General features: G+C 67.4%; 59 protein-coding genes and 1 tRNA gene (1 of these 60 cut by a window edge). 27 read left to right on the forward strand and 33 right to left on the reverse strand.

The genetic code is table 11. From position 1 onward, the window contains the following. Window positions 1–592: 592 nt before the first annotated feature. Genes ACI2JO_RS08975 through ACI2JO_RS08985 form a run of 3 tightly spaced genes read right to left on the reverse strand, consistent with a single transcriptional unit; the run spans window position 593 to window position 2669 of the window. Window positions 593–1246, reverse strand: coding sequence for a hypothetical protein (locus tag ACI2JO_RS08975; protein WP_404720367.1), 654 nt, complete (start codon window positions 1244–1246; stop codon window positions 593–595). After that, on the reverse strand, window positions 1246–2079 hold the full coding sequence (locus ACI2JO_RS08980; protein WP_404720368.1) for a hypothetical protein: 834 nt from the start codon (window positions 2077–2079) through the stop codon (window positions 1246–1248). Before ACI2JO_RS08980 ends, ACI2JO_RS08975 begins: the two co-directional genes overlap by 1 nt. Window positions 2080–2102: 23 nt before the next feature. Beyond that, entirely contained in the window at window positions 2103–2669 is a 567-nt protein-coding gene (locus ACI2JO_RS08985) for a hypothetical protein (RefSeq protein ID WP_404720369.1), read from the reverse strand. 60 nt (window positions 2670–2729) lie between these two features. Between ACI2JO_RS08985 and ACI2JO_RS08990 the strand changes: the two genes are divergently transcribed. Together ACI2JO_RS08990 and ACI2JO_RS08995 are read left to right on the forward strand one after the other, a co-directional pair. Continuing rightward, the gene (locus ACI2JO_RS08990; protein ID WP_404720370.1) at window positions 2730–3452 is read left to right on the forward strand and encodes a helix-turn-helix domain-containing protein; all 723 of its coding nucleotides are present in this window, start codon (window positions 2730–2732) and stop codon (window positions 3450–3452) included. A gap of 296 nt (window positions 3453–3748) precedes the next feature. After that, a complete protein-coding gene (locus ACI2JO_RS08995; protein ID WP_404720371.1) occupies window positions 3749–5797 on the forward strand; it encodes a relaxase/mobilization nuclease domain-containing protein in 2049 nt (682 codons plus the stop codon). A gap of 545 nt (window positions 5798–6342) precedes the next feature. On the opposite strand, the gene ACI2JO_RS09000 is transcribed toward ACI2JO_RS08995, so the two are convergent. Then, entirely contained in the window at window positions 6343–7302 is a 960-nt protein-coding gene (locus tag ACI2JO_RS09000; RefSeq protein WP_404720372.1) for an IS481 family transposase, read from the reverse strand. Window positions 7303–7616: 314 nt separating this feature from the next. On the opposite strand from ACI2JO_RS09000, the gene ACI2JO_RS09005 reads away from it, so the two are divergent. Together ACI2JO_RS09005 and ACI2JO_RS09010 are read left to right on the forward strand one after the other, a co-directional pair. Next, on the forward strand, window positions 7617–8528 hold the full coding sequence (locus ACI2JO_RS09005) for a TerD family protein (RefSeq protein WP_404720855.1): 912 nt from the start codon (window positions 7617–7619) through the stop codon (window positions 8526–8528). A gap of 10 nt (window positions 8529–8538) precedes the next feature. Further along, window positions 8539–9387: a hypothetical protein gene (locus tag ACI2JO_RS09010; RefSeq protein ID WP_404720373.1), complete on the forward strand. Its 849-nt coding sequence runs from the start codon at window positions 8539–8541 to the stop codon at window positions 9385–9387. Window positions 9388–9396: 9 nt separating this feature from the next. Here ACI2JO_RS09010 and ACI2JO_RS09015 read toward each other — a convergent pair whose 3' ends face one another. The 5 genes from ACI2JO_RS09015 to ACI2JO_RS09035 all read right to left on the reverse strand — a co-directional run bounded on the left by ACI2JO_RS09015 (window position 9397) and on the right by ACI2JO_RS09035 (window position 17121). After that, complete coding sequence (locus ACI2JO_RS09015; protein ID WP_404720374.1) at window positions 9397–10167, reverse strand: hypothetical protein; 771 nt, start codon at window positions 10165–10167, stop codon at window positions 9397–9399. A gap of 64 nt (window positions 10168–10231) precedes the next feature. Next, window positions 10232–13738: a hypothetical protein gene (locus tag ACI2JO_RS09020; protein ID WP_404720375.1), complete on the reverse strand. Its 3507-nt coding sequence runs from the start codon at window positions 13736–13738 to the stop codon at window positions 10232–10234. A gap of 3 nt (window positions 13739–13741) precedes the next feature. After that, window positions 13742–15370, reverse strand: coding sequence for a hypothetical protein (locus ACI2JO_RS09025; RefSeq protein ID WP_404720376.1), 1629 nt, complete (start codon window positions 15368–15370; stop codon window positions 13742–13744). A gap of 10 nt (window positions 15371–15380) precedes the next feature. Beyond that, the gene (locus tag ACI2JO_RS09030; protein WP_404720377.1) at window positions 15381–15905 is read right to left on the reverse strand and encodes a hypothetical protein; all 525 of its coding nucleotides are present in this window, start codon (window positions 15903–15905) and stop codon (window positions 15381–15383) included. A gap of 10 nt (window positions 15906–15915) precedes the next feature. Further along, complete coding sequence (locus ACI2JO_RS09035; protein WP_404720378.1) at window positions 15916–17121, reverse strand: hypothetical protein; 1206 nt, start codon at window positions 17119–17121, stop codon at window positions 15916–15918. 393 nt (window positions 17122–17514) lie between these two features. Between ACI2JO_RS09035 and ACI2JO_RS09040 the strand changes: the two genes are divergently transcribed. From ACI2JO_RS09040 to ACI2JO_RS09055, 4 genes are read left to right on the forward strand one after another with little or no spacing between them, the layout of a single operon-like run. After that, window positions 17515–18750, forward strand: a complete 1236-nt coding sequence (locus tag ACI2JO_RS09040) for a TerD family protein (RefSeq protein ID WP_404720379.1) — start codon at window positions 17515–17517, stop codon at window positions 18748–18750. A gap of 50 nt (window positions 18751–18800) precedes the next feature. Next, complete coding sequence (locus tag ACI2JO_RS09045) at window positions 18801–19454, forward strand: glycerophosphodiester phosphodiesterase (protein ID WP_404720380.1); 654 nt, start codon at window positions 18801–18803, stop codon at window positions 19452–19454. Then, entirely contained in the window at window positions 19451–20281 is an 831-nt protein-coding gene (locus ACI2JO_RS09050; RefSeq protein WP_404720381.1) for a toxic anion resistance protein, read from the forward strand. Before ACI2JO_RS09045 ends, ACI2JO_RS09050 begins: the two co-directional genes overlap by 4 nt. A 59-nt stretch (window positions 20282–20340) precedes the next feature. Beyond that, window positions 20341–20814, forward strand: a complete 474-nt coding sequence (locus ACI2JO_RS09055; protein WP_404720382.1) for a hypothetical protein — start codon at window positions 20341–20343, stop codon at window positions 20812–20814. Here the strand turns inward: ACI2JO_RS09055 and ACI2JO_RS09060 are convergent. Genes ACI2JO_RS09060 through ACI2JO_RS09105 form a run of 10 tightly spaced genes read right to left on the reverse strand, consistent with a single transcriptional unit; the run spans window position 20811 to window position 29398 of the window. Further along, window positions 20811–21749, reverse strand: a complete 939-nt coding sequence (locus tag ACI2JO_RS09060) for an HpcH/HpaI aldolase/citrate lyase family protein (protein WP_404720383.1) — start codon at window positions 21747–21749, stop codon at window positions 20811–20813. The two genes, ACI2JO_RS09055 and ACI2JO_RS09060, sit on opposite strands and share 4 nt — an antisense overlap. Continuing rightward, on the reverse strand, window positions 21746–22834 hold the full coding sequence (locus ACI2JO_RS09065) for a cysteine protease StiP family protein (protein ID WP_404720384.1): 1089 nt from the start codon (window positions 22832–22834) through the stop codon (window positions 21746–21748). The genes ACI2JO_RS09060 and ACI2JO_RS09065 overlap by 4 nt, the downstream gene beginning before the upstream one ends. Continuing rightward, the gene (locus tag ACI2JO_RS09070; protein ID WP_404720385.1) at window positions 22824–23573 is read right to left on the reverse strand and encodes a hypothetical protein; all 750 of its coding nucleotides are present in this window, start codon (window positions 23571–23573) and stop codon (window positions 22824–22826) included. The genes ACI2JO_RS09065 and ACI2JO_RS09070 overlap by 11 nt, the downstream gene beginning before the upstream one ends. Beyond that, complete coding sequence (locus ACI2JO_RS09075; RefSeq protein WP_404720386.1) at window positions 23570–24661, reverse strand: phosphoribosyltransferase domain-containing protein; 1092 nt, start codon at window positions 24659–24661, stop codon at window positions 23570–23572. The genes ACI2JO_RS09070 and ACI2JO_RS09075 overlap by 4 nt, the downstream gene beginning before the upstream one ends. Continuing rightward, on the reverse strand, window positions 24655–25281 hold the full coding sequence (locus ACI2JO_RS09080) for a TerD family protein (RefSeq protein ID WP_404720387.1): 627 nt from the start codon (window positions 25279–25281) through the stop codon (window positions 24655–24657). The genes ACI2JO_RS09075 and ACI2JO_RS09080 overlap by 7 nt, the downstream gene beginning before the upstream one ends. A gap of 19 nt (window positions 25282–25300) precedes the next feature. Then, the gene (locus ACI2JO_RS09085; protein ID WP_404720388.1) at window positions 25301–25876 is read right to left on the reverse strand and encodes a TerD family protein; all 576 of its coding nucleotides are present in this window, start codon (window positions 25874–25876) and stop codon (window positions 25301–25303) included. Window positions 25877–25893: 17 nt separating this feature from the next. After that, window positions 25894–26472: a TerD family protein gene (locus ACI2JO_RS09090; RefSeq protein WP_404720389.1), complete on the reverse strand. Its 579-nt coding sequence runs from the start codon at window positions 26470–26472 to the stop codon at window positions 25894–25896. Between the two features lie 15 nt (window positions 26473–26487). After that, window positions 26488–27600 (reverse strand): DUF475 domain-containing protein, encoded by a 1113-nt coding sequence (locus tag ACI2JO_RS09095; protein WP_404720390.1) that lies wholly within the window; start codon window positions 27598–27600, stop codon window positions 26488–26490. Window positions 27601–27628: 28 nt separating this feature from the next. Continuing rightward, window positions 27629–28798, reverse strand: coding sequence for a TerD family protein (locus ACI2JO_RS09100; RefSeq protein WP_404720391.1), 1170 nt, complete (start codon window positions 28796–28798; stop codon window positions 27629–27631). Window positions 28799–28816: 18 nt separating this feature from the next. Further along, window positions 28817–29398, reverse strand: a complete 582-nt coding sequence (locus tag ACI2JO_RS09105) for a TerD family protein (RefSeq protein ID WP_404720392.1) — start codon at window positions 29396–29398, stop codon at window positions 28817–28819. A gap of 219 nt (window positions 29399–29617) precedes the next feature. Between ACI2JO_RS09105 and ACI2JO_RS09110 the strand changes: the two genes are divergently transcribed. After that, complete coding sequence (locus tag ACI2JO_RS09110) at window positions 29618–29893, forward strand: excalibur calcium-binding domain-containing protein (protein ID WP_404720393.1); 276 nt, start codon at window positions 29618–29620, stop codon at window positions 29891–29893. A gap of 154 nt (window positions 29894–30047) precedes the next feature. Here the strand turns inward: ACI2JO_RS09110 and ACI2JO_RS09115 are convergent, their stop codons facing one another. From ACI2JO_RS09115 to ACI2JO_RS09125, 3 genes are all read right to left on the reverse strand, one after another. Next, window positions 30048–30299 (reverse strand): hypothetical protein, encoded by a 252-nt coding sequence (locus tag ACI2JO_RS09115; RefSeq protein WP_404720394.1) that lies wholly within the window; start codon window positions 30297–30299, stop codon window positions 30048–30050. A gap of 21 nt (window positions 30300–30320) precedes the next feature. Further along, window positions 30321–31316: a DNA/RNA non-specific endonuclease gene (locus ACI2JO_RS09120; protein ID WP_404720395.1), complete on the reverse strand. Its 996-nt coding sequence runs from the start codon at window positions 31314–31316 to the stop codon at window positions 30321–30323. A gap of 511 nt (window positions 31317–31827) precedes the next feature. Then, complete coding sequence (locus ACI2JO_RS09125) at window positions 31828–32340, reverse strand: hypothetical protein (RefSeq protein ID WP_404720396.1); 513 nt, start codon at window positions 32338–32340, stop codon at window positions 31828–31830. A 184-nt stretch (window positions 32341–32524) separates the two neighbouring features. Here ACI2JO_RS09125 and ACI2JO_RS09130 point away from each other — a divergent pair, with 184 nt between their 5' ends. The 5 genes from ACI2JO_RS09130 (at window position 32525) to ACI2JO_RS09150 (ending at window position 36718) form a co-directional block, all read left to right on the forward strand. Then, entirely contained in the window at window positions 32525–33055 is a 531-nt protein-coding gene (locus ACI2JO_RS09130) for a helix-turn-helix domain-containing protein (RefSeq protein ID WP_404720397.1), read from the forward strand. 372 nt (window positions 33056–33427) lie between these two features. Further along, on the forward strand, window positions 33428–34195 hold the full coding sequence (locus ACI2JO_RS09135) for a hypothetical protein (protein WP_404720398.1): 768 nt from the start codon (window positions 33428–33430) through the stop codon (window positions 34193–34195). An 87-nt stretch (window positions 34196–34282) separates the two neighbouring features. Then, the gene (locus tag ACI2JO_RS09140) at window positions 34283–34891 is read left to right on the forward strand and encodes a hypothetical protein (RefSeq protein ID WP_404720399.1); all 609 of its coding nucleotides are present in this window, start codon (window positions 34283–34285) and stop codon (window positions 34889–34891) included. After that, window positions 34888–35778 carry a 3'-5' exonuclease gene (locus tag ACI2JO_RS09145; protein ID WP_404720400.1) on the forward strand — a complete coding sequence of 297 codons (891 nt, stop codon included), beginning with the start codon at window positions 34888–34890 and terminating at the stop codon, window positions 35776–35778. Before ACI2JO_RS09140 ends, ACI2JO_RS09145 begins: the two co-directional genes overlap by 4 nt. Window positions 35779–36055: 277 nt before the next feature. Next, complete coding sequence (locus ACI2JO_RS09150) at window positions 36056–36718, forward strand: MobA/MobL family protein (protein ID WP_404720401.1); 663 nt, start codon at window positions 36056–36058, stop codon at window positions 36716–36718. Between the two features lie 46 nt (window positions 36719–36764). On the opposite strand, the gene ACI2JO_RS09155 is transcribed toward ACI2JO_RS09150, so the two are convergent. Further along, window positions 36765–37661, reverse strand: a complete 897-nt coding sequence (locus ACI2JO_RS09155) for a HEPN domain-containing protein (protein ID WP_404720402.1) — start codon at window positions 37659–37661, stop codon at window positions 36765–36767. A gap of 140 nt (window positions 37662–37801) precedes the next feature. Between ACI2JO_RS09155 and ACI2JO_RS09160 the strand changes: the two genes are divergently transcribed. Beyond that, window positions 37802–38113, forward strand: a complete 312-nt coding sequence (locus ACI2JO_RS09160; protein ID WP_404720403.1) for a hypothetical protein — start codon at window positions 37802–37804, stop codon at window positions 38111–38113. A gap of 6 nt (window positions 38114–38119) precedes the next feature. On the opposite strand, the gene ACI2JO_RS09165 is transcribed toward ACI2JO_RS09160, so the two are convergent. From ACI2JO_RS09165 to recJ, 9 genes are all read right to left on the reverse strand, one after another. Then, complete coding sequence (locus ACI2JO_RS09165) at window positions 38120–38725, reverse strand: hypothetical protein (RefSeq protein WP_404720404.1); 606 nt, start codon at window positions 38723–38725, stop codon at window positions 38120–38122. A 20-nt stretch (window positions 38726–38745) separates the two neighbouring features. Beyond that, the gene (locus ACI2JO_RS09170; RefSeq protein WP_404720405.1) at window positions 38746–39309 is read right to left on the reverse strand and encodes a hypothetical protein; all 564 of its coding nucleotides are present in this window, start codon (window positions 39307–39309) and stop codon (window positions 38746–38748) included. Between the two features lie 10 nt (window positions 39310–39319). Next, window positions 39320–39808 (reverse strand): hypothetical protein, encoded by a 489-nt coding sequence (locus ACI2JO_RS09175; protein WP_404720406.1) that lies wholly within the window; start codon window positions 39806–39808, stop codon window positions 39320–39322. 89 nt (window positions 39809–39897) lie between these two features. Next, on the reverse strand, window positions 39898–40587 hold the full coding sequence (locus ACI2JO_RS09180; RefSeq protein ID WP_404720407.1) for a hypothetical protein: 690 nt from the start codon (window positions 40585–40587) through the stop codon (window positions 39898–39900). A 56-nt stretch (window positions 40588–40643) separates the two neighbouring features. Beyond that, window positions 40644–41099, reverse strand: a complete 456-nt coding sequence (locus ACI2JO_RS09185) for a hypothetical protein (protein ID WP_404720408.1) — start codon at window positions 41097–41099, stop codon at window positions 40644–40646. Further along, window positions 41096–41242, reverse strand: a complete 147-nt coding sequence (locus ACI2JO_RS09190; RefSeq protein WP_404720409.1) for a hypothetical protein — start codon at window positions 41240–41242, stop codon at window positions 41096–41098. Before ACI2JO_RS09190 ends, ACI2JO_RS09185 begins: the two co-directional genes overlap by 4 nt. A gap of 1 nt (window position 41243) precedes the next feature. Further along, window positions 41244–43079 carry a DUF6538 domain-containing protein gene (locus ACI2JO_RS09195; RefSeq protein WP_404720410.1) on the reverse strand — a complete coding sequence of 612 codons (1836 nt, stop codon included), beginning with the start codon at window positions 43077–43079 and terminating at the stop codon, window positions 41244–41246. An 85-nt stretch (window positions 43080–43164) separates the two neighbouring features. Further along, window positions 43165–43239, reverse strand: a tRNA-Glu gene (locus tag ACI2JO_RS09200). 59 nt (window positions 43240–43298) lie between these two features. Then, entirely contained in the window at window positions 43299–45044 is a 1746-nt protein-coding gene (gene recJ / locus ACI2JO_RS09205) for a single-stranded-DNA-specific exonuclease RecJ (protein WP_404720411.1), read from the reverse strand. 97 nt (window positions 45045–45141) lie between these two features. Here recJ and ACI2JO_RS09210 point away from each other — a divergent pair, with 97 nt between their 5' ends. The 12 genes from ACI2JO_RS09210 (at window position 45142) to ACI2JO_RS09265 (ending at window position 54560) form a co-directional block, all read left to right on the forward strand. Continuing rightward, window positions 45142–45531, forward strand: coding sequence for a MerC domain-containing protein (locus tag ACI2JO_RS09210; RefSeq protein ID WP_404720412.1), 390 nt, complete (start codon window positions 45142–45144; stop codon window positions 45529–45531). Window positions 45532–45750: 219 nt separating this feature from the next. Beyond that, window positions 45751–46245, forward strand: coding sequence for a Fur family transcriptional regulator (locus ACI2JO_RS09215; protein WP_404720413.1), 495 nt, complete (start codon window positions 45751–45753; stop codon window positions 46243–46245). Between the two features lie 23 nt (window positions 46246–46268). Then, entirely contained in the window at window positions 46269–48188 is a 1920-nt protein-coding gene (gene dxs / locus ACI2JO_RS09220) for a 1-deoxy-D-xylulose-5-phosphate synthase (protein WP_404720414.1), read from the forward strand. Next, window positions 48185–48571, forward strand: a complete 387-nt coding sequence (locus tag ACI2JO_RS09225; protein ID WP_404720415.1) for a hypothetical protein — start codon at window positions 48185–48187, stop codon at window positions 48569–48571. Before dxs ends, ACI2JO_RS09225 begins: the two co-directional genes overlap by 4 nt. 238 nt (window positions 48572–48809) lie before the next feature. Beyond that, window positions 48810–49046 carry a ribbon-helix-helix protein, CopG family gene (locus tag ACI2JO_RS09230; RefSeq protein ID WP_159755253.1) on the forward strand — a complete coding sequence of 79 codons (237 nt, stop codon included), beginning with the start codon at window positions 48810–48812 and terminating at the stop codon, window positions 49044–49046. Then, window positions 49037–49387, forward strand: a complete 351-nt coding sequence (locus tag ACI2JO_RS09235) for a type II toxin-antitoxin system PemK/MazF family toxin (RefSeq protein ID WP_404720416.1) — start codon at window positions 49037–49039, stop codon at window positions 49385–49387. Before ACI2JO_RS09230 ends, ACI2JO_RS09235 begins: the two co-directional genes overlap by 10 nt. A 22-nt stretch (window positions 49388–49409) precedes the next feature. Beyond that, window positions 49410–50318 (forward strand): class I fructose-bisphosphate aldolase, encoded by a 909-nt coding sequence (locus ACI2JO_RS09240; protein WP_404720417.1) that lies wholly within the window; start codon window positions 49410–49412, stop codon window positions 50316–50318. 260 nt (window positions 50319–50578) lie between these two features. Then, window positions 50579–51259: a thiamine phosphate synthase gene (gene thiE, locus ACI2JO_RS09245; RefSeq protein WP_404720418.1), complete on the forward strand. Its 681-nt coding sequence runs from the start codon at window positions 50579–50581 to the stop codon at window positions 51257–51259. A gap of 55 nt (window positions 51260–51314) precedes the next feature. Beyond that, window positions 51315–52328, forward strand: a complete 1014-nt coding sequence (locus tag ACI2JO_RS09250) for a L,D-transpeptidase (protein WP_404720419.1) — start codon at window positions 51315–51317, stop codon at window positions 52326–52328. 1 nt (window position 52329) lies between these two features. After that, the gene (locus ACI2JO_RS09255) at window positions 52330–52917 is read left to right on the forward strand and encodes a M23 family metallopeptidase (protein ID WP_404720420.1); all 588 of its coding nucleotides are present in this window, start codon (window positions 52330–52332) and stop codon (window positions 52915–52917) included. A 66-nt stretch (window positions 52918–52983) separates the two neighbouring features. After that, window positions 52984–53547 (forward strand): elongation factor P, encoded by a 564-nt coding sequence (gene efp / locus ACI2JO_RS09260; protein WP_022686086.1) that lies wholly within the window; start codon window positions 52984–52986, stop codon window positions 53545–53547. Between the two features lie 200 nt (window positions 53548–53747). Continuing rightward, entirely contained in the window at window positions 53748–54560 is an 813-nt protein-coding gene (locus ACI2JO_RS09265) for an inositol monophosphatase family protein (RefSeq protein WP_404720421.1), read from the forward strand. An 81-nt stretch (window positions 54561–54641) separates the two neighbouring features. On the opposite strand, the gene ACI2JO_RS09270 is transcribed toward ACI2JO_RS09265, so the two are convergent. Then, window positions 54642–55096 carry the 3' end of a sensor histidine kinase gene (locus tag ACI2JO_RS09270; protein WP_404720856.1) on the reverse strand. Its footprint extends 862 nt past the window's final position, so only the last 455 of its 1317 coding nucleotides appear in the window; its start codon lies beyond the right edge, outside the window — the gene reads right to left on this strand; it ends in the stop codon at window positions 54642–54644.

Raw genomic sequence — 55096 nt, forward strand, 5'->3', positions numbered from 1 at the left:
CTGCGCGTGTGGATGGCTCCACGCTGCCCCCGCTGCTACCAACATGTGCCATCTCTATCTGGCGCGGATTGTGTCTTTTCTAACTGGCAGGAACAAAGCTTGGGGTGTGCCAACAACAGCTTAGCTGTGCGGTCCACCCTAGGCGCGCCGGGTTGCAGGATCGGCTTCCATGAGCGCTGGACCTTCATTAGCATAGCAATGCGGCCATGCATCGCAAGCTAATCAGATTGGCGGTCAGCCCACCAGGTTGAACCCGCCAAGCCGATGGGTCGAGGGAACAGCAGGTCGAGTGCGCCAGACCGGCCCGCTTAGTCGCCAAAGAGTTGCAATCACGAATCCCTTTGCGCGACCCGCGTGACCCAGCATCACTGCGGCCCCGCAGGTGCGCACTTTCGCTGCCAGACTGCTCGTCGCGTTCGGCGTGGCCCAGAGGGTAGGCGGCCCTATGACCTGCAGGAGTGGAACGACGCCAGTTTCTCCGTCGAGACCTGATGATGCAAAACGTGCCGACCGCAAACGAGATAGCGGTAAGAAGCCGAACGCGGCGACCTCGTTTGGTAAGGAGCGCGGTGTCGACGAAGGCGAATAATGATCACCAGAGGACCGCGACAATGACCGCGAGGGTAAGAGCAATCTGCAGCACGGTCAGCAGATATAGGCCGAGGGGCGGCGGGTTCGTTCGGATGTCCCAGTCCGCCAGCGTCTCCAAAACGAAGTGCTTAGCCTCCAGCTTGGCCCCAACCGTTACCTTCTCGACCAATGCGGCCAACGCGCTGTCGGTGTCGTCGGCTTTGATCAGGTGACCGAACACTTCCCTGGTCTTCTCGAAGTCCCGTGCGGCGGTGTCGAGCGATCGGGCGACCCTCTTGAGCGTATTCGTGAGCTCCCTTGCGTCGGCAACCGCCTGGGTGAGCTGGCCGGCGGTGGTATTGCGCTCTTCCCGGATCTGCGCCTGGAGCTGCTGACCCATGGCCTGAATGGCCGCAGCCTGCGCTCTCGACCAATCCTTCGTTCCCTCGACCGTCTGTTCGACGCCCCCGATCGCCCGCAGGAGGGTGGTGACCAGGTTCGTATTGACCTTGAGGATGGCGGTCAGCAGCCAGACCATGCTGTCCTTGCCGAGGCCGTGCTTCTCGGCGAAACGCAGAATGAGGTTCACGTCGTCGTCGCCGTAGGTGTACTTCTCGAGCAGCTCGCGCGCGGAGGCGGGCAGGGCCGGGTCGAAGGAAATGTCGAGCCCGTCCATCAGAACGCCTTCCACTCGATGTCGCCGAGGCCCAGTAGGTCCTCGATCTTGCGAAACTCGGTGACCCAGGCTTCGAGCCACTTCACCATGTCGAGCCGATCGTAGCTCTCCCAATCCGGGCCCTTGTAGCGGGCCGACTCCGCGAAGGTGAGGCTCAGCGCCTCCGCCATGGCGAACGGGCCGGCCTCCGCGACCGGCATGTCGAGGAGCCGGCCGCCGACCTCGTCGAACCTGGCTCGGACGCGCCCGCCCACCTGCCGCCCGTACCGGTCGGTGAACGGCTCGGGTCGCCACAGGCGGAAGTCCTTGTCTTTGGCACCGACCATGTTGCGCAGTCCGACATAGGGCACGTCGCTGCCGAACCGCTCAATCGCCTGACCAACGCCGCGGATCGACGCGACGCCCGGCGTGAAGGGCAGGAACACGACGGGCTGGCGCCCGCACTGGCGGCAATGGTCGATGAAGTCGCGGGCCTTCAGGTTGCGCGACAGCTCGTCGAACTTGGTCACGGCTCCAGCCGGCGTGTCGATGACGACGAAGCGGGCATCGGATTCGACTGCGCGGAACATCGGCCGCACGCCCTCCTCGTCGAACAGGTTCGCCTTGATCACGCCGATCCCGGGCTGCTGCTCGTGCAGGAGCTTGCCCGACTGGTCACGCTGGCCGAGACGCTGCAGGAGCGTCCCATTGAACCCGTCGGCATCGACCAGCTGTACCTCGAACTTGCCCTCGCCAGTCGCCATCAGGATGGTCGCCAGGGCGGTGAGCGAGGTGCTCAGGCCGACACCCCCTTTGTCCTTCGCGCCGATCGCGGCGATACGTTCGTAGCTCATTCGGTGTCTCCTTCAGGGGGTGATCAGATGTCCTCGTCGAGGTCAACGAGGGGGTTGAACCGCGGGGCGACGTCGCCCTCATCGGTTGGATTGGTCGAGACAGGTGTCAGCTCGACGCTTGAGTGCGACGACCGAGGCGGCGCCTGATCCATGCCTTCGGCGATCGGCATGGCGGCTTCGCTGACGCTGCGCTTTTCCGGAGGCGCGGCAGCAGGGGCGTTGCCCGCCCCGGACAGCGGGAGGTGCGGGGCCGGTGCGGCCGAGCTCGCCTCACCGCCGTTCTCGCGTTCGATGCGGTGGAGATAGACCCGCAGCGTCTCGGCCGTGATCGTGATACCCAGGCTCTGGTCGAGCAGTGCCACGATCTGCGGACCGGTCCAGCCAGACCCGCGCCGCTCGAGGATTAGCGGCGCGATCAGCCGGATCGCGCCCATCAGCGTCAGCTGGGAGGTCGGCGGGTCCGCCGCATCGGCGGCACGCTGCTTCTGGAGCGCGGCGTTCACCGCGACCGCATCAAGCCGCCGCCGAGCACCCTTCTCGGGCGCGGGCTTGGGCGCGTGTGCGCGGCTCGGGTTCGCGCGCCGGCTCATCGCGCTCCGCCGAGGCGCGAAGCAGCGGCAACAGCCGAATAGGAGAGGAACGCGCAGGTCATGACGCCGTTCTGGGACGGCAGTCCGCGCTATTCTAAAAAACCCGACACATTTTGTCCGGATCGGTTATGGCGGGCTATGGCCTCTCCCAACCTCCTCCAGCCGCGAGCCAAGTTCCCGCGCAACTTCGGTGAGTCTCTGCGCGAGGCGAGGAGGGCTCGTCGCTGGTCGCAGGCACGGCTGGCCGAGCGGGTAGGGGTCACCCGAGACACGATCCTGAGGATCGAAAAGGGCCATGCGCAACCTGGACCGCATCTCGTGCGCGCGTTGCTGCGCACTGAGGTGCTCGGTGCCCACCTGCCCAAAGTCCACGGTTGGGAACCGTTCGACGAGCCTGACCGGTCGCGGCGCGGCTTTCGCGCCTATGCCGCGCGAATCACGGCGGGGCTGACGCTTGCCGAAGTCGCGCAGGCAGCCGGGACAAGTGCTGCGTCGCTATCCCACTTCGAGCGAGATCTAGCGGCCCCCAAGGCGATCGTCGGGCCGAAGGCACTGGAACATCCAGGCGTCGTCAAGGACCAATATGCGAAGCTACTGGGGTTCGCCGATGCGGCTGACATGACCGACTATATCGAAGCCGACGACCCACTGCCCTGGCTGGAGTGGATAGGCGAGAGCCGCGAGCTTGAACTCCCGCCCGCTGCCTGCATGCCGGTGGCGAGACAGCGCGAGCCCGACGAGGAAGTCGATGAGCTGACCAAGGACCTGCTGGCATGCTTATGATGATTTGCAATCGGGTCAGACTCGGATACGAGTGGTTCCGTGATGTTATGTAATGTTGCGCTGAGTAGCGATACGATTGGTCTAGTCATGTCAGGTTATGATCAGATCTTATAGGCCGCTGTTCGTTACGAGGGTTGCACTTTTTGACACAGGATGGGGTTCACAGGGTGTGAACCCGCTGGCCGGCCGCTCGGCGCTTCGCTTCTCGCGGCCTCATAGGATGACGTGGTCAAGTTATTCTTATCTGAGCGAGAGTGTATTTGCGGCGAGGCCCGCTGACAGCCTACAATGCTGCCATGGTCATCATCGAGAAGCAGGCGAAGGGTGGAGGTAAGCAGGCCGCGCGCTACTGCCGGTCGCTTGCCGACTATATGCGCACGGCCAAGAGCCAAACGCTGGCGCACGAGTACGGCATAACGCTCGCAACCTACATGCGCCGCGAGACGGACAAGGATAAGCAGGAGGATTCGGGCCAGCGGGTGCTGGCAACGGGCGCGCTGGTCGGGGGCAGTGCACTCGACTTCGACGCCGCACAGCTGGAGCTGGAGCTGCGGCTCGCCAAGAGATCAAAGCGCTCGAAAAAGGCCGCGCGGCATCTGGTCAGCTCCTATCGCGCCGGCGAGGAGCCGAACGCGGATGGATGCGCAGAGGTGGCCCTCGTTCTCGCGGACGAGCTGGGCTGCAAGGAGGGTGTGATCCTTTGGGCGCTCCATGGCGACACGGACAATCGCCACCTGCACCTGCTCATCCTCACCCTGGACGAGCAGGGCCAGGCGACACCTTTTGGTCCGCGCGGGCAGTCGCACGAGGCGATGCAGCGAGCGATCGCCCGGATCGAACATGCACAGCAGCTGACGCCGGAGCAGGGCTCGCGCTACGTCGCCGATGAGAATGGCGTCCGCAGACGGAGCCAGCTGCCGCCCAGGATCGCGAAGCGCGCGCCGATCGGATCGGAGATCCTTCGCTGGGAGAAAGAGACCGGCCTCGAGAGTTTTACCCGCTATGCCCAGGACGTGCTCGCCCCGATCTTGGACAAGGCAGAGTCATGGGCGGAAGCACAAGCGGGATGCGCCGAGAAGAGCGCGGTCGTGCGAAAGGCGGGAAGCGGCGGCGAGCTGCAGAGCGCCGACGCCCTCTACAAGGTCAAGCTCTCCAACGTCGATCGCAAGCTCAGCTGGGCGCCGCTGACCCGGCGCTGGGGTGACTGGTCCGAGCCCGACGTCGAGATTCGCCCGTACACGCCGCGGGTCCTCGATCCGGCAAAGGCTGCGGCATGGGCCGAGGCGGAAGAGCGCCGGTCAGCCGCGCACGACGCCGTCCAGCGTCGCATCGATCGCCTGCGTGCGGAGAAGGCAGCCGCCGTGGAAGCGCTTGGCGACGAGCTAGCCGCAAGGCGCGCAGACATCGTGGGGCTGGAACTTGCGCCAGGGTCTCGCGCCGGCATGGTTACGGCGCTGGACGCAATGTACGCAACGCGCCTGACCGGCCTTAAGGCCGATTACGACGGCCGCATCGCCGCGGTGCGTGAGTTGCGGGATGAGGTCGACGCGTGCGGCACGCCGGGGCACGTCGACCTGGCCGGGATCGGCAGAGCCGACCTATCGCTGTCGCTCGCCTGGTCCAGGGGTCCTGCCGTCCCTGTCGCCCATTCCGATTATCGTGCGGTAGTCGTCGGGCAATCGGTGCAATATTGGGCAACCGCTGGACACCCTCGCCGGCCCGCCTTCGTAGAGCGGGGCGACCGCATCTGGATCAACGACGAGTCCGATGCCGCACTAACAGCGGCGCTTATGGTGGCAAAGGCACGCTACGGCGACGTGGCCGCGCACGGTGACCCCGCGTTCATCCGCCGTGCCCAGGCGCTTGGGCGTCAGATCGGCATGGTGGTGCAGGACGGAGAGGCGGTCGCGCCGCCGCCGCCGAGGCACCGCTCACCGCGTGCGGGGATCAATCGCGCAGCGGCGCGTGCCGCCGGCCAGGCTGCCCTGCGCAGGGCAGCCATGACCAGGGCCGCCCAAAGCGCGATTTGGAAGCTACTCTCTCGCGACCACGACGATGAGCGCCGCACCAGCCTGCCGCTGGAGGTTGCGGGCATGCCTCCGAACGTGCCTTTGGGCGCCGAAAGCATGGATGCCGCAACTGCCGCCCGGTATGGGCTCGTCTTCAGTCCGCAACCGCAGCCCGGCAAAACGACCAAACCGAGGGGAACGTTTGCCGAACTAGCGCATCCCGTCGACGAGCCCACGGGCGATCGCGGGCGGGTAGGTGACGGCCAAGCTCACCACCAGCCTCGATCGGCCCAGTGGAGTAGCGCCGAGATCAACCGAGACGGTCGGGGCCGGTGAGCTCCCACGTGGGATAGGAGCAGACGCAATAATGGGGCCGACGCGGCGCCGGCTACGCGTTCGCTCCGCCTGCCACCGTAGGGGCAGAATTGGTGGAAAGCCGCCTGTCCGCTATTGGTAGGCGATCGCCGGTAAGTGGCCACTCATTCAGGCGGCGGGGAAGAGCTCGAATGCCCGCCGGTGGGGGGATAGCGGCACGTCCGCTTTCCGGCAGCGCCGGCGATCAGTTGCCATTCGTTCAGGCGCCAGAGGCAAGGCAGCCAAGTCACCGTTTCCGGGGGGAGAGGCTGGTCGGGAGTTCGAGGTCGAACTCCACGCCGCGATGGTCCTGCACGATCCAGGGCTCGAGCATAAGGCTGTCGGCACTGGGCGGCGGTGCCGGCCGGTCGAGCGAGCAGGTTTTCATCAAGCGTGTAGATTCGGGGGATGCGGAAGCCGCGCCGCTCGATCTAGGGCACCCCGCCCAGTCTTCCCAGGGCGCCAACAGCAGCAAGAACAGCGCCTTTTGGACCACCGGCGCGATTAGCTGTGGAGCTCAAGCAGCGCTAGGTGTTCAGTCCCGGCATCTGGTGGATCGGGTCGACGATGAACCGGTCTGGCTCTGAAGTCCAGATCTTGGCCATGTATTCGTAGGGTGTGAGGCCGCTGAGCGTCTTGAGCCGGCGGGCAAAGTTGTAGGCGGCCATGAAGTCGGCGAGGTGCGTCCGGAGCTGGTCGTGGCTCTCGTAGTGGAAGCGTTTGACCGTCGCCTCCTTGATGGCGCGGTTCATCCGTTCGACCTGACCGTTCGTCCACGGGTGGTTCGGCTTGGTGAGCCGGTGTTCGATGTCGTTTGCCTCGCAGATCATGTCGAAGCGCATCTGGCGCGACCAGGCGGTGTTCCGGTTGCGCGGCTGCTCGGCGAACTGAATGCCATTATCGGTCAGGATCGTGTGTATCCGGTACGGCACGGCCTTCAGCAGGTGCTCGAGGAACTCCCATGCTGTGCGCCTATCGGCCTTGTCGACCAGCTGGGTGACTGCGAACTTGCTGGTGCGGTCTATGCCAACGAACAGATAGAGCTTGCCTTCGGCAGCCTGCACCTCGGCGATATCGATGTGGAAGAAACCAATCGGATAACGCTTGAAGCGCTGACGCTTGGGCTTGTCGCCCTCGACATCCGGTAGCCGTGAGATGCCGTGCCGCTGAAGGCAACGGTGCAGCGCTGACCGGGTCAGGTGCGGTAGCGACGGCTGCAATGCGTAGAGGCAGTCGTCGAGCGGCAGCAGTGTGTGGCGACGGAACGCCACTACCATTGCCTCCTCCGCTTGGGACAGAGTCGTTGAATGAGGGGCCTTCGGCCCGGTCTTCAGATCCTCGACCGTCGCCCTCTTACGCCACTTCGCCACCGTCTTGGGGTTGATCCCCAGCTCACGGCTCAGCGTCGCGAGCGAAGCTTGCGATCGCTGTATTGCTGCTCGGACAGCGTGCGTGGTCGTGGCGCTCCCGTGACGTACCTGTCCCATACGGCTTCCTTCCATTCCAACGAAAGGATCGCACCATCAAACCGTGGGATCAAACACCTAGCTTAAGCCGAGCAGCAGGCAGTCTGACGACAATTGCCGAACGCTCGCCGCCATCAATGCACCGGCACTCGTGAGGTGCTATCAAGGAACTCGAACCGGTATGCGCTTGCATCTTGGAGATGGCGTTCGACGCCGTCGCAGTGCGAACGAAACGCGGCGGACGGCACACTTCGCCGAAGGGAGTTGTCCCGCCGCGGGTCGATCGCGCGAAGACCCCTTGACGGCGGTTGGTCCGGCCTGCTTCTTTTACGACAGTGGGGATCAATTTACACAAAGCCGACTCGCTCTCGTCGGTGCTGGTCGAGCTTACTGGTAGCGAACGATCGCGCGCTCGACTGCTGGCGACTATGGCCGATCGCGACGGACAGCTGCCGGGCCGTGGCTTTCTCGTCTGGGGCGGGCATCCGAACTCTTCGGATGGCGCGCTGCAATTTGAGACGAAGGCCGGCGGGAGCGAGAGCCTGACAATCGACCTGGGTCGGGTTGACGGGGCGGTGGATAAGATCGCCTTGTGCGTCGCCGCCGATGCGCAGGGTAGCGGCGGCTCCGACCTCGACGTCCGCATTGCCGACCGAAGCGGCGGACGGGTGCTCGCACGCGCGACCGTGGCGCTGTCCGCTGGAGCGCGGACGATCGAGATCGGACGACTGGCCCGCGCCGGAACGAGTTGGCGCTTCGTCGAGACCGGACGTGAATTTCCGGACGGGCTGGAGGCAATGCTGCTGCGCCACGGCATCGACCGGGATCCCAAGCCGGGGAATGCTGCCCGGTCGGGCGATCAGCAATTTACCGCTCTGCTCGCCGACGGTCTGCCCGTCCGCTACTGCCAAACGTCGGAACGGCAGGCGCTGATCGCACAAGGCGTGAAATTAGGCGTTAAGCGGGACGATGCCGAGACAGCGGTCGACCTCGAGCTCGAGCGGCTCGGCGTCGCGAACGAAGCCGTGCTGATTGAGCGACTGGACGGCCTGCTACGACGGTTTACCGATAACGATGCAAAACTCGACGACAAGGAACGCCGCGACGCCTTGCAACTTGTCTGCAAACCGAGAGCTGGGTTCGCCGAAGGCCTTCGGCACGATGTCGCGGATCAGTACGTCACGCGATTCTGTCGCGATCGGCGAGTAAAGGTGAAGCTGGGACTGCTCAGATGGGCGGTCCCCTAAGGGGGATTTGATGGATTCGATCGACCGGGCCTGGCTTGAGAACAGGCTGCACGCCGCTGTGGATGACGACTTCTACCTGGATCGCGACGAGGAGAAGCGCATCAAGGAGGAGGCCGCGGGCCGCGGCATCCCCATTCGCGAGATCGACACTGTCGTGCAGGCCGAGTTGAAGAAGACCGGTTCGGTCAGCGAGCGGCAGCTTGTTGACGACCTAGATCGGCTGCTTCACCAGTTCACCGACGATGACAAGTTGCTCGACCGCAAGGAGGAGCGCGACGCGTTTGATCAGGTCGTCCAGCCCGCCGCCGGCAAGCGCAAGGGGCTCGATGCCCGTGTCGCGGAGGAGTATGTCGCCAGCTTCTGCCGGGTAAACGGAGTACGGCGCCCAACGGACAGCAATCGCTCGCCGCTTCTGCTCGGCATTGCGGCGCTGGCGGTGCTGGCGGTCCTCGTCGCCGCCCTACTGATCCATCGCAGCGGCGGTGGGTCGGCCGTTGCCGGCGCTTCGGGACGTTCTGACCGCACGCTGAGCGAGACCGACCGGATCGACATCGACAGGCATCTGCACGACGCTGACGGGTTCATCGAGCGCGCGCAGTATACGGACCCGCCCGAACATTCCGCCAAGGCAGAACTCGACGAAATCGCGCAAATTGATCCCGACGGTGCGTATCGCAGCAACGACGTCAACGCGATTAAGCGGCGGATCGTCGATCATTATCTCGCGCTGGCGGACGAAAGTGCGCGAGCGCGCGATCAAGACGGCGCGCGGCGCTGGCTCGATCGGGCGCGACTGCTCAAGGCGAACAGCGAAGGGATCGACGACAAGGCTCGTTCGCTCGGCCTCAACCGGCGCTGAGCGCGGCGGTCAGCTCGCGAGGCCGGCCAGCCGCCCCGGCATCTTTATCCGCCAGGTCCGCTCGGTCCGCACCGCGATCGCGGGCTCGATCAGCCGCAGCATGCCGCTGCCGTCCGCGTCGAGTTCGAACGACTGGCGCAGCGCCGGCCGCAGCGCCAAGGAATCCGCGAAGCTCGTCGCGAAATCGAGCACAAGGCGGGCGGAGGGGACCACCACTGCCAACCGGTCGGTGAGCGGGACGAGGATGAGCAGCGGCGCATCGTCGCGCGCAACGGTTTGGAAGCTGCCGTCCTCGTCGAGCTCGCAGCCCTGGCCGCCCGCGGTCTCAATCCAACGGTTGATCTCGGTCTTGCGCGGCTGCGCGATCAGCGTGCGGTAATTCTCGATTAGCTCGTCGGCATCGATCGTAACCTCCTCGTCATCGGGCCGTGGCTCCGGCGGAAGCGGCGGCGGCGTGGATGCGGGCGCCGCCTGGCGGGGCGGAGGCGCGACCGACGGTGGCGAAGCGACCCGTTCGGACGTCTCCTGCCGCGGCGGCGGCGAAGGCTCCTTCGGTGGGGACGCGCGCTCGCTCAGCCGGCCTTCGACGCGATCGAGCATCACGCGGCTCGCCGCCAGCGCGTTCTCGATCCGCAGCAGGCGTTCGTTCTGCGCATCGACGAAGGTCGCGGTCAGCGGCGAAGGCGATGCCGACCTGCCGAGCGCACTGCGCAGCTCGGCCAGCTGCTTCAGGGCGAACCCGGCGAGCACGGCGGCCAGAACCGCCGCGAGCGCCGCCACGACTGCCGCGATCGTCGCCGTCATCATGCGAATCTCCGCTCGCGCGGGCGCGGGGCGCCCCGGTCTAGTGCCACTGCGTCGTCGGCCGCGCGCCGCTGCCGGCGGGGGTCCTGATGAGTCCGACCAGGACCTTCAGCATCGTGGCAAATTCGGGCTGAAGGATTCGCTTGGCGCCTTCGTCCTCGCGGTCGATGTCGCGGATGCCGTTGGTCAGCTTGGCCCGGTGATGATCACCGAGCGCGACCGAGAAGGTCGACGCCGCCGCGAAGTTGCGCAGGAACAGGTCGAGCTCCTCGATGCCGATCTCCGGCCTCCGCAGGATGTTCACGGGCTCGTTCGCCGCGGCCGCGACCGGCCCCGTGCCGGTGCCCTCGTTGTCGAAGCGTGGCCTGCTCGAAGGCCGCGGTGCCGCGGCAGCGGCGGGTCGCCGCTGCCTGGCGAGAATGATCATGCCGCCGGCGACCTCGATCTTGGGATGCGGCGAGACGAGCACCTGGAGCGGCGCCGGATCGTTGTCGCCGGCGGCCACCGGAATGAGCAGAAGGATATTGCTGATGTCCGTTTCCGCGCGCGGATCGTTCCCCTGGAGACGCGCGAACAGCCCCGCTCCCCGACCGCACAAGGCGACCGAGATGTCCTTCAGCGCGCTCTCATCGATCAGGCCGCCGCGGATCAGCTCGCGAATCGTGCGGCCGATGTACCAGGCGACTCCGCCCAGGAAGACGTAGGCGGTCTCCTTGAGCGCGCGGACGGGCGGCGTCCCGCCCACCCGGTCCCAGGTGCGGTCGATGGCGGTCGCCAGCGTCGAGCCGCTGAACAGCAGTTCGCCGACGTAGCGGATGTTGGCCTTTAGGCTGGCGTCCGATTCGGTCGCCATCTGCTCGACGATCCGGGTCCAGCTGCGCAGGCCGAAATTGCTCAGTACCTCCGGATTGGCCATGATGTGGTCGGTGAAGAAGTCTCCGCCCGCAACCCGCAGCGACAGCGAGCCGAGCGACTTGCCGTCGATGTCGCGGATCGCGACGTCGGTCGTGCCGCCGCCGATGTCGACGATGACGTTGATCTTGCCCGCCGTCGCGCTGGCGGACCGCCGCTCCTTCAGGATGTAGCTCGCCGCGGCATCCGCCTCGGACGTGATCGGCACGATCGCGCCCTCCGCGGGCGATTCGACGATGTCCTTGAGCGCCAGCGCGAGCAGGCTGGAGAAGTTCTGCCGGTCCTGGGGCTTGATGCCGTCCGGCCGCGAGAAGTGCCAGCTCAGTCGCGCCGGATCGCCGCCGGTCGCCGCCCACTCGGCCGCGATCATCAGCATCAGCTGCCGCAGGTAGCGTTGCGCCGCGTCCTTGATCGCTTGGTCGTCGGACCATTTGAGGTCGTATTGCACGCTGTTGAGCAGCGTCGACCATTCCTTCAGCGGGATCGCCGCGATCGCTCCGTCGTCGGCATAGTCGGGCTGAAAGTACATGAGGTGGTGGATGAGCAGCTTGGCCTCGAGCACCGCATTGCGGTCCTGCCGCAGGATGTCGCGACCCTCCGCGTCCATCGTGCGCAGGATGGTGACTGTCGGCGTCGGCAACTTCCGTTCGTCGGGCGGGAGGAAGTCGCGGAAGCGCTGCGTCAGGTCCGACGGTCGCCCGCCGGCGCGGCTGCGCGCGGGCTCGATCGGATGCACGATCCGCGCTTGGAGGGCGAGCGGCTCCTCAGAATCGAGGCAGGCGACGGTGTTGGTCGTGCCGAAGTCGATCGCGACCACGCCCGCCGGGTTGTTCGGCCTGAGATCGACTGGCTTAAGCGACAGGAGTGCGAGCCCGGCCGGAACCGCCGGCTGATCGTTGTGCAGCTGAACCGTGAAGGCCATCGCCTCGAACGGCGTCGTCGCGACCTGGACCTCGGTCATGCGGTTGCCCGACGCGACCGCGCGGAAGCGGGTGAGCGCCGCCCCGTCGAAGCTGCGATCGGCATAGGCCGAGACCCGGTCGAGGCCCGGACGACTGCCGTCGCCGAGCGCCGCGCCGCTCGCCCAGAGGCCGAGCTGCTCGGCGCCGCCGCCCTGCTCTCGGAGGATTGCCGTCAGTAGCGCGCCGGAGAGCGCGAAGCGGCCGCGAGGACGACCGTCGGCGATCGTCGCATAGTCGATGCGCGCGCAGTAGCGCGACCAGCGCTCGCTCGCGAAGTCAGGCCAGATCGCCACGTCGCCGAGTGTCCAATCGGTCTGGTCGAGGAGCCGCCCCTGCGCTCCTTCGGGCTGCGGGTCGAACGAGCGGCGCAGCGTGTGGATGCGTCCGTTCAGCTGAACCGTCAGCGTCACTTGGCCGTTGCGATCGAGCGCGACGGCCTGCCGCAGCTGATCCGGCGTGGCGATCAGCAGCGCCAGCGGCGACAACGGCAGCAGGCAATCGTCGAGGCTGTCGGGGTGCGCCGCAATGCGAGCGGGTTGGTCGGGATCATCGAGCTTGACAAGGACAGACGTGAATAGGTCGGACGGCTCGACCAGCAGATAGCCCGTCTCCATCACCCGCTTCCGCAGGTCGGCACGCGTTGTCGCGCCCGCCTTCTGCAGGTCGGCGAGCGTGGTCAGCCCCCAAACCGTGATCGTATTGGCCGGGCGATCGGGCGTGGCCATCGCGGGATCGAACAACACCACGCCGTTTACGGGCAGCACCCCGACGTCGCTCCGAAGGCGCAGGAGGCAATCCGACGTTCCTGCCGGCGGCTCCTTCGCCTTGGGGGCCTTGAGCAGCGCCGCATAAAGCGCGGGCAGCCCGTCGCCGCGCAGGCTGACGGTGTCGAACGTCAGGTCGCCCGCGGTGCCGATCCCCGGCAGGCACGCCTTGGCGTAGCCATCGAGCGCGTCGCGCAGATCGCGCAGGAGCTCATTCTCGAGACCGGCGCGGCAGAGCTTCTCCAGCTCGTCGCGTAGGCCCAGGAGATAGCTGCGCAGCGCCGCCAGAGCTGCCGGCGGCAGAGCGTCCTCGCCGCGCAGCTCCGTGGGATCGCTCGGCCGCCCGTTCCTCATCCACGGGACCGCTGCCGGCGAGAGGTTCGGCGGCTCGCGTCCGCCCGCGATCAGGCTCGCCGGGTTCAGGAGGCCGATTACCGTGCCGTCGCTGTTCTTCCCGGCCTCAACGAGGCGGACGAGCACCGGCCGCTCCCAGCCGTGACTGATCTTGCCGACCTCGGCGGGCAGTATGGCGTCTGGGACGAGCCGCCGCATGACGGTGGCGAAGCGCGACTGCGACTGGCCCAGATCGACCGGCTCGAAGCGCAACGCGTACCGGTCCTCGTAGAAGGCGGCGAGTCCGACGATCGCGAGCAGACCCCGCCACTCCGCGATCGCGCCGCGGTTGCGCCGCGGACGGCGGAGCGCATCGGCGAAGCTGCGCGCCTGCGACCATGGATCGGGTGTCGACCGGACGACGTCGACCGCGGCGCTCTCATCGACGTCGAGCGCCTGACCGAGTTCGCCGAGCGTGCCCGATAGCGGAGCCCACTGGCCGTGCGAGGTCGCGCCCTTGAAGGTGTGATCACCCGCATCGCGAAGCGGGCTGAGCATGAACAGATCGGTCGCCATCAATTATCCCTGCTCGCGGAACGGCTGGGTCGCCCGGTGGACCGCCGTCACCAGCCGCCCGAAACCACGATGCGCCATCTGCCGGCCGTCGATCTCGTTGAGGTCGCTGTAGACCACCCGGGCATCGACCACCCGGTCCTTCGACGCCTGGCTCGGATCGAGCAGGGTCAGTAGACCGTTCAGGTCGTCGAAGGTCTCCTCCTCGGATCGCTGAGGCTGGAGCACGATCGGGTTCGCGGGCTGGGACAGATCGCGCGACTGCCAGATGCGCTCGCCATGCCACAGCGCGAAGTCGCGCACGCCGGTCCCCGCGAAGAGACGCATCGACGATGCCCAGCCGAGCAGCGCCTCCGAATAGGTGTTGAGGCGGTCGCGGATCGCGCGTCCCGTGGTCCGCCAATCGACGTCGGGGGTCAGCTTGCCTACCCAGCCGCGCGAGCCGCCGAACAGCCCGCGCCGGTCGAGTGCCTCGTCGAGCCGGTAGCGCCAGTAGAGCGCGAACCGGAACGCGCCGCCCAGCTCCTTGTAGAGTTCGAGCCGCTCCTCGTCGGAGAGCGGCAGGTCGCCCCAGCCGATCGTCTCGGCCGACGCGCGTGCCGCGGCATACGGCCGGGGCGCACCCGTCCGGTCCGGCTTCTCGCCGCGCAGAAAATGGGAGGCGGCGAGCGCGGCGATCAGCTCCGGCAGCAGCGCCGGGTTGCGCTGCGCCTCGCGTCCGGGCTGGTGGTAGTTGAGCTGGAACATCGTGTCCCAGCCGGCGACGTAGAGCCGGTCGAAGACGCGTTCCTGTTCGAGCAGCGTCTCGTAAAACTCGACTGCGACGCGTGCTTGCGGCAGCAGCTGCGCGGTGCGGATAACGTTGGCCTCGGGGCTGGCGGGGTCGCCGAATTGGAAGTAGGGCAGCATCAGCGCGCCGCCGATCGAGACCTTGTCGCCGTTGATGCCATTCGCCCGCTGCCGCTCGGCGTCGGTCTTAGGCGCGCGCAGGCGGTGGAGGACGCGCGCGATCGTCGGGAACCCCGCCGCGCCGGTGCCGCCGAACAGCGAGCCGGTGATGAAGATGCGGACCTCATTCCCCGCCGCCGTCTCGCGCATCAGCCGGGTGATCTGGTCGAGGAAATCGGGACTGTCGTATTCGAGCGCGCAGACAAGCGCGGCGGCGCCGACGTGCGCGCGACCGCGATAGCCCTCCGCGAGGTCCATCGTCTGCTCGGCCTCAGCTGGGGCGGCGCCCTCGCCGCGGTAGAGCAGGTCGAACAGCGCCTGCTCGCCGCGCGGCATGTCGCTCCGGCGCAGGATGTCGCGTAACGTCGATTGGTCGTCCTCGGCGGGGCGCCAGTGGCCGCTGGCGCCGAACAGCGGGCGGACCGGAACGGAGAATAGCTCAGGCGCTTCCCCGCTCTTCTCGCGATCGATCTTGTTGGCCGGCTGGTCGAAATCGGCCTGAAGGTCCGCGATCAGTCGTAGCAGCGCTTCGGTGCGCTGGACGTTGCCGTTGCTATTGTCCTGGTCGACCACGCCGACGTGGACCGGGCTCCCTTCCGGCCCGAAGCCTGCGGACATAAGGAATAGCGAGGATTCGATGATCTTGGCGCCGGTGCCGCCGACGCCGATCAGCACATTCACCTGCATGGCCAACTCCTCACCGGCTGATCAGCTGCGCGCCGGGGACCGCGATCCTGCTCGCCGCGGGCGAGAACCAGGCGGTGCTCAGCCAGTAGGCGAGCAGCACTAGCCCGGTCGCGACGAGCGCGACCTTGGTGCCGAGTCCTGGGGCGAGCAGCGCCGCCGTCGCGCCCTCGATCACCTTCCACCAGAACAGGCCCGCCGTCGTCGCCAGCGCGAGCAGCAGGAGCGCCGCCCAGCCGTTGCGGCGCGAGCGGGCCGACTGGTCGCCATAGGGCGGATAGCGGTGCACGAGCACCAACCACACGATCGCCAGCACCGCCGAGACCACCATCGCGCCGGCGCCAGCGGTGAGCACGTCGCCCTCGATGTCACGCAGGTAGACCTCGATCCGCGCCGGATCGCCGTCGGTGCGCGTCAGCAGGTCGGACGACAGGCCGGACTGGACGATCAGCACGTACCGCGTCAGTGCCCAGAGGATTGCGCCGAGCACCGCATGGACGCCAATGGCGCCGAGCAGTCGGGGAAAGAGGTTCTGCACGCGATGCCTTTCACTTGATCTGCACGGCGGCGGCAAAGCCGCCTACACGGATGGGGCGGGACTCGGCGGCCTGCGCCAGGGCATTCTCCATCAGCCGCGCCACTTCCGCGAGGTTGAGCGTCGGCATGACCGGACGCCGGACGGCCGCGTCCTCTCCCGGGGGGGCGAAACTCCAGTCGCGCAGCCACTGCGTCACCGAATTGGGCGACTGGAGCGAGGTCCGCCGCACGTCGCCGACTAGCAGGTACGTCCCGCTCGCCAGCGTCGCCAGATCGCCGGGACGCAAAGTGAAGTCCTTGCCCTGCCACCCGCCCGTGAACTGCCCGTCGGCGCGCCAGTCCCCGCCATCGGCGAGGCACGCCTGCCCCGACATCCTGAACAGCCCGGTCGAGCCCGCGCTCTCGCCTTCCCACACTGCCCCGCGCCGGATCGAAGCGGGCGCAACGCCTTGCCAGCGGGCGCCCGGCGCCGCGTCGCCCGCGCGCAGCGCCGCCGACCGGTCGAGCGTGAACTGCGGGATGCGAACGCCCGCGCGGACTGGCAGGAAGGCGCCGCGCGCCAAGGCGCCGCCGCCCGGCAGCTCGAACGCCTGCGTCCCATCGGCCGTTGCCTTGACCGGCTCGGTCGTGAACAGCGCATAGTGCGCGCGTCCCGAGGCGAGATCGTTCTGAATCGAGGCGGACGGCGCCCGCGCCATCGCCGCACGAAAGGCGTCGAGTCGCGCCGGCGGCCCTGCGGCGACCACGAACAGGTAACGGCGCGTGGCCGTCACCCCGGTGCTACCGCTCGGCAGGTCGTAGACGCGGCCGCTGTAGGGACTCTCGAACCCGTACACGGCCACCCCGCGACCGCTGGCAAAGATGTCGTTGAGCGGTCTCGCGAGCGCCACGCCCTCCGTCGTCTGCACCTCGCTGTTCGTCAGCCACAGGTCGCTAACGATCACCGACAGGCCGTTCGCGTCGGCTCCGGCGATCCTCGCCAGCGCCTGGTCGAGGTGGCTTTCCTGCGCGTCGCAGCGCGGGTCCGCCGCGGGACAGAGATAGCCTGCCTCGGTCTGGAGACGCTTCATGTCGGGGGCGGCGAGGACGTTGATCCTGCGGTCGAAGCGGATCAGCTCCGTCTTGGTCGCGACCACCCCAGGCAGGGCGGGTAGCATGCTGACGAGATCGGCGAGCGGCTTCTGCGTTGCGGTGGCGCCCCGCAGGTACCCGACCATGCTGGCGGAGCCGTCAACGTAGATGCTGTACCCTCCGCCGGGGTCCCTGTCGGGAGACACGGAGCGCGTCGCCGCCGCGATCCACGGCCTCGCTTCCTTCGGGTAGCAACTCGTCCCGTCGGCAATTGGCGCCTGACGGCCGCATGCCGCCAGGGCAAGCGCCACCGCCGGCAACCATCGCGTGTATCCCCACATCAGGCGATCTCCCCCCCACGACGCCGTCATCAGACAGCAAATCGTGCTTGTCCAGAGGCAAACCGCCGGTTGCCGCAAGTGCACACGCCGATCGACCGAGTGGATTTTGCAAACCGGCACAATCTGATACGCATTTGCGCGTCGAGTCCGCTTCAGCCACGACGCGGTCAACCAAACGGGTCCATGTTGAACCTAACTATGGGCGCGAACGCGCCGATCGATCAGGAGCTGTGCGACCTTCAGGTGACGTGGCCGGCCACCGCCGGAGTGCTCGACTGCTCCGCGTTCGTGCTCGGTGCCGATGGGCGCGTGCGATGCGACGACGACATGATCTTCTTCAACCAGCCGGAGGCGATCGACGGATCGGTCCGCATCACTGCGCTGGCCGGCGGACGGACGGACTTCTCTATTGATCTCGGTCGCGTCGCGTCTGATGTCGAGCGCATCGTGATCTGCGCGGTGCTTGAGGGCCGGGCGTCGACGATGCGGGCGTTCCGCGGCATCGCCGCGACCCTGACGGCGGGCGACACGCGCGTGCGGTTCGAGCCCGAGCCGGCCGACGAGCGCGCGCTGCGGCTCGTCGAGTTCTACCGGCGCGTTGACCGCTGGAAGGTGCGCGCCGACGGGCAGGGCTTCAACGACGGCCTCGGTCCGCTCGCGCGGTCGTTCGGCGTCGATGTCGCCGACGACGGCGGCGACTCCCCGCCGCCGTCGGCCTCGCCCCTCCCGCCGCCGCCGGCCGCAGCCGAGGTCGGTTTGCCTCCGGCCGAGCCGGCTCCGGCGCCTAGGCCGCGGACGTTCGCTCCGCCCGCCGTAAGCGAGCGGCGGCGCAAGCCCGTCCGGCAGAGCGGGTCGCCGCCACCGCCGGACGCGATCCGCCTCGACGGGAATGGGGTGGGCCATCGGTGGCGGCGCCCAGATTCGACGGAGGACCTGATCGTGCGCCTCGCCTGGAGCAGCCACTGCGGCGGCGCCGACGGCCGGGCCCGGCCGCTCACCCTGACGCTCGGCGCCTTCCACCGCTGGGCTGATGGCGATGTGGGCGCGATCCAGGCGGACGGATTGAGGTCCGCGCGCGCCGACCTCGCCCTCGGCGACCGGCCGCCACTGCGCGGCGACGGCGAGCAGGTGCTGACGGTCCGCGGCTCCGCCTGGGACACACTCGACACGCTGGTGCTCTATGCGGTGATCGACGGCGCGCCGAGCTGGCGCGCGTCCGAGGTCACGCTCACTCTCGCCCCCACCGGCCAGCCTGCGGTCATCTCCGATTTCGCGGGCGGAGAGGACGGCTGCGGCGTGCTGGGGCTGGCCCGCCTCGACCGCGACGACCGCGGCATCCACTTGACGCGGCTCGCGGCCTACGCCCAGGACCAGCTCGACCTCGACGAAACGTTCGGCTGGGGACTGGCCTGGCGCCAGCCTCCTCTGGCCTGAGCGCGCCTGCGGGTCGAACGGACACGGTTTGCGACGGAGAAATCGGCGCGATGCTCGTCTACGCTCATCGCGGCTGGCACGGACCGAACGTGGCGGAGAATTCAATGGCCGCATTCGCGCGGGCGGCGGCGGCGGGCTGCGGCATCGAGACCGACCTCAGGATCACACGCGACAGACGGCTGATCCTGTTCCACGATCGCACGGCCGTCGATGCCGCCGTCGCTTCGCTCACCCATGCCGAGCTGGAGGCGGCGAAAGGCCGCGCAATCCCGCTCTTGGAGACGCTGCTCGCGGCGGCGCTTCCGGTCGAGCTCAACCTGGAGGTGAAGACCAGGGCAGCGTGGACGGCGTTGCAGCCCTTCCTCGCCGACCTGCCGCGGTCGGTCCTGATCTCGTCGTTTATCCACCCGATCGCCGTCGCGGCAGCGAATGCCGGCTTCGATTCGGCGCTGCTGTTGGCCTCGCATCCCGCCGGGCCCGACCTGCTGCCGCCCCCGCAGCCACGGCTGAGCACGGCGGTCTGGGACGTCAACGTCGTCGACGCCGAGCTGCCGCTGCTCGCGCGCGCTCTGGGCTGGCGCACGATCGTCTACGGGCCGGCGACCGTCGCCGAGCATGACGCGCTGACCGCCATCCCGGTCGACGGCATCATCACCGATACGCCGGACCGGGTGCGTGGCCTGCGCGCAAGGGCGACAGTATGAGCGAACGTGACGCCCGCATCGACGCGCGCGCGCTGCTCCGACAGTGGCTGGCTCTCACCGACGCCGAGGTGACGCAGGCGATCGATGCGCTGGGCCGGCGGGCGATCGCCGCCGCCGCCGAGGCGAGCGCGCGACTGCCGCGCATTTCGGACCGGTCGCAGGCCGCCGAGCGCGGATTGCGCGACCTCGAGGCACTCGCGCGCGCGATCGAGGCGCCCCCACCGCGGCGCGGCTTATCGGTGTTCGCGCGCGCGCCGAAGTCCTCGCCGCCGCCGGTCGAGGCGATCGTCGAGCAGCTCGATCGCGAGCGGGACGCCGTCGTGCGCACGGTGCTGGCGATCGAGTCCGATCGCACACGGTTTCGCGCGGCGGCGGATGCGCTCGACGGCGCGCTCGCGCTAGTCCGCGCCTGCGCCACCGCGATCGAGGCGGCGGCGCGCGAGATCGCACCCGACCGGCCCGAGCGCGCGCGCTTTCTTCGCGAGGTCGCGGCGCCACGGCTGCTGGCGCGCGAGCAGGATCTCGCCGTCCAGGCCGCGGTCACCGAACAGGGGCTGCTGACCCTCGCCGTGTACGCGGAGAACCAGGGCGCGCTCGCCCAGGCGCTCGGCCGGGCGCGCGACACTAGCGTCGCGGCGCTCCGCACCGCGGTCGCCGCGCGCGAGGCGGTGGCGAGCGGCACGACGCTCGCGGCGCAGGCCGCGGCGCTCGACCGCACCGCTTCGGCGGTCGCAGACGCGTCGGCGGCACGGCCTGCGCTCAGCCGCGCGCTGGACGACGCGATCGCGCAGGCACGGCGCGCCGTCGCCGCGCGTGATCGGAGCTAGCCTCCGGACGGTCCGATGGTTTATCGTTTAACGACAAGGCACTGGCACAGGACGTCGGAGTGTCCGGATTTCTCGATCGATTCGCGACCTGGATCGGCGGCCCGCCGTCCGACCAGCCCGCCGCTTCCCCCGCGCCGACCCGCCCGGCGGCGTCGGTCCTCGCCGATGATCCGCGTCTGCCGAACGCCTCGCGTCCGCTGATCGCTCGGCTGCTCCAGTTGGTCGCCGACATCGAGGCTCGGACGCAAGAGGATCCGGTGCTCGTTTCCGCGCTGACCGAGGTCCGCCAGATGCGCGACGAGCACCTGCCTCGGCTGGTGGCGAGCTACGCCGAGATCCCGGCCGCTCACCGGGCGGAGATCTTCCGGGAAACAGGACGCTCGGCGAGCTACAACCTCAATCAGGCGATCGAGCGGATGGTCGAGCGGCTCGAGACGCTCTCTCGATCGTTGGCGCAGGACGACATCGAGAGCTTCGCCGACAATCTTCGTTTCATCGAACACCGCTACGGCAGCGACGATCCACTCGCCTAGCCACTGGCGGCCAGGCGGCACGCGGCGGTGTCCGGATTGGTGATGCCGAACAGCGCCGCGCGATCGAGCAGGCGCTCGGCCCAGACGCGGTGGGTCGCGGGCTCGCACATGACGCCGTTGCGCGCGAACACCGCTGGCGCGTCATCGGCCAGCACCAGCCTCGCCTCCTCTAGCTGCGCGGCGGGAACCGCGAGCGCCGACTGGATGACCGCGATCTGATCGGGATGGATCGCGGTCTTGGTCAGCAGGCCGTGTTCGATGTCGCGCGCGACCTCCTCGCGAAGCAGCGCCAGATCGCCGAATTGCTCGAGCACCGGGGCGCTGAGCGCGAAGTCCCAGGGCGCGAAACTCGCGACCAGATTTGCGATGATGCCCGCGAGCGGCCCGTCGTAGGCGGTTCGGCCGGCGGCGCGGCGGAGCCCCATCGTCTGGAGCAGGTCGTTGCCGCCGATCCGCAGCGCCAGGATGCGGTCCTGCACGCCGAGCAACTGATCGCGCAGCCGCCGGATGTCGTGCGCGTCGAGCGACTCGCGCGTCTCGAGCACCGGCATTAGCCGGTGACGATCGTGGAGCGGCAGCGCGAGGTAGGCGGGCAGACTTTCGGCATGCGCCTTGGCGATGACGAACCCCGCCAACCGTTCCGCCCCGGGCATGTGCAGCACGTGATCCATGGTCGCCGCGTCGCGCGGGCGGACGAACAGCAGCGGCTCGCACAAACCGGGCTCGCGTCCGGCCAGTCGTCGCAGCAGCGCGGCGAGGCGAACGAGCGCAACGGGCAGATCGCGCTCGAGCACCGCATCCTCAAGGCACAGCACCGCCGAACGCAGCCCCGCGATGCGCCGCGGGCCGAGCAGCACCTCGGCGAGGTCGTTGCGGGTGCAAGGAACGTAGAGCGTCGCGCCGAGCGCGAGCGCGGAAACTGGTGGGCCGGTCATCCGTCGAGGCCCAGGCTGCGGATGATCGCGACCGCGCGGTAGCGCGATCGGCGTCCGAGCGGCTCGACCGGAACGCCATGTACGGCGGCGAGGTGAAGCAGATGGGCAACGTCAGGGTCCATCGGGTCACGGACCAGCAATCGGTCGGGCACGCGCCGCAGCAGCGCCCGAGTCGCCTCGGCGATGCCCGGTTTGATGCGGTTCCGGTCCCGCGTCTCGGCGTAGGCCAGCAACTCGTCCATCATCGCCTCGCAGCTCTGCCTCAGCCCCGCCCGGCGCGATCCATGCCCGGCGATCGACTGTGGGGCCGCCGCGACGGCGAGCGGCGCGACCACATCGACGAACGCGCGGGACAGATCGGCGCCGGCATATTGCGGATACGTGATACAGGCGTGGAAGTCGCCCGGTCCGACAACCTGCGGATTGAGGATCGAGCGGCTCACCAACCCTGACACAATGCCGTTGAGCAGCCCCGAGGCGATCAGATAGTCGTCGTCGGTCGCCGCGATCTCCGCCTGCCCAGCAGGATCGGCGATCACCGCCAACTCTGGCGCGAAGCCCAACGGCCGATCTGCCAGTGCCGCGCGCAGCTCGCCGGCGATCGCGCCCTTGCCCGTCCAGCCGTCGACGAAGACCACGTCGGCGGGCTCGTGGCGCGCGGCGATGTACGCCAGCGCGACCCGGTCGATGCCGCAGTCGCGTATGATGCTGATCGAATAATGGTGCGCGCGGTGCCCATGGGCACGCAACGTCCGCGCGAGCAGCACGCCGATCGGCGTCCCGGCGCGGGCGAGCGAGACGAGGACGAGTTCGCGTCCGGGCCGGCGGGCGGCGACATGCCCGGCGAGGCTGGCGACGTCCTGAGCCAGCCGCGCGCCGCTCCGCTCAAGTGCGGCATGGTAGAGCGCCAGGTAGGCGGCGTCCGGCAGTCGCTCCGGCGCGATCATCTCCGAATAATGCCGCCGGCCGGACTGAATCGCGGCCTCCTTGTCGGCGACGGCGGTCGCGGCCATCGTCACCGGCTTGAGCAGGAAGGTGACGTCGGCGGGATCGTAGCTGCCCGAGAACGGCGCCTCAGCGGGCATCGAACAACCCCGCGGCGAGCTGCGACCGGGTCGGCATCATGGCGAAGTCGCACAACGTCATGTACGGCGCGTCGGTGCGGCTGTCGCCGACGCCGATCACCGGCGCGTTAGGGAAGCGCGCCCGGAGTGCGGGGAGGATGCGCGCCACCGCGTGCGCCTTGCCGAGGTACGGGGGCATCAGCGCGACGTTGTTGCCGTTGCGATGATCGGTCCAGCCGGCCGGCAACGATCCGATCGCGGCGTCGACGACCGCGAACAGCGTCTCGGCATCGGCATCGGCGTGCTTGGCGAGCGCGTAGAGCGGCGCGTTACCCTCCGTCAGCACCCGCGCGTTGATGGCGGCGCCCCGGACGACCGCCTCCGCCGCGATCGCCGCGACCAGCCCGGCGAGCGCTTCGGAATGCTCGGCCGCACGGGCGACGATCGTCGCCTGCCAGCCGGCATCGATCTCGCCGCGCTCGTCGAGGATCACCCCGCCGTGCGCGCAGATCGCCGCCGCGAACGGGATGCGGACGCGGCGCAGCGCGTCGAGGCTGCGGGCGGTGACCGGGACAAGGTGCGTCGTCTCGGCCAACCAGCCGAGGAACGCCATCTGCCGCGGCGTCGCGTAGCTGAGCGGCGATCCATCCTTGGCGAAGCCGAGCGCGGTCAACCGCGCAAGGGGCTGGTCGCGCGGGCATTTGCGCAGCGTCTGGAACAGCGTGTCGTCGAGATCGACGAGCGTGATCGCACAGGTCATGGTCCCCACCCGATCAGCTTCGCGTCGAGTGCCGCGATCAGCGCGGGGTCGATCGTCGCCGCCCCCGTCTCGTGTGCGATCCAGGTGGCTCGCCCGTCGGCGGGATCGGCGTTGTAGAGGTAGTTGGGCACCCCCGTGCGGTAATTGTCGGCGAAGCACAGCTTGGCCGCCATCGCCGCGCCGACCCGTGCCGGGCTACGGCTGGTCGCCTGCACCACCACATCGGCACCCTCGGCGGCGAGCCGCTCCGCCAGGCGGAACGGCAGATAGGTGAATTCGCCGGTGCCGACGATGCGGAGCGGACCGGTGACTTCGGGAAGCGGCGTGATCGCCGGCGGCGCCAGCGGTGCGGCGATTCCGAGCCGCCCGAAGTTGCGATGCTCGGGCATTCGCCCCAGCGAGCCGGCGGCCTGCTCGAATGCCGCATCCTCCGCTGCCGCCTCGGCCTGCGTCCAGTCGAGACGGCCGCGGAGCAGCGCGGCGACCTGGGTCGGGCGCGGCACCCGCGCGATCCAATCGCGCCCGACGGACCAGTCGGTGAGCGCCGCGACGACGATCGTCTCGACCCGCGGCCAGCAGGCGACCAAGGCGTCGGCGAGATTCGTCAGGGTGGTGCCGGTCGAGACCTCGTCGTCGACCAGCACCAGCGACCGCGGCTCGGGCAGGTGGGGCCGATAGATCAGATGCGCCGAGGCATGGCTGTGCGGTTCTTCGAACCGGCAGAGCAGCGAGTGATCGATCTGCTGGCGGGTCGAATGGACGAAATGGAGGTCGTTGCGACCGGTGGCGAGCCGCATCTCCTCATGCAGTGTCTGACCCAGGCACACCGCCGTCTCGGCGAGGCCGACGACGGTGACGGGCCCTGGCAGGTCGGCCGGCACACGCGCCGCGAGATCGCGCACGCTCCGCCGCATCACCTGCGGCGCGACGGGATGGTGGCGGCCGAGCACGCGCGACACCACCAGGAAGCCCCGTCGCGGATTCTCGCGGGCCGCGAAATCGCAGAGCGTGTCGAGCGACCAGGACGCCTCCTCGACAGCGATCTCGAGCCGTCCGGTTGGCAGCGCGACCGTGCGTAGGGTTAGCATTCGCGCGCGATCGGCGCGATCATCTCGCCCGCCTGGCGCACCACCGCGGCGCGCCCGATCGTCGCGGTGTCGCGCGCCATCCGCGGTTCGATACCGAAGGTATCGAGGAAGCCGAGGATCATCGCGTCCTTGGTCCCGAAGTTGACGTTCTCCCATTCTTGACCGAAGCCGTGCGCCGCCGCGATCGCGCTCAGGCCCGAGGCGAAGCCCTGCCCGTAGGCAGCGATCCGCCACCCGCCCGCGTGACGGTAGCACTCGACCAGGATCACCGCCACGTCGGCGCGATCCACGAGGTCGACCGAGAAGCGCAGCTCCGCGGTCGCGATCATGACGCAGTGCCCGATCGGCCGATTGGCGCATTCGAAGGCGACGTGCAGCAGCCGTTCGATCTCGAACGGCACGCGCGCGAGATCGAGCCGCAGCTGCACGGCGCCCTCGAACTCCGCAGCGGGACGCAGCTCGCGGGTCACCGCATCGATCGGCGGGAACGCTGGCGATGCGCGCCGATCCGCGCCGACGTCGATCAGTGCGAGCGTGGGCAGCTTCCCCCCGCCGTGAGCGAGCGCGAGCACCTGCGCACCGGCGATCGGCGCGCGTTCGCCCGCGACGAGATCGCGCATCGCGGGCGCTACTCGGCGGTCAGATGTTGACGCCCATCGACTTCGCCAGCGGGCCGAGCCCGCCGGCGAAACCCTGGCCGATCGCCTTGAATTTCCATTCGCCGCCGTGACGGTAGAGATCGCCGAACACCATCGCCGTCTCGGTCGAGGCGTCCTCGGATAGGTCGTAGCGCGCGATCTCGGTGCCGCCGTCGGCGTTGACGACACGGATGTAGGCGTTCGAGACCATGCCGAAGTTCTGTCTGCGGCCGTCCGCATCGTGGATCGTCACCGCGAAGCTGAGCTTGGCGACATCGGCGGGCACCTGATCGAGCGTGACCGCCACGACCTCGTCGTCGCCGCTGCCCTCCCCGGTGGTGTTGTCGCCCTGGTGAATGACCGAGCCGTTGCCGCCGTTCTTGTTGTTGTAGAACACGAAGTCGGCGTCCGAGCGGACGCTGCCGCCCTCGTTCAGCAGGAACACGCTTGCGTCGAGGTCGAACGCGCTGCCGTCGGTGATCCGCGTGTCCCAGCCGAGGCCGACGCGAACAGCCCTCAATCCTGGCGCTGCCTTGCTGAGGCTGACGTTGCCGCCCTTCGCGAGTGAAACTGGCATGTTCCGATCCTCTCCAATCAGCCGATGTTGACGCCGAAATTGCGCGCGAGCGGCGCCAGACCGCCCTTGTAACCCTGGCCCACCGCGCGGAACTTCCACTCGCCGCCGTGCCGATAAACTTCGCCGAAAATCATCGCGGTCTCGGTCGATGCGTCCTCGGCCAGGTCGTAGCGAGAGATCTCCCGGCCCGTCACGTCGTTTACGATGCGGATGAAGGCATTGGAGACCATGCCGAAGCTCTGACGGCGCGTTTCGCCTTCGTGGATCGTCACCGCGACCGCGATCTTCTGGATATCGCCGGGCACGCGGGTGAGGTCCACCTTCAGCGCCTCGTCGTCGCCGTCGCCCTCACCCGTGCGGTTGTCGCCGGTATGCTCGACCGAGCCGTCTCCGGAGCGAAGGTTGTTGTAGAAGATGAAGTCGTTGTCGCCGCGGATCCGGTCGCCCGCCGCGAGCAGGAAAGCGCTCGCGTCGAGATCGAAGTCCGCGCCGTCGGTGGTGCGGGTATCCCAGCCCAGGCCAATCAGGATCCGGGTGAGATTGGGTTCTTCCTTGGACAGGCTGACATTGCCGCCCTTGGACAGGCTGACCGACATGATACTTTCTCCGATCTACTGGATGTTCAGGCGTTCGCCGGTCGGTGCCACCGCGACGACCTCCTCAATGGGCGTCTCGGCCGATTCCTCGCCGCCGCCGCCACGCAATGAAGAGACGAACGCCAGCCCGATGAAGCCGGCGCCGATCAGCCCGGTCACTGTCTCCGGGATCTCGAAGCGGACCGACAGCAGCATGATCGCGGCCAAGGCAACGATCGCGTAGAAAGCGCCGTGCTCCAGGAAGCGATATTCGGTCAGCGTGCCGCGGTCGACCAGCATCACCGTCATCGAGCGGACGAACATCGCGCCGATGCCCAGGCCGAGCGCGATGATGAACAGGTTGTTCGACAGCGCGAACGCGCCGATCACCCCGTCAAACGAGAACGACGCGTCGAGCACCTCGAGGTAAAGGAACGCGGATAGCCCCGCCTTGGCGGCGGTCGCTGTCGCTGCGCCGGCGTTCGCGCCCTCGCTCTCGTCCTTTTCGAGCAGTGCGCCGACCGCTTGGACCGCGATATAGGCGACCAGCCCGAAGATGCCCGAGGCGATGAAGGTCATCGCCTCGGCCGGCGGGATCACCCGCGACATGCCGTAGAGCGCGAGCAGGACGAGCCCGATTGCCAGACCGGACACGCGCGACAGCCCCGAAAAGGGGCGCTCGATCACGCCGATCCAGTGCAACTCCTTCTCCTCGTCAAGGAAGAAGGTGAGTCCGACCATCGCGAGGAACGCACCGCCGAAACCCGAGATGCCGATGTGCGCGCCGGTGATGATGCGCTGGTAAGTGACGGGATCGGTCGCGGCGAGCTTCACCGCGTCGATAGGCCCGATCTGCGCGGAGATCGCCACGATGACCAGCGGGAAGACAATTCGCATCCCGAATACAGCAATGATGATGCCCCAGGTCAGGAAGCGGCGGCGCCAAACCGGCTCCATGTCGCGCAGCACGGTCGCGTTGACGACCGCGTTGTCGAACGACAGCGATACCTCGAGCACGCCAAGCACCAGAACAATCCAGACAATCCCGAGCGTTCCCATCACGTCGTGCGTGATTGTCCAGCCCAGCCACGCGCCGATCGTGAGGCAAATCGCCGTGAACGCCAACGAACCCTTATAATATTTGAACAATTCTGCCCCCGTTCCGGCCGTGATTGGCTCAGTCCTTGCGCCCCGTGACCCAGCGTAGCCCCCAGCCGAGCTGCTCGTCCAGAACCCGCTGGTCCCGAACATACTCCACGATCCGCGTCATCTTAACGCGGCCGCCGTCGTTCTCGATCAGTACGATGCCGCAGAGTCGGCGATCGTTGCGCCCCTCGCTCATTCGGACCTCGATGGGCGGCTGATCGGGCATGGTGACGAGCACCACACCGTCGGTCTGCTGCCAGTTCGGGACGCCATCGTAGATGTTTGCGAACACAGCCAGCCGGCGGATCGCCGCCCATTGCGCGCCGTTGACCCGCATCGTCTCGCCCTGCGACACGTCGCCAGTGCGATCATCGCCCGACAGCGCGATGAACGGCGGCTGCGCAAACCCGCCGAACGCGTTGCCCAGCGCCTGGACCACGCCCTTGCGGCCATCCGCGAGCTCGAACAGGCAGCCGAGGTCGAGATCGATGGCGCTTCCCCCTCCGAACAGGCCCTTGCGGCCGCGTGACCAATTGAGATTGATCGTGATCTCGCCGAAGCTCGCGCCGCGCTTCTCCAGGCTGACCGTCTGGCCGCGCTTCTCCAACGTCACCTTGCTCAGGCTCACTGGCCTGGGCGGCGGAGCGGGCGGTGGCGGCGGCGAAGCGGCGGACGCGTCCTCGGCGACGTCGATCCCGAACGAGCGCGCGAGCGGGGCGAGGCCGCCGTTGAATCCCTGACCGACCGCGCGGACCTTCCACTGCCCATTGCGGCGATACAGTTCGCCGAAGGTCATCGCCGCCTCACTCGCCCCGGCGAGCGCCGGGCGGAACCGCAGGTCGCCGCCGCCGCCGCGGGCCGCGACGCCGATATGCGCGCCGTCGAGTAACGCCAGCGTTTGACCCTGCGCCTGCGCACCGTTGATGGTGACGCAGAAGACAATGCGCTCGATTTCCGCCGGTAGGCGCACCAGGTCGACCTCGAACCCGCCGCGTCCGCCCGCGACAAACCGGACCGCCCCGTCTTCGCCTTCGGGCTGGTTGTAGAACACCATATCCACGTCGCCCCGGACTTTGCCCGCCGACGTCAGCAGATAGGCCGAGACGTCCGCATTGACGTCGCAACCGGCCTCCGCCCAGTCGAAGGTGATCGTCAGCGTGTCGGCGGGGACGGGCGCGTTGCCGCCCTGTTGCAGGTCCATCGTGCTATGCCCCGTTCGTCAGAGCGCCGCGAGGATCGCGCCCATCATGTCCTGGAAGGTGCGGCCCGTGGTGCGCTCGCCCAGAGCCTTCATCTCCCAGCCCCCGCCGACGCGCACCAACTTTGCCATGACCTGACCGGTGTGCGAGCCCGATCCGGTGAGATCGTAGCGCGCGAGCTCCTTGCCGTTGGTCGAATCGACTAGGCGGCAGTAGGCGTTCTCGATCCGGTCGAAACTGTCCCCGGTGAAGCTGTTGACGGTGAAGATCAGCGTGCTGACGTTCGCCGGCAGGCGCGCGAGGTCGACGCTGATTGTCTCGTCGTCGCCGTCGCCGGCACCCGTGCGATTGTCGCCGCTGTGAACGATACTGCTGTCATCGCTTGCGAGCTTGCGGAACCAAACCTCGTCAAGTTGACGGCGATCGGCATCGAACGTGAGGCAAGAGGCATCCAGATCGACGTCGCCGCCCCCGCCACCGAAGATGCCGAGCAGCCCCTTAGCTTTGCGCACGTCCCAACCGAGCCCCATCGCCACGCGCGTCAGCGACCCACCGCCCGACTTCTCGAGCCTTACAGCTTGGCCTTTTTGCAGACTGACCAAGAGAGTTCCCCCCGATACGGACCGAAATATTATGAACTTAGGCGCCACACTTATGCCCGCTCAGATCAATCCCGCAAGAGGCACCTTGATCCGTTCGCCGCTGGTGCGCAAACGGTCGTGGCCGCGGGTTGTCGACCACCAAAGGTGATTGTGACGGCAAGGCTGGACGCTAACTGCGTAGCAGGCCAGACTGTTTCCGGAAAAACAGGGAGGATCTCAATGCTGCTCTTGTCCGTGCTGCTGGCAGCTGCACCGGTGATGATGACGTCCCCACAGGCAACTGATAATCCGTTTGCTCAAGGTGCACAGGCCAAGCGCACGCCGCGTCGCACGTCTGGAACGCGCTCCTCAAGTCGCTCATCCAACTCGGGCGGCAGCGTCTATTATGCGAACTGCGCGGCTGCCCGGGCGGCGGGCGCAGCACCCGTGATGCGGGGAGCGCCCGGCTACAGCCGCAAGCTCGACCGCGACAATGACGGGGTCGGCTGCGAGTAGCAGCGAGTGGTAGCCCGATCGGGGCTGCGCTGGCCGACCTTCATCGAGCTTGAGATGGCCGTGATGGGCAGTCTGACGCTGCTGGGACTCGCATCAGGCCTGTGGTCGGCCATGACTGCGGTTGCCAGCTGGTTCTAGCCGGCAGCAGGACCGCTCAGGCGAACGGGTTGGCGACCTGATCGACCGATGCTGCCTGGGCAGCCGCGATCTGCTGGGGTGCGTGGCCGGCCTCCAACTCCGCCACAAGATCGTCGGCGAGTTGCTTCAGCGCACGGGCACGCTCAAGCCCGGCCTGGTCGCGGGTGATCTCGACCGAGCCCGAGATGGCGACCTTACCTGTGCCGTTCTCGATGGCGAGATCGCCAATCGAGGCCACGGCTTCATCGTCGGCAAACGGCTTAATCATCGCCCAGATCCTTGAAGTTGGTCAGTCGAAAGTGGGGAACGCCGGAACCTTGGTCTTGGCTGCGGGATCGAGCGTGGGGAAGGGGTCGATGCCGGTGCGGGCGGTCAGCGTCGCGATCGCCACCACCTCCCACGTTGCGTTCGGGTCGTTGCTGACAATCCAGGCACCCGCTCCCTGCCCTGGCACATAGATCGCCTTCCAGACATGGCTCGGCACCAGCACGTGTCCGTTCAAGCGCTTGAGGCTTCCGCCGGCGAAGGCAGGGCCGGTGACGACATAGGTTTCGCCCAGCTTGGTGGTCAGGTCGCGGACATAGCCTTCGAGGTCCGCCCAGCCGTTTCGGTTCAGCGGTCCATCCTGCGGCATGATGTTGGCGAGGCTGAAGCTCTCATAATCGTCTTGGGCGTCGCCCATGTCGCCCGATGGCGCCATGTGGCCGCGATCGAAGCCGGAACCGCGATAGTCGGCAAGCTCGCCGCGTTCGGCCTGCGGCAGACGGTCTTCGGGGTGAAAACGATTGTCACGGGTATCGAGGGCCCGTGCGGCCTCGACCGTTTTGCGGGTGAGGTGCTCGGCGACGTAAAGCGGCGTCCGGGTGACACCCGAATGCAGGAGGGCAAAGGCGCGGAAGCAGAGGGGGCGGGTGCTCGCGGCCAGCTTGAGGTTGATGAGCGTCGGCGTCGTGTTGGCGGCGTAGAAGCTGGTGCAGGTGCGGACCGCCGGTGCTCTTGTCTCGACCGAGCAGGCCGAGGTGGCAGTCAGCAGGGTGGCCATCACGCCGAGCACGACACGAGCGCTCTTCGATCCGACCTTGGATATGGTTGCGTACATGCAGCGCTGGTCGTGTTGTACCGGTACCCGTGTCAAGGGGCTCTGGTCGCCGGCTAGGCTGTCCCACAACATGAACGGGCGACCGGATTCGGCTTTCGAGTGAGCGGCGCATACCGACCGAAACTGGGTCACCAGATCACGGTCGATGGTGGTCGGTGCGACGGTCGACGCGCCGACGAGCTGCAAGAAATGGTCGCTCGCATGTACGCTCGAACAGGGTCGATCAGCTTCGATCTTGATCGATCCTGGTGAAGCCGAGGGCGGCAAGGGGCAGGGCGTGGTCCTGCCAACGATGATCTCCTTACGCGTGCCGCGCTTAGCGGCAGTCGAGCCAATCCTGGTACAGCGAGACAATCTCCGTCTGCGCTAGGCTGGGGCTTCCGGAAGCATTGCGAGTAACCATCGAGAAATCTACCTGCCTCAGGTTGGCTTCGATCTCCTCTACCCGGTTGGGATCGCTAAACCTGATGAAATAATGCGAGTGCTTGTTCAGGTTGAGATCGCGGCTGATCCTACCAGCTCGAGCACCGATGCGCCTGATAGCCAGATGCGCGTGGCTCGCCGTTGTGAATGCGAAATGTGCATGCTGTCTGCGTTCGGGCTGCTGCCAGCGTGGGGCAGGGCGACGTTCCCAGATCTGAAAGATCGCTGGTACGGCACAGGGCTCACCCGCGAATTCGAATGCTTCGCCTAAGACCTATTCGTCGTGGATCAGGTGAAAGGCGGGGTTCAGGTCCCTCATGATCGAGGACTTCCTGAACGTCTTCGGCAGGATCATCGCAATGACTTTTGCCTGCCAGGCAGCGTGGTTGAAGAACTCTAGCGCCAGTCTGGCACTTCGCCCGAAAGGTGGATTGCCCATGATCAGGATTTTTCGATCCCGTGGGAGTTCGGCTTGGAGGAAATCAGCCGTTCGAACCCCAGGATATCGCGGGTCCAGATCGTATGCGAGGCTACCCGGAGGCATCAGCCTGAAGAAGGCGCCCATGCCTGCGCTCGGCTCGACCATCATGTAGCGGCCGAGATCGATATGCTTCTGAAGCACGCCATAGAGGTAGTCGGCGACACGCTGCATCGTAAAAAATTGATCGAGCCCCTCAGTCGGAGTGCAATTGTCATTCTGCGCCGGCTGCGCGTCGGAGCGGTGAAGAACGAGACCCCACCGAATGACGCTCGCTACATGCGGGTTGCCCGCCAGGACCTTAGCCACGGCGCGCCCTCCGAGCGGAGGGGCCTTGGCTGAGGGCGGGCGCCTGCTGCACTCGGGCGTGTCGTGCGGCCGAGTTTCGACCCGGAAGGTCGTTTGGATTGGGGGTTTGGTTTTTCACCCCTAGCTTGTGGGCTGGTGCTCCAGCGTATATGCAACAACCTCACATCGAGGTTGTGCTCACCCCATGACGAGCAGGTCCCGTCTCCCCGAAGGCTTTGCCGCGTTCCGCGACGACTTCGGAGAGATCATCCGCAAGAAGAGAGTCAGCGAAGGCTGGTCTCAGCAAACACTCGCAGACCTGGTCGGCGTCACTCGCGAGACGATCTCGCGCATGGAGAATGGCGCCTGGCCGCTGCCCGATACGCTTTACGGTCTCATGCGGCATCTCGAGATCGACTGGGGTGATTTCGCGGTTCCGGGAGTGAGTGAACGTCCACCGAAGCGGTTCGACGGATCCCCGCGTGGCGAGGACAGGTTCCACATGGGACAGGCTCTGCGCAAAGCTCGCCTGTCAAAGGGCTGGACGCTTCAGTGCCTGGCGGGCCGTTGCGGGATGTCCGCTGCGCAGCTGTCCAGGTTGGAGCGAGGCGAGAGCTCCAGAAGCAAGTTTCTCGAAGATGATCCCCGCGATGCAGAACTGCCGGTCGAATACCGCCGATATCGGTTCAAGCATCCTCTGTTGCGGCGCGTGGAATGGTTGGGCAGCCGCGACTGAAGGCTCGCGTTTGATCGCTGGGGGCAAAGGCTGCTGACATGCCGGCAGACGGCCGACACCGAGATGAGCTGGCCTGCCTAGCTCGGAGGTGGCGGGCGACTCCGGCAAACTGGCTGCTGTACCCGACAGACGATCTATTTTGCCAAAGGAAGGAGCGAACCATGCATGTATCGGCTCCGTACGCCTCCGCCCGCCACGAAAAATCTGCGGACCGGCACCTCTATGGCCATCGCGGGAAAAGGCGGACCGCGCATCCGCGGCCAACAGGATTTCAGACGCTGGCGCGTGAGAGTGAGGATCAGGGAACAGCGGAAAAAAGGCAGGAACGCTGCCGCCGCGTCCTGGTCCTCCTTCACGAAGGAGCATCAGCAGATGAAGAAGACAGATATGCCCGCCGTCATCCAGGCGGTCGGGCTTGCGTGCGTGCCCGTGGCCGACATGCCGGCGAGCGAGCCGGTACTGGCGAGAAAGCCGGTCGCGGCTGCGGTGATCACGTTGCAGGCCCGGGGCGATGGTCACCGTGACATCATCGCAGCCCAGGTGTCGGACGCGAGGGACATGGAGTTCCCGCTGCCCTGGCTCATCGACCAGGCGCTGGTCGCAGCCGCGCCGACGATCATCACGGCGGCAGACCGGGTCACGCTCGGCGTCGACGCCATGGCCCGGCGCTACTGGGCGGAGCCGAGGCTCGCGGCGGTGTGCCGCGGCGGTAACACCATCGATCCCGGTGAGGTGTTCGGCGGGAGCCTGGGCAACGAGGCGGCGCTGTGCCGGCGCCTGCAGATTCCGACCTCGCAGGTCCGGGATACCGAGGTCGAGCGGGTCTGGACACGCCACACCCCCGAGCTTGCGATGGACATCGCGCTCGGAGTGGCGGTGTCGCGTCTGATGCTGTGGGCGCACGGGGTGTCGTTCGCATCCGCCGAGCCCGACGCCTTCTTCGAGACCTTGCTTCCCTTGCGCGACTGGATGCAGGACCGGGAGGCACATGCCCCCAGTCTGCAACAGGCAGGCAGATCGCGACCCATCCGGCGGGCGACCTCCTTCGCGTCTACCTATCGCGACTATCGCAAGGCGCGCGATGCCGGCGACGAGCAGGCTAGCTGGGCGCAGTTCGAGGACGGCCTGTTCCACACCTGACGCGCGCTGCGTCGACCTCACCATCTCTCATCGTACCTCGACAGGGCCCCGTTTCGGCGGGGCCTTGTCGTATCAGGACATACCCACATGCACGATTTCTCCTCTACCGTGGCGATCGCCGCGCTGTCTTCGCGCGTCCTCGAGAGCCGCGATGTGCCCCGCACCCGCGCGGGTGTCGTCGCCGCGCTCAAGGTGACCGGCGATCCGGACGACCTCGCCTTTGCGCCGCACGTCCATGTACCGACCTCCGCGCCGCTCCTGACCCGCTGGGTCGATGGGCTGATCGACGACGATCCTATGCTGGTCGGCTATCGGCTGGGTCGCACGTCGCGGCTGCTCCAGAGCGCCGGCTACGTCCACAACCTCGCGTCGAGCTTCAGCACGGCGGGCCGCTACGACGTGCTCGATGTGGTGCGCGGTACGCCGACGCCGCTGTCGGTGATCGCGCTCATGCACGGGGTGATGGCGGTCGACGAGGAGGCGCTGCTCCCTGCGACCCCGATCACCACCGATGTCGCCACGAACCTCGCACTGATCAATGCGGTGGCAAGCTGGGTGATCTACGTCGGGCGCAACACGCCGGGCAAGGTCGGCTCCCAAGCCCGACGACGCGCGCTTGGACAGTTAGGTGCCGCGCTCAGCCACTCGCCTGTCCACGGGCTACTCGCCGCCGCCATGACGGGCTCGGTGCAATGATGAAGGCGCGGAAGTACCAGCCCTCCGCCGATCAGCTCGAACGTGCGGCGGCGCTGCTCGACGCCCATCCTGGCTATCGGGTCACGCGCGCGCTGCCGCCGCCCGCGTCGCTGGCGCTGCCGGAGCCAATCGGCAAGGTGAGGACCGCGCTCGTGGTCGATACCGAGACGACCAGCCTGGACTGGAAGACGGGCAAGATCATCCAGGTCGCCGCCTTACCGGTGGCGTTCGACGCCAAGGCGCGCATCGTCGGCGTCGGGGAGACCCGCAGCTGGCTCGAGGATCCGGGCGAGCCGCTCACGCCCGCGATCATTCGGCTCACCGGCCTGACTGACGGGGACGTGGCCGGACAGCGGATCCACGATGCTGCGATCGAGCAGATGCTCGACGAAGCGGTGCTGATCGTCGCGCATAACGCGAGATTCGATCGGGCGTGGTGGGAGGCGCGCTGGGCCGTTGCTCGTGCGAAGCCCTGGGCCTGCTCGCTTGCCGAGATCGATTGGCGGGGGCACGGCTATGAGGGCCGGAGCCTGGGTGTGCTGCTCGATCAGGCCGCCGGATGGTTCAACGTGCGCCACCGGGCCGATGCCGATGTCGACGCGCTTGTGGCGCTGCTGACGGCAACGCTGCCGCCCGGGCACACCGCGTTCGCCGAGATGCTGTTCACGGCGTCCAAGCCGACCATGCGGGTGAGCGCCATCGGAGCGGCGTTTGAGGCCAAGGACCGGCTGCGCCTGCGGGGCTATCGCTGGGCTCCTGACCAGCGGGTCTGGCAGATCGACATCGCCGAAGCCGCTCGGGAGGGCGAGCTCGCCTGGCTCGCGGCGGAGGCGAGATGCCGAACGCCGCGGCTCGAGCGGATCACCTGGTTCGAACGCCACCGCTAGGCCGCGGTGCGGATCGCAACATGCGGTGTCGCCGAACCCACCGCGGGTGCTGACCACCGGCGGTGCGAATCCCGACATGCCGTGTTGCCATGCGCAACACGGCCGGCGCTGCCCCGCGCTGCGCAAGGCAACATGGCGCGGCGCCATCCGCAACACGGCTGAGCGCCGGCACTGCCCACCACCCCATCACCAATCTTCCCGCTCGCTTGCCGCAACTCCGCGGTGGGCGTGCTCGAAACTGCCGGACCGTCCGGCTCATCCTCAAGGAGAATGACCTATGCTGACCACCTACACCGTCGCGCCTGCTGTTCCCTCGTCCAAGGACCTGGCGCTCGCCGGCCTCACCGATCCGGCGAGCCCGCTGGCGATCACACCCGTGATCCACCCCAAGGACGGCGTGCCGGACCCGAAGTCCCGCACCTTCTGGACCGCCGCCGCCAACGCGCTGTACATTGTTCGTCGGCGCGGTATGGACCTGTTCGGGCAGACGCCCGACCTCGCAGACAAGCTGGCGCTGGGCAACGACCTGGTCGACTTCGGTAGGAGGGGACCGATCGGCTGCGATAGCGATGCATTGGGTGGCCTTGCATTGTGGGAGGCGGCCGACCGGGCGGCGCAGGTGGATCGCCCGAGTGCGCCGGTCGCGTTCCACATCATCGGCTGGCTGCCGGCGAACGGCACGTGCGAGCGCTGGCGTGATCTCACGCTGGAATTTCTCGACCGCGAGGTGGTCGCTAACGGGATGGTCGCGGACTGGGCGGTGCACGCGCTGGCCGATGCGGACGGGCGTTGGGTCAAGAAGCCGCACCTGCACGCGCTCTTGACCCACCGGTTCTGGAAGCCCGGCCGGCGCACCGGCGAGCCGAACGGCGCGTGGCTCGGCAGCACCAAGCAGCGCCAGAAGATGGCGGACGCCTGGGCGGCTATTACCGGCAGTTGAGGAGGGCGGTCGTGCTCGGCAAACATCCGCGCACGACCCTCGTCGATCAGCGGTGCAGATGCTCCAGGCATACCTGCTCGACCAGGCCTTGCAGATCGTCGATGCGCTCGATCAGCCAGACGAGCTCCTCGGTGCTGATCCGGTAATGCGGCGAGTAACGCGCATCGACATAGGCGCGGCGCAGCAGCTCGAAGCAGCGCTGGGCGAACCGGCTATCGCGCGGCCAGGCGGGGATGAGCGCGGGTGCGAGCCGCTCGGCCTGGCTCCGCAGAAAGTTCAGCTTGTGGCTCTTGGGGCTGTACAGGGTGAGGACTAGCAGAGTGCAGTGGTAGAGACGTTCGGTCGCTTGATGCAGCTGGAATGCCGCCTCCTTCGGACGATCCTGTCTTGCGGCGTACGAGGCCGTGTCGGCAAATCCTGCTGCGGAGCCAAACCATTCATCGAAATAGCCCTGTGCTTCGGCAAGCGACGCTTCCGGCGACAGCGGCTTCGACGAATCGAACGGGTAATCGGGTGTGTCGTGCAGGGCGATGCCGTCGCGCACGATGTCGATGAAGAATGGTCGCCCGCGCTTCAGCCTGCTGTTCACGTCGGCCAAGCTGTGGACGATGAGGTTGACCGGCGTGCGGACCAGTCCACCGGATTCCAGCTCTCGCAGCAGGTGGTCCTCGGCGCCGCGCCAATACTCGGTCGTGTCGGCCGCCTCCTCGTTGTTCACCACCACAAGGATGTCGAAGTCGCTGATGTACCCTCCATCGGGATCGAGGACCCAGTCGCCACGCGCGTAGGAGCCGAACAGGATCACCTTGAGTATGCGTGCCGTCTTCGCGTGTGGCGCGTTCCGCCCGGCTAGCGCATTGCCGAACTCGTCGAAAAGGATCGAAAGGACGCGCGCGAGCTCCTGGCCTTTGGCCACGGTCAGATGGTCGAGGTCGGTGCGCATAGGATATGACACTCGTAGCCGATCAGGCGGCGGATGCCAGCCGGCGCGGCGGCAGACGCGCCGACATCCGCTGCGGCTGGGAGAGGAGGGAGAGAGGAAGGGCGATCCAGCGGGTGCTGGTGAAAAAAGAGGAGCCTTCGATGCTGTCCCTGCTTACGATCGTAATCGGCTATGCTGCCTGCCGCTTGCTGCCGCGGTTGCTTGCCGAAGCCATCGCTACGATCATCGGCGTCTTAATCGTGCTGTCGAGCCGTCGCGCGTGCCGCGCGCTTGTAAGTCGCGGAGCCGATGCCGGCACTCGCAGCCGCGCCGCGACCTGGGATCGGACGACGCGGCGTGAGCGCCGTCTGATGCGCACCAGCCTCAGGGCCGCCATCCGCAGCACCGAGTTCACCAGCCTGTTCCCGAGCATCGCAATCCGGGCGCACCGGATCGCGAACCTCTTCAACTGATCCTCGCTAGTCGTCGCCATCGTCCAGGTCGTCGGGCTGGAGCGCGATCATGCCCTGCGCCCAGCGGTTCGGGTCGACGCTGATCCACTGGCCCCTGCTGTGGAGCAACTCCAGCCAGCCGACCCAAGTCCGTGCCTTGGAGTTGCGGCGGGTCAGCTCGAGCATGATGAGCGCGGACTGGCCTTCGCGGGTAAGCCCGTAGGTGCCGTCCGAGATCACGGTGGTGAGCCGCAGGATCTCGAGGTGCAGGAGGTAGTGCTCGAACAGCGCCCGCGAGCCGCCGAAGACGTCGCAGATCACCCGCAGATCGTTGACCTTGGTCGTGCGTGCCGAGGCAGGGCACTTCGCGCCTGCTTCGACGACCGGCTGCTCGTAGCGGCCGCAGTGCAGCCAGGAGAGAGTGCGGCGCATGACCTCCAGCTGCTCGTCGCCAGGTCCGCGCTCGCCGGTCCCGACCCGGTACAAGGCGAACGCGCGCCTCAGCGTCGTGAACCGCCGATCGTCAGGCGTGATCACGACATCAAGTCCGTCTTTCACCTCGCGATACTCGAGCTGACGACCCCACATGACCGTGGGTTCGTCGGTGAAGAACCAGTTCGGGTCGTTGTACATCGGGTCGGGTATGCCGGGCTCTAGAAGTTGCGGCTGTGCTGCACGCCCGACGGGCGGCACGCGCAATCGTCCAGCATCGGCCGAGCCCGCTGGGCTGCCGCGGACCGGTGGCGCTGTAGGAACCGGGGCACGTCATACTGGTCGATCGTCGTCCACTGCTGCGGCTCGAACCGCGGCGGCCGTGCGTCGGCGGTCGACGGCACGACCATCAGCTCGAAGATCCAGGCGGTGAGCTCTTCCGGGCCGCGGCGGTGGAGCATGCGGGCGAACCGATCCCAGCGGTGCCCCTGCGTGTTGAGCCAGCCAACCATCCCCTCGCGGGCATCCATCGACTGGGCAGCCCACGACCAGCTCTCGCGCCAGACCCCGTCGACTCCACGCTCCTCCATGATCACGCCCGGCTTGCCCTCCACATCGGCGCGGTCGAACCGCACCTTGTCGGACGCGGGCGAAGCGGTGATGTCGATAGTGACGAGGCTCCGCTCGTCTTGCGCGGGCATCTGGCTGACCCGCCGCATGCGCTCGAACAGCGTGCTGCCCGGGATGGAGGTCGTGGTGGGATCGGAGACGAACTCGATGGGCATAGGTGTACTCCTAGTTGGCGAGGACGCGCTGCTCGCCGCGCTGGATGGCGACGGAGCGCTGCTGGGTGGAGGTGGCCTGGTCGACGATGACCGGCTTGGTTGCTTCGAGCATGGCGAGCACCGACCAGCCAAAGGCGGACAGCCGGGCATGCTTGAACACCGTGCCGGTGTGCTCGAGCATGTCGCGGTTGGACAGGTCGAGCAGGTAGTGGCGGAAGAAGAGCTCGCTCCCGCCGAATAGGTGGTCGATCATCCCATCAGGGTCGATGCGGTGCATCTCTTCGGCGACGCACTTCAAGGTCGCGCGCATCAGTTCGAGCTGGTCGGTCTGGTCCTCGCACATGCACATGTCGAGGTGTTGGCCCCAGAACGCGTCGCGCACGCTGTCCCACAGCCGCCCGTCGGGCGCCTGCAGTACGACGTGTGCGCGTCCCACCGTGACGGGCTGGAGCGAAGCACCCCAGGGGCGAACTTGGGCGAGGGCAACGGCGGTCGACATGGCGGTACGCTCCACGAGAACACCGTGGTGTGTAGCAGCCAGAAAGAAGGCAGGTCAAGTAGTCGGAGACGTGTGTCTCCGAGAAGGTTTCACCTTCTCCGCACGGTGCCCAAGACCGGGAGGTATTCGGGTCCAGCCTCCCGATCGAGTTGCCGCGCAAGCTGGTCGAGCGCAGCGCCCGTCATGAGCCGCCGTTCCATCATCCAGCGCCATACGGCCGCAGCAGCGGTACCAACGTCGAGCGGCAGGCGCTGTCCAAGATAGGGAAGGTCCTTGGTCGACCAGAGGTCCGCTAGCTGGCTGCGGTCGATCAGGCGAACGCGGTTCGACTCGACGTTGCGCCACAGTCTCTCCGCCACCAATTCCGCAAGTTCGCCCAGCAGCACGACAGCGACGCGATCATTCTTCGCGGTGCTCTTGTTCGCCGCTCCATGCGCTTCCATTCGCGCGACCATCAGCCTGAGCAGCGCAGGTTCGTTGGCTTTGGCGAGCGCGATGGCATGGCTCGGTGCCAAGTGGGCGTCGATCAGCATGAGCGCCACTATCAGACGGCAACACTGGCGTAACGTATAGCCGCGACGTATCAGCGGGTCTTCGCTGGTGTTTGCCGGCCAGTCGTGGCGGCTGACCTGCTTGATGCGCGAGCGCAGCCGGGCACGACGGTCGTCGCCGAGCTCGGGGTATAGCTGCAGGGGCTCGACCGCGCATCCGGTCAGCGCGATGATCGCCATGTCCTCGAGGTGAACCGAACCCAGGCGTTCAACGATCGAGTCGGACATGGCCCGCTGCTAGGCTGTCGAGAGGGCGCGCGAAAGGGCGGACGCCGCCGTGATGTTCAGAAGACTTGCCAGCCCGGCTCTACGGTCAGCTCGATCCAAGCGTCACGGGTAGCGACCGCATCGTGGATCGTTGCCGCCGACAGCGCGGGATAGGGCTGGATCAGGTTGCCCAGCAATCTGCCGGGCAGCGCTGTGAGAGTCGTGTCGGGTATGGCGCCCTTGCACCGGAACAGGCAATTGGCGCGTCCAAACTCGCGATAGTGCCAGAGCAACCCTCCGTCAGACCCCCGCTGCTCGATGTCGATCAGGAGCCGGCGGTACCTGCGGGAGATCCCCACCGCATTGAAGCCGGTGCTTGTCCGCAGGCGGCGGACGTAAGGATGGCCGTGCCGCAGGAGCGTATGTGTCCAGCGAGCCGCCTGGCGGTCGAGCGCCTTGTCGATGTCCTCCGGGGCTAGCCCTGCTTGTTGAAGCAGCGCCAGCAGCGGGTCGGATACGGAGCGCTTGGTCACGGTCCGACATGCTCGTCGAGCGAAACGCGATCAATGCTGCGACAACTGCTTCTCACGGCCGCGTTCTCGCGCTTGAAGCGGGCGACATTCACGAACTGGCCGCAGGGACGGCCCGGGGCAGAGGACATGCGGATGTCGTTCATCTCAGACCTTGCTGGCAGCAAGGATCGCGGACCAGTCGATGAAGTCGAGGTCGATGGTCTTCATGTGCGCTGCGAGGCTGGCAACCGCGCGTCCCAGGCCGTAGCCTCCGCCGACATCGGCAGGCGCGTGGCCCATCATCTGGTCGTGGACGTCCTTCGGGATCTCAGCATCGCGGCAAAGGTCCTTGAATGTGTGACGAAAGCTGTGGAACACGATTCGCCGATCGCGGCTCACCGCCTTGTCGATGACGCGGTTGGCCCGTCGGCTCGCTTCCTTGGTCTGAACCTGCAGGCTGTCGGGCCTGAGATCGCCGAACAGTTTGACGAACCCCGCTTGGTAGAGCGCCAGGACGTGATTGACGAAGCCGAGTTCGATCAGCTTCGGGTGCAGCGGAATGACGCGCGTCGACGAGTCGGTCTTGGTCCGCTTCGCCAGCTCCGGGTCAGCCTCGGCCACGTCTTCGGAGATGTAGGTAGTGACGTCGATATACCAGACGCCATCCGCCTGCTGCACATCCGGTACCAGGATTTGCCCGAGCTCCTCGATGCGTCCGCCGGTGCACAGCCCTAGAAAGAACAGCCAGCGCAGCGTCGTGTCGGATACTGACGACCGGCTCTCGCTGAGCGACCACGCGCGGGTGAACAGCGGGTCGGCGAACAGGCTGGTGAGCTCGGCTCTGGTGAACGGACGTCGGTTGCTCTTCTTGCTGTGCCCCTCGACCTTGATGCCGGCGGCGACGTTGGCGGGGATGAAGCGCTCCTGGAACGCGAACCCGAGCAGCGCCTGGATGGCGCCGAGATACTTCTTCACCGACGCGGGCTTCACGCGCACAACGTCGGTGCGGCTCTCGTACAGCGTCACCAGGTCGGCAAAGGGGAGCCTCCGCTGCGCTCTGGGCATGCTGGCGGGCATGACCTCCAGGGCGTCGCGATACTCGAAACAATCGTCAGCCGTGATCTCACCGATGCCGACATCGCCGATGTAGCTGATGAAATATTCGATCGCCTTGGCCGCCGCCGCGATTGCCTTGGGCGTGGGCGAACGAGCGGCCTGCCAGCGCCCCGCGAGGGCAGCGAGCTTCATGTCCGGCCTAGCACGGGTGGTCTGATTGCGACGGCGGACGGACGGTGCCTGCGGCAGCTGTTGGCGCATTTCTGGCGAACGCAGCGCTTCGGCGAGCGCGTCAGCCAACGGCTCGTCGATGCCCGGCACGTCACCTTCGGTCAAACCGAGCTGGCGCTTCAGCGCGGCGACGGGCTCGGTCAGCAGCGGGCGCCAGCGTCGCCGGGGCACCCGCTTCTGAAAGGCGAACCACGCTTCGCCGGGTGGTGCGTGGCGGGCATCATGATCTGCCTGAATTCGAGCTAGCGCTTCGTCTGAGAGCTCGTCGTCGGTGTCGCTCCCCGCCATCCGCCTGCGGTAGGCAGCCCAGTCCTCCGCCGACATCGACTGAGCGGTCGGCAGGTGCGCGCCTGCGAGATCCGCGACTGCCTTGTCGAGCTCGAACAGGATGAACGCGACTTGTGTTCCACCGGAAGCGAAGCCCGCCGGCGAGCGGGAAGTCAGGTGTCGGGTCACCAACGCTGATGCCTGCTCAGGCGTGAGCCGGCCTTCGCCGCCCCGTGTCAGCGCCTCTCGAAAGGTGGCGAGCTTGCGCTCATACTCGCCGTTCGCGACCGCGAAGCGCTTCTCCGCGTCCCGCAGGTCGCCGGTGCCGAGCGACACCTTGTAGAAGTCGCCGCAGGCGAATGAAGGCCTGAGTGCCTCCGGGATCTTGCGCCTGAGATAGTAGATGCCGCTGCGCGGATCCTGCCACAGCCCCTTCGTTTTTGCCATCCGTTCGTCTCCGGTGTACCCATCAGGTGTACCCACCGGGACGTAAACGAACGGGAAACCGCCAAATCCGTCGCTTAGACGGCGCTGGTGACCCCTACGGGAATCGAACCCGTGCTTCAGCCGTGAAAGGGCCGCGTCCTAACCGCTAGACGAAGGGGCCGTGCTGCGGTGCCGAGCCGCCTAGGCGGATTGTGTCGGGCGGTCAAGCGTCTCGCGCGATCAATTTGCCCAGGCGGCGTCGTCGAGGTGCAGCTCGGCCACGTCGCGGCCGCTCCAGTCGTCGCGCTTGGCGCGGCCTGCCAGCCACAGCCGACGCGTCGGCCCGGCCGCGAGCAAGGCCTGTCCCAATGCGGTGTCGGCGGCGCGGAACGCCATCGCCTTGAGGCTGCGACCGTCGTCGCCGGCGACGATTGCGCGGACATGGCCGTTGCCGACCACGTCGACCTTGACCGCGCGCACCGGGCCGACCGCGACGCGCGGCGCGGGCCAGCCGGTGCCGTACGGCCCGCCGGCCTCCAGCGCGTCGACCAGTGATGGCGTCACGCCGCCGGGCGCGACGACCGAATCGAACAGCAAGGCGCGTGCCGCCATCGCCTCCGCGACCGGACCGGCCAGACGTGCATCGAGCCAATCGGCGAAGGCGCCCACCTGATCGGCGGCGATCGTCAGCCCCGCCGCCATCGCATGCCCGCCGCCCGCGATCAGCAAGCCCTGTTCGCGCGCCGCCAGCACCGCCGCGCCGAGATCGACCCCGGTGATCGAGCGGCCCGAGCCCTTGCCGATCCCCTCCTCATCGAGCGCGATCACGATCGCGGGGCGGCCGAGCTTTTCCTTGAGTCGACCGGCGACGATCCCGATCACGCCGGGGTGCCAGCCCGCGCCCGCGACGACGCACACCGCGCGGTCGTGGCACAGCATCGCCTCCGCGCCCTCCTGCACCATCGCCTCGATCGCGCGGCGTTCCTCGTTGAGCCGGTCCAGTTCGGTGGCGATCGCGCGCGCCTCGACCGGGTCGGTGGTGGTGAGCAGCCGCACGCCGAGATCGGCGCGCCCGACGCGTCCGCCGGCATTGATGCGCGGCCCGAGCGCGAAGCCGAGATCGCTGGCGGTCGGCGCGCGGGTCAGCCGTGCGGCCTCGGCCAGCGCGGCCAGCCCGACGTTGCGGCGCTGCGCCATCACCTTGATCCCCTGCGCGACGAACGCGCGGTTGAGCCCGCGCAATTGCGCGACATCCGCGACCGTGCCCAGCGCGACCAGATCGAGCAGATCAAGCAGCTTCGGCTCGGCGCGCCCGGCGAAATAGCCGCGCGCCCGCAACGTGCGCAGCAGCGCCGCGCCGAGCAGGAAGCAGACCCCGACCGCGGCGAGATGACCGTGCGCCGCGCCGTCGCCCTCGTCGCGGCGATTGGGGTTCACGACCGCGACCGCGCGCGGCAGTTGCGTCGCGCATTGGTGGTGGTCCGCGACGATCACGTCGCAGCGTGCCGCCTCCAGCGCCTCGAACGCCTGCGCGCCGCAATCGACGGTGACGATCAGCGTCGCGCCTTCCTCGGCGAGCCGCGTCAGCGCGGCGGCATTGGGGCCATAGCCTTCGGTCAGCCGATCCGGGATGTAGACGCGCGCCTCGCGACCTAGTTGCCGCAGCAACAGCACCAGCAGCGCTGACGAGGTCGCGCCATCGACATCGTAATCGCCGAAGATCGCGATCGACTCGCCGCGCTCCACCGCATCGGCGAGCCGCGCGGCGGCGGTGTCCATGTCGCGGAAGATCGACGGGTCGGGCATGAAGCCGCGGATCGACGGCAGTTTGTGCGCGTCGAGCGCCTCGCGCGGGCAACCGCGCGCGAGCAGCAATTGGGTGAGCAGATCGTCGGGTACGAACCCGTCGCGCTGGTCGGCGGCCAGCGCACGCCAGCGCCAGGGCTGGCCGAGGATCGAGCGCTCGACATCGAGTACGTGACGCATCCGGTGCGCTCTAACCGACCGGCTGCGTCCCGTCACGCGGCAAGAAAATGCGGGATGAGATATTGTAGCATCGCGCCGATGGGCCTAAGTCGGCGACATGATGGCCCGCGACCTCAGCAACGACAGCAAGATCGGTCGGCTCGACCGCGTCGCGATGTGGCTGTCCGCGGCGTGCGTCGTGCATTGCTTGGCAACCGCGATCCTCGTCGCGGCTTTGTCGACGGCGGGCGGTGTTCTTGGCAGCCCGGTAATTCACGAAACCGGGCTGGTGCTGGCGATTGCGCTGGGCTGCGTCGCGTTCGGACGCGGGATCGTCGCGCATCGTCGCGTTCTGCCCATCGTGCTCGGCGCGACCGGATTGTCGTTGATGATGGCGGCGCTGTTCGTCGCGCATGCCGGCGGACATCTGGTCGAATCGGCGCTGACGATCGTCGGTGTCGCGGTGCTTGCCGCCGGACACGCGCTCAACCGGCACACGCATCGCTGAGGCCGGTCGACGGTCACGGTATCTCGGACAGGCCACCATTCTATCCGGGATAACTTTCCTTCATCGCCGCGGACTTGATCGGGGACCCCACTTTTTTGCGGCCGGGGCAGAGGGGTGATCCCGGATCAAGTTCGCGATGACGGTTCAAGGAATATGTCCCACGAGCGTCTCGCCGCGCTCAAACTTGCCGCGGCACGGCGCGACGCCTAGATCACGTTCATGGCCCGACATGCACATCACGAACCGCACGGCGACGATCTGCTCGCCGCGGCGCAGGCGACGCTGGAGCGTTCGGGCGAGCAATGGACCGCGATGCGTGCCAACGTCTATGCCGCACTGTCGGGCTTCACCAAGCCCGCCTCCGCCTATGACATCGCGGAGGCGCTGTCGCGCAGCGAGGGGCGGCGGATCGCGGCCAACAGCATCTATCGCATCCTCGATCTGTTCGTCTCCGCCAACCTCGCGCTGCGCGTCGAGAGCGCCAACGCCTATGTCGCCAACGCGCATCCCGGCTGCCGGCACGATTGCATCTTCCTCGTCTGCGACGGTTGCGGGAACACGACGCATTTCGACGACGACTCGCTGACCGGCGGGTTGCGCGCCGCCGCCAGTGCCGCCGGGTTCGAGGCAGCGCGGCCGGTGATCGAGGTGCGCGGCCGCTGCGCCGATTGTGCCGGGGCGGCACGCGCGCAAAGCGGGCAATCGACACACTGATCCTGCTCAGCTATTCGGGTCAGATGGTTGAAGTCCCGAACACGCCGTTGCTCGACACCGTCGATACGCCCGCCGATCTCCGCCGACTGAAGCCGGAACAGCTTCGCCAGCTTGCCGACGAATTGCGTCAGGAAACGATCTCGGCGGTCGGCGTCACGGGTGGCCATCTTGGCTCGGGGCTGGGCGTGGTCGAGCTGACCGTCGCGATCCACTACGTCTTCGATACGCCCACCGACCGTCTGATCTGGGACGTCGGCCACCAATGCTATCCGCACAAGATCCTGACCGGGCGGCGCGACCGCATCCGCACGCTGCGGCAGGGCGGGGGACTGTCGGGCTTCACCAAGCGCAGCGAGAGCGAATACGACCCGTTCGGTGCGGCGCATAGCTCGACCTCGATCTCCGCCGCGCTCGGGTTTGCGACCGCCAGCAAGCTCGCCGACAAGCCGGGCAAGGGCATTGCGGTGATCGGCGACGGCGCGATGTCGGCGGGCATGGCCTATGAGGCGATGAACAACGCCGAGGCGGCGGGCAACCGGCTGGTCGTGATCCTCAACGACAACGACATGTCGATCGCGCCGCCGGTGGGCGGGCTGTCGGCCTATCTGTCGCGAATGGTGTCGAGCCGTGAGTTTCTCGGCGTGCGCGAGGTGATGAAACGCGTCGCCAAGCGGCTGCCACGCCGCTTCCAGTCTGCGGCGCGCAAGACCGACGAATATGCGCGCGGGATGACGATGGGCGGCACGCTCTTCGAGGAACTGGGCTTTTATTATGTCGGCCCGATCGACGGCCATAATCTCGACCATCTGATCCCGGTGCTCGAAAATGTCCGCGATGCCGAGGAAGGACCGATCCTCGTCCATGTCGTGACCAAAAAGGGCAAGGGCTATGCCCCGGCCGAGAACGCCGCCGACAAATACCACGGCGTCCAGAAGTTCGACGTCATCACCGGCGCGCAGGCCAAGGCACCGCCGGGACCGCCGGCCTATCAGAACGTCTTCGGCGAGGCGCTGAGCGCCGCCGCCGACCAGGACGATCGGATCTGCGCGATCACCGCGGCGATGCCGTCGGGCACCGGGCTCGACAAATTTGCCGCGACACATCCCGAACGCTTCTTCGACGTCGGCATTGCCGAGCAGCACGCCGTCACCTTCGCCGCCGGACTGGCCGCGCAGGGGATGCGGCCGTTCTGCGCTATCTATTCGACCTTCCTGCAGCGCGCCTACGATCAGGTCGTGCATGACGTCGCGATTCAGAATTTGCCGGTGCGCTTCGGAATCGACCGCGCCGGGCTGGTCGGCGCGGACGGCGCGACCCATGCGGGCAGCTTCGATGTCACCTATCTGGCGACGCTCCCGAATTTCGTCGTGATGGCGGCGGCCGATGAGGCCGAGCTGGTCCATATGGTGCAGACGTGCGTCGAGCATGACTCGGGGCCGATCGCCGTCCGCTATCCGCGCGGCAACGGCACCGGCGTCGCGCTGCCCGAGACGCCGAAGGCGCTGGAGATCGGCAAGGGTCGGATCGTTCGCGAGGGCAAGAAGGTCGCGATCCTGTCGCTCGGCACGCGGCTGACCGAGGCGCTCAAGGCCGCCGACACGCTTGATGCCAAGGGGCTGAGCACGACGGTCGCCGACCTGCGCTTCGCCAAGCCGCTCGACGAGGCGCTGATCCGCCGCCTGCTCACCTCGCACGAGGTGGCAATCACGATCGAGGAGAATGCGATCGGCGGGCTCGGCGCGCATGTGCTGACGATGGCCTCGGACGAGGGGCTGACCGACGCGGGTCTGCGCATCCGCACGATGCGGCTGCCCGATCTGTTCCAGGATCAGGACAAGCCCGAGGTGCAATATGCGCAGGCGCGGCTCGACGCCGATGCGATCGTCGATACGGTGTTGAAGGCGCTGCGCTACAACGAAGCGGGCGTCATCGCGCGCGCGTGACCGGCTGGCAGAAGGTCGCCGCGCTGACGGCGTTCTACGTCATCGGCATGTTGTGGGTGAACTGGACGATGGTGCGGCGCGTCCGCGGCGCGGTCGCGGCGCGCGCGGCCTGGACCGCCGACGACTTCGACGCGGTGTTCGCCGACCTTGACGCGCACCTTGCGCCCGCAGTGCGCGCGGCGATTGCGCCATGGTATGGGGAGGGGGTGGTGCCGCGCCCCGAGGACACGCTGCGGCGTTTCCTCAAGATGGACCGCAGCGAGGTGGACGATCTCGTCACGGACGCGGCGGCCAGGGCAGGCTTGCCGCGGCCGGGTCCCGCGCTGCCGGACCTGCCGGACGTTGCGGCGGTGGTGCGTCACCTTTCGTCATTGCGAGCGTAGCGAAGCAATTCAGGACGTCCTGATCCGGCGCTGGATTGCTTCGCTACGCTCGCAACGATGTCCGCTTGCCCCGGTTCGTGCCGGGCCTGTCGAAGCGCGTGCCCGAGAACATGCCTCTCTATAAACCTGAATGTTACGGCAATCAGGTGGCAACCCACCATCCTGCACCCGCGACCATAAACCCGCTTGCGCAATCATCAGACAATCCCTACGTTGAACGTGTTAAACGGAGGGGCAGGTGCTCGGCGTCAGGCTCGATACGGAACTCGAAGAACGGCTCGCCAATGTTGCGCGCACGCAGGGGCGCAGCAAGAGCGATATCGCGCGTGAAGCCGTGCGGCGCTACGTCGAACTCCACGACGAGGCGTTCCGTCGCGAGGCGCGTCGCCAGTCGCAACGTGCCTCGCGTCGCGACACGCAGGAGGATTACGCCTTCTGGGAGCAGGCCGAGCGCGAGGATGCGGCATGGCGGTGAGTGACGCGCCCGACATCCGCCACGGCGCAATCGTGCTGGTCGATGCGCCCGATGGCGCCAGCGGCGGCCCGCGCGCCTGCGTCGTGGTGCAGGCCGATCTGTTCAACGACAGCCACGCCACCGTTACGCTCTGCCCGCTGACGACCGTGGTCGGAGGCGAGGTGCTGTTCCGGGTCACGATCTCACCGCAGGAACATACCGGCCTCACTGTCGAGTGCGAGGTGCAGGTCGACCGGATCACCAGCATCCGCCGTCACCGCATCGTCAAGGCGATCGGCCATGCCTCCGCCACCCGCATGGAGCAGGTCGATCAGGCGCTGCGCCGCTGGCTCGCTTTGTAACTCAACAGGACAGGAAGAAACCATGACGCCGATCGTGAAGTCGATTCTGGACAAGTACGAAGCCACCAGTCCGGCGGTGAAGGCCAATCTGGCGCGCATCCTGATGCAGGGGAAGCTGGGCGGCACCGGCAAGCTCATCATCCTGCCGGTCGATCAGGGCTTCGAGCACGGCCCGGCGCGCAGCTTCGCGGTCAACCCGCCGGCCTATGACCCGCATTACCACTACCAGCTCGCGATCGACGCCGGTCTGTCGGCCTATGCCGCGCCGCTCGGCGCGCTCGAGGCGGGGGCGGATACGTTCGCGGGGCAGATCCCGACGATCCTGAAGGTCAACAGCTCGAACAGCTGGGCGACGCAGATCGCGCAGGCGCAGACCGGCAGCGTCGAGGACGCGCTGCGGCTCGGTTGCGCGGCGATCGGCTTCACCATCTATCCGGGCGCCGACGACATCTTCGCTTCGATGGAGCAGATCCGCGCGCTGCGCGAGGAAGCGGCGGCGGCGGGGCTCGCGACCGTCATCTGGAGCTATCCGCGCGGCGGCAAGCTCAGCAAGGACGGCGAACTTGCACTCGACGTCGGTGCCTACGCCGCGCACATGGCGGCGCTGCTCGGCGCACACATCATCAAGGTGAAGCTGCCAAGCGCGCACATCGAACAGCCCGAGGCGCAGAAGAGCTACGAGGGCATCGACTGGTCGGACCAGGCCGATCGCGTCCGCCACGTCGTCCAGTCGAGCTTCGCGGGTCGCCGGATCGTCGTCTTCTCGGGCGGCGCGGCCAAGGGCACCGACGCGGTCTACCAGGACGCGCGCGATATCCTCGCGGGCGGCGGCAACGGCTCGATCATCGGCCGCAACACCTTCCAGCGTGAGCGTGGCGAGGCGCTGGCGATGCTCGACAAGCTGGTGTCGATCTACAAGGGCGAGGCATAAGGCGACTCACTCCCTCTCCCCTGCGGGGAGAGGGCCGGGGTGAGGGGCAGTGAGGCACTGTGCGCTCGCGGCGAGCGCGAGGAGTGGAGGCCGCCCCAACAAACCGGATTGCCCGCGGCAGCCCCTCACCCAATCAGTTCCGGGTCGACATCGCCCCCGCGATGTCGAGAATGTGCCGGGGGCACATTCGACCCGGAACTCCCCGGAGGGGAGAGGGCTTATGCCTTCCACCACCCCGCCAAACCCGCTACGCGCCCCCCATGACTGAAGATCCGCTCGGCCCGCTCGATCCCGATTTCGGCGCCAACTTCAAGCGCGACGATCGCCGTCCGCCCTGCCAGCTGTACCTGATCTCGCCGCTCGACGTGACCGGCGGCTTTCCCGATCGCCTGAAGAACGCGCTTGACGCCGGCCCGGTCGCCGCCTTCCAGTTCCGCGTCAAGGACGTGGACCAGCACACCGCCGCCCGCCTCGCCGAGCCGCTCCAGCGCATCTGCGCCGACCGCGAGGTGGCGTTCATCGTCAACGATTCGGTCAGCCTCGCCAAGCGGCTCGGCGCGGACGGCGTGCATCTCGGGCAGGAGGACGGCGATGCGCGCGAGGCGCGTGACGCACTCGGTCCGTCGGTGCAGATCGGCGTCACCTGTCACGACAGCCGCCACCTCGCGATGGAGGCCGGAGAGGCGGGCGCGGATTATGTCGCGTTCGGCAGCTTCTATCCGACCACGACCAAGGACGTGAAGCATCGTCCGGAGCCGGTGATCCTGTCGTGGTGGCACGCACTGTTCGAGCTGCCCTCGGTCGCGATCGGCGGGATCACCCCCGAGAATGCCGCGCCGCTGATCGCCGCCGGCGCGGACTTCATTGCCGCCAGCCATGCGGTGTGGGGCGGGGAAGAGGCGGCGGCGATCCGCGCCTTCGACGCGGTGTTGAAGGGCTGACGGACCCGCACGCCCCAACATGCGTTGTTACGGCATCGAAATACGAGAGGTGCCCGTGAAGCGTATCGCCCCCGTCGTCGTCCCAGCTCTTGCGAGCGCGATCGCCCTGACGCTCACCGCCGCCGCCCCGGCGCAGAACGGCGCGACTCCGCCGCTCGACCCGGCGGTGTTGCGGATGCAGGTCGTGCTCGACAAGCTCGGCTTCGGCCCCGGCGTCATCGACGGGCGCGGCGGCCAGTCGCTGACCAACGCGCTGAAAGGCTTTCAGGAAAGCCGCGGCCTGCGCGTGACCGGCAAACCCGATACCGCCACGCTCGACGCATTGCGCCGCTTCGGCAACGTCCAGCCGACGATGCAGGTGACGCTCGACGCTGCCGCGATGCGTGGCCCTTATGTGCCGCAGATGCCGGATGACTACGCGGAGAAGGCGAAGCTGCCGGCGATGGCCTACAGCCGTCCGCTCGAAAAGCTCGCCGAGCGATTCCACACCACGCCCAAGGTGCTCGCCGAGCTGAACCCCGGCGTCACCACGATCGGGGTCGGCTCCAAGATTACCGTGCCCAACACCTTTCCGACCTCGCGCGCCTATCCGGCCGACGCGACTCCGGCATGGCGCGCGACGCTTGCCTCGCTCAACGTCGAGGCGGCGGTGCCGAAGGCCGCGAAGATCGTCGTCGACAAGTCGGACGGCATTCTGCGCGTCCTCGACGGCAACGGGCATCTGGTCGCGCAATATACTGCGACGATCGGCTCGTCGCGTGACCCGCTGCCGCTCGGCAACTGGAAGGTGCTGCACGTCTCGCCCAATCCCGACTGGAAGATGAACCCGAAGATCCTCAAGGGCGTCCCCGACAGCAAGCAGGCGCAGATCATCCCGCCTGGCCCGAACAATCCGGTCGGCGTCGTGTGGATCGACCTGAGCAAGGAACATTACGGCATCCACGGTACCAGCGAGCCCGAGCAGATTGGCCGCGCGCAGTCGAACGGTTGCGTCCGCCTGACCAACTGGGATGCGGCACGCGTCGCGTTGATGGTGAAGGGGGGAACCCCGGTGCTGTTCCAGGCCTGACATGACGAAGCTCGGCTGGTCGATCCTCGCGATCATCCTGCTGCTTGGGGCGGGGTTCGCGTCGATGGTGTCGATCGGTTCGCGCGCGCCGGTCGCCACGCCAACCTCGTTGCCAGACGCATCCGCTCCGCCGGCGGCGGGCGGCGGGCAGTTGCTGGTGCCGGTAGCAGGCGTGACCCGCGACGCGTTGGTCGACACCTTCGGCCAGCCGCGTGACGGCGGCGCGCGTCATCACGAGGCGATCGACATCATGGCACCGCGCGGCACGCCGGTGCTCGCCGCCGCCGATGGTCGCGTCGACAAATTGTTCGACAGCGCGGCAGGCGGCCGCACGATCTACATCCGCTCGACCGACGGCGCGACCATGTACTATTACGCGCATCTCGACGGCTATCGCGACGGGCTGACCGAGGGGCAAGTGATCCGGCGCGGCGAGCCGATCGCGACGGTCGGCGCGACCGGCAACGCCGACGCCGCCGCGCCGCACCTGCATTTCTCGGTGTTGCGCACCACGCCGGCACAGGGCTGGTCAGAGGGCGAAGCGGTGGATCCCTTTCCGCTTCTTGCCGAACTGCGCGCCAAGCGCTAAGCCGCCGCAATCGGCGCCCGCGGATTACCGCCGGCGCCGCGGCTCTTTTTACACAGGCGAAGCCCCATGAAGATCAGCGGCGTGGACATCCGTCCCGGCAATATCATCGAGTACGAAGGCGGCATCTGGCGCGCGGTCAAGATCCAGCACACGCAACCCGGCAAGGGCGGCGCGTACATGCAGGTCGAGTTGAAGAACCTGCGCGACGGCCGCAAGAACAACGTCCGCTTCCGCTCCGCCGAGACGGTCGAGCGCGTCCGCCTCGACACCAAGGACTTCCAGTTCCTGTTCGCCGAAGGCGACGGGCTGGTTTTCATGGACAAGGAAACCTACGATCAGGTGACGCTGCCGCGCGACCTGCTCGGCGACGCCGCCGCCTTCCTGCAGGACGGCATGGATGTCGTCATGGAACTCCATGACGAAGAGCCGATCAGTGTGCAGCTGCCCGACACGATCGAGGCGACGATCGTCGAGGCCGATGCGGTGGTGAAGGGGCAGACCGCCTCGTCGAGCTACAAGCCCGCGATCCTCGACAATGGGGTGCGCGTGATGGTGCCGCCGCATATCGCCAGCGGCGTGCGGATCGTCGTGGACGTGTACGAGCAGACGTACGTCCGGCGCGCGGACTGAACTTATCCCCCTCCCTTCAAGGGAGGGGCCGGGGGTGGGTAGCTTGCTCGTAATACGGCAGCCGCACCCAAAGCGGAAACCGTACCACCCGGACACTACCCACCCATCATCGGGTAATCCATGCCCCGCATGGATTAGAAATGCCGGGGGCATTTCGACCCGATTATCCCTCCCTTGAAAGGGAGGGGGGAGTTAGAAAAATGCCATCCCATTCCGGTCTGTTCACCGTCATCGAGCGCGCGGCACGCAAGGCCGCGCCGCGGCTGCGTCGCGACTTCAACGAGGTCCAGCACCTGCAGGTCAGCCGCAAGGGGCCGGCCGATTTCGTCAGCCAGGCCGACCAGCGCTGCGAGCGGACGCTGTACGACGAACTGTCGAAGGCGCGCCCCGACTGGGGCTTCGTCATGGAAGAAGGCGGGACGATCGAGGGCGATCCGAACAAGCCGCGCTTCATCATCGATCCGCTCGACGGCACGTCGAACTTCCTGCACGGCATCCCGCATTTCTGCATCTCGATCGCGGTCGAGGAGCCGATGCCGAACGGCAAGCGCGAGATCACGACCGCGCTCGTCTACCAACCGCTGACCGACGAAAGCTTCTGGGCCGAAAAGGGCCGCGGCGCGTGGCTGCAGGACCAGCGGTTGCGCGTGTCGTCGCGGCGTGAGCCGTCCGAGGCGCTGATCGCGACCGGCATCCCGTTCATGGGACATGGCGATTTCGTGCAATGGACGCGCATCTTTGGCGCGGTCGCGCCACAGGTCGCGGGCATCCGCCGGCTCGGCGCGGCGGCGCTTGACCTTGCATGGGTCGCCGCCGGGCGGTTCGACGGCTATTGGGAAAGCGACCTGAAGCTGTGGGACGTCGCGGCGGGGATGCTGCTGGTCAAGGAAGCCGGCGGCTATGTCACCGATTTCCGTGGTGGCGACCGCGCGCTGGAGCGGAACGAGTTCCTTGCGGCGAACGACGCGCTCCACAACAAGCTGCACAAGATGGTGGCGCAGGCGCTGCGGTAAGGCAGCTTTTGCAACCTCCGCTCGTCCTGAGGAGAGGCTGACAGGCTCAGTGCCTCCTCAGCACGAACGGTTCACCTACGATCATCCCCGCGGCAAGGTAATTGTTGCCACCAGCCCGCCGCCCTCGCGCGCACCCAGCACGATCCGCCCGCCGGCTTCCTCGATGATTGCCCGCGCCAGCGCGAGGCCCAGCCCGATCCCGCCGGTATGCCGGTTGCGCGAGCTTTCCAGTCGGAAGAACGGATCGAACACCTGATCCAGCCGCTCGGGCGGGATCCCCGGCCCACGATCCGCGACCATGATCGACGCCATCCGCGCATCCGACGCCAGCGACACTTCCGCCGCGCCCGCATATTTCACCGCATTCTCAATCAGGTTGCGCACCGCACGCCGGATCAGTGACGGGCGCAGCCGCATCCGCAATCGATCCGCCTCCTCGAACGTCACCGCCTCGCCCAGATCGCGGAAGTCCTCGACCACCGCATCGACCAGTGCGGCGAGATCGACCTCGGTTTCCGGCTCGCTCGGGCGCCCCA

This window comes from Sphingomonas sp. NPDC079357 (assembly GCF_044901155.1).
Taxonomy (GTDB): Bacteria; Pseudomonadota; Alphaproteobacteria; order Sphingomonadales; family Sphingomonadaceae; genus Sphingomonas.

Bases quoted from the DNA above. Each gene is read 5' to 3' on its own strand.
- ACI2JO_RS08975 (WP_404720367.1), bottom strand. From the start codon at position 1,246: ATGGACGGGCTCGACATTTCCTTCGACCCGGCCCTGCCCGCCTCCGCG.
- ACI2JO_RS08980 (WP_404720368.1), bottom strand. From the start codon at position 2,079: ATGAGCTACGAACGTATCGCCGCGATCGGCGCGAAGGACAAAGGGGGT.
- ACI2JO_RS08985 (WP_404720369.1), bottom strand. From the start codon at position 2,669: ATGAGCCGGCGCGCGAACCCGAGCCGCGCACACGCGCCCAAGCCCGCG.
- ACI2JO_RS08990 (WP_404720370.1), top strand. From the start codon at position 2,730: ATGACGCCGTTCTGGGACGGCAGTCCGCGCTATTCTAAAAAACCCGAC.
- ACI2JO_RS08995 (WP_404720371.1), top strand. From the start codon at position 3,749: ATGGTCATCATCGAGAAGCAGGCGAAGGGTGGAGGTAAGCAGGCCGCG.
- ACI2JO_RS09000 (WP_404720372.1), bottom strand. From the start codon at position 7,302: ATGGGACAGGTACGTCACGGGAGCGCCACGACCACGCACGCTGTCCGA.
- ACI2JO_RS09010 (WP_404720373.1), top strand. From the start codon at position 8,539: ATGGATTCGATCGACCGGGCCTGGCTTGAGAACAGGCTGCACGCCGCT.
- ACI2JO_RS09020 (WP_404720375.1), bottom strand. From the start codon at position 13,738: ATGGCGACCGATCTGTTCATGCTCAGCCCGCTTCGCGATGCGGGTGAT.
- ACI2JO_RS09025 (WP_404720376.1), bottom strand. From the start codon at position 15,370: ATGCAGGTGAATGTGCTGATCGGCGTCGGCGGCACCGGCGCCAAGATC.
- ACI2JO_RS09035 (WP_404720378.1), bottom strand. From the start codon at position 17,121: ATGGTCGGGTACCTGCGGGGCGCCACCGCAACGCAGAAGCCGCTCGCC.
- ACI2JO_RS09040 (WP_404720379.1), top strand. From the start codon at position 17,515: ATGGGCGCGAACGCGCCGATCGATCAGGAGCTGTGCGACCTTCAGGTG.
- ACI2JO_RS09045 (WP_404720380.1), top strand. From the start codon at position 18,801: ATGCTCGTCTACGCTCATCGCGGCTGGCACGGACCGAACGTGGCGGAG.
- ACI2JO_RS09050 (WP_404720381.1), top strand. From the start codon at position 19,451: ATGAGCGAACGTGACGCCCGCATCGACGCGCGCGCGCTGCTCCGACAG.
- ACI2JO_RS09060 (WP_404720383.1), bottom strand. From the start codon at position 21,749: ATGACCGGCCCACCAGTTTCCGCGCTCGCGCTCGGCGCGACGCTCTAC.
- ACI2JO_RS09065 (WP_404720384.1), bottom strand. From the start codon at position 22,834: ATGCCCGCTGAGGCGCCGTTCTCGGGCAGCTACGATCCCGCCGACGTC.
- ACI2JO_RS09070 (WP_404720385.1), bottom strand. From the start codon at position 23,573: ATGACCTGTGCGATCACGCTCGTCGATCTCGACGACACGCTGTTCCAG.
- ACI2JO_RS09075 (WP_404720386.1), bottom strand. From the start codon at position 24,661: ATGCTAACCCTACGCACGGTCGCGCTGCCAACCGGACGGCTCGAGATC.
- ACI2JO_RS09080 (WP_404720387.1), bottom strand. From the start codon at position 25,281: ATGCGCGATCTCGTCGCGGGCGAACGCGCGCCGATCGCCGGTGCGCAG.
- ACI2JO_RS09085 (WP_404720388.1), bottom strand. From the start codon at position 25,876: ATGCCAGTTTCACTCGCGAAGGGCGGCAACGTCAGCCTCAGCAAGGCA.
- ACI2JO_RS09090 (WP_404720389.1), bottom strand. From the start codon at position 26,472: ATGTCGGTCAGCCTGTCCAAGGGCGGCAATGTCAGCCTGTCCAAGGAA.
- ACI2JO_RS09100 (WP_404720391.1), bottom strand. From the start codon at position 28,798: ATGGACCTGCAACAGGGCGGCAACGCGCCCGTCCCCGCCGACACGCTG.
- ACI2JO_RS09110 (WP_404720393.1), top strand. From the start codon at position 29,618: ATGCTGCTCTTGTCCGTGCTGCTGGCAGCTGCACCGGTGATGATGACG.
- ACI2JO_RS09115 (WP_404720394.1), bottom strand. From the start codon at position 30,299: ATGATTAAGCCGTTTGCCGACGATGAAGCCGTGGCCTCGATTGGCGAT.
- ACI2JO_RS09130 (WP_404720397.1), top strand. From the start codon at position 32,525: ATGACGAGCAGGTCCCGTCTCCCCGAAGGCTTTGCCGCGTTCCGCGAC.
- ACI2JO_RS09135 (WP_404720398.1), top strand. From the start codon at position 33,428: ATGAAGAAGACAGATATGCCCGCCGTCATCCAGGCGGTCGGGCTTGCG.
- ACI2JO_RS09140 (WP_404720399.1), top strand. From the start codon at position 34,283: ATGCACGATTTCTCCTCTACCGTGGCGATCGCCGCGCTGTCTTCGCGC.
- ACI2JO_RS09145 (WP_404720400.1), top strand. From the start codon at position 34,888: ATGATGAAGGCGCGGAAGTACCAGCCCTCCGCCGATCAGCTCGAACGT.
- ACI2JO_RS09150 (WP_404720401.1), top strand. From the start codon at position 36,056: ATGCTGACCACCTACACCGTCGCGCCTGCTGTTCCCTCGTCCAAGGAC.
- ACI2JO_RS09155 (WP_404720402.1), bottom strand. From the start codon at position 37,661: ATGCGCACCGACCTCGACCATCTGACCGTGGCCAAAGGCCAGGAGCTC.
- ACI2JO_RS09160 (WP_404720403.1), top strand. From the start codon at position 37,802: ATGCTGTCCCTGCTTACGATCGTAATCGGCTATGCTGCCTGCCGCTTG.
- ACI2JO_RS09165 (WP_404720404.1), bottom strand. From the start codon at position 38,725: ATGTACAACGACCCGAACTGGTTCTTCACCGACGAACCCACGGTCATG.
- ACI2JO_RS09170 (WP_404720405.1), bottom strand. From the start codon at position 39,309: ATGCCCATCGAGTTCGTCTCCGATCCCACCACGACCTCCATCCCGGGC.
- ACI2JO_RS09175 (WP_404720406.1), bottom strand. From the start codon at position 39,808: ATGTCGACCGCCGTTGCCCTCGCCCAAGTTCGCCCCTGGGGTGCTTCG.
- ACI2JO_RS09180 (WP_404720407.1), bottom strand. From the start codon at position 40,587: ATGTCCGACTCGATCGTTGAACGCCTGGGTTCGGTTCACCTCGAGGAC.
- ACI2JO_RS09190 (WP_404720409.1), bottom strand. From the start codon at position 41,242: ATGAACGACATCCGCATGTCCTCTGCCCCGGGCCGTCCCTGCGGCCAG.
- ACI2JO_RS09195 (WP_404720410.1), bottom strand. From the start codon at position 43,079: ATGGCAAAAACGAAGGGGCTGTGGCAGGATCCGCGCAGCGGCATCTAC.
- recJ (WP_404720411.1), bottom strand. From the start codon at position 45,044: ATGCGTCACGTACTCGATGTCGAGCGCTCGATCCTCGGCCAGCCCTGG.
- ACI2JO_RS09210 (WP_404720412.1), top strand. From the start codon at position 45,142: ATGATGGCCCGCGACCTCAGCAACGACAGCAAGATCGGTCGGCTCGAC.
- ACI2JO_RS09215 (WP_404720413.1), top strand. From the start codon at position 45,751: ATGGCCCGACATGCACATCACGAACCGCACGGCGACGATCTGCTCGCC.
- dxs (WP_404720414.1), top strand. From the start codon at position 46,269: ATGGTTGAAGTCCCGAACACGCCGTTGCTCGACACCGTCGATACGCCC.
- ACI2JO_RS09235 (WP_404720416.1), top strand. From the start codon at position 49,037: ATGGCGGTGAGTGACGCGCCCGACATCCGCCACGGCGCAATCGTGCTG.
- ACI2JO_RS09240 (WP_404720417.1), top strand. From the start codon at position 49,410: ATGACGCCGATCGTGAAGTCGATTCTGGACAAGTACGAAGCCACCAGT.
- thiE (WP_404720418.1), top strand. From the start codon at position 50,579: ATGACTGAAGATCCGCTCGGCCCGCTCGATCCCGATTTCGGCGCCAAC.
- ACI2JO_RS09255 (WP_404720420.1), top strand. From the start codon at position 52,330: ATGACGAAGCTCGGCTGGTCGATCCTCGCGATCATCCTGCTGCTTGGG.
- efp (WP_022686086.1), top strand. From the start codon at position 52,984: ATGAAGATCAGCGGCGTGGACATCCGTCCCGGCAATATCATCGAGTAC.
- ACI2JO_RS09265 (WP_404720421.1), top strand. From the start codon at position 53,748: ATGCCATCCCATTCCGGTCTGTTCACCGTCATCGAGCGCGCGGCACGC.